Source organism: Deltaproteobacteria bacterium (assembly GCA_009692615.1).
Taxonomy (GTDB): Bacteria; Desulfobacterota; Binatia; order UBA9968; family UBA9968; genus DP-20.
In genome coordinates, this window is sequence record SHYW01000018.1 from 1 (window position 1) to 54,935 (window position 54,935).

The 54,935-nt window shown below is 56.2% G+C and carries 54 protein-coding genes; 32 read left to right on the forward strand and 22 right to left on the reverse strand.

What is annotated here, in order from left to right; genetic code table 11:
• The first annotated feature begins 223 nt into the window (after nt 1–223).
• Nucleotides 224–631, forward strand: a complete 408-nt coding sequence (locus EXR70_06270) for a cupin domain-containing protein (GenBank protein MSP38077.1) — start codon at nt 224–226, stop codon at nt 629–631.
• Nucleotides 632–680: 49 nt separating this feature from the next.
• On the opposite strand, the gene EXR70_06275 is transcribed toward EXR70_06270, so the two are convergent.
• Nucleotides 681–1,640, reverse strand: a complete 960-nt coding sequence (locus tag EXR70_06275) for an ABC transporter substrate-binding protein (protein ID MSP38078.1) — start codon at nt 1,638–1,640, stop codon at nt 681–683.
• Between the two features lie 152 nt (nt 1,641–1,792).
• On the opposite strand from EXR70_06275, the gene EXR70_06280 reads away from it, so the two are divergent.
• Together EXR70_06280 and EXR70_06285 are read left to right on the forward strand one after the other, a co-directional pair.
• On the forward strand, nt 1,793–2,779 hold the full coding sequence (locus EXR70_06280) for an ABC transporter substrate-binding protein (protein MSP38079.1): 987 nt from the start codon (nt 1,793–1,795) through the stop codon (nt 2,777–2,779).
• Between the two features lie 127 nt (nt 2,780–2,906).
• Nucleotides 2,907–4,046 (forward strand): acyl-CoA dehydrogenase, encoded by a 1,140-nt coding sequence (locus tag EXR70_06285; GenBank protein MSP38080.1) that lies wholly within the window; start codon nt 2,907–2,909, stop codon nt 4,044–4,046.
• A gap of 267 nt (nt 4,047–4,313) precedes the next feature.
• Here the strand turns inward: EXR70_06285 and EXR70_06290 are convergent, their stop codons facing one another.
• From EXR70_06290 to EXR70_06340, 11 genes are all read right to left on the reverse strand, one after another.
• Entirely contained in the window at nt 4,314–5,258 is a 945-nt protein-coding gene (locus tag EXR70_06290; protein MSP38081.1) for an ABC transporter substrate-binding protein, read from the reverse strand.
• A 9-nt stretch (nt 5,259–5,267) separates the two neighbouring features.
• The gene (locus EXR70_06295; GenBank protein ID MSP38082.1) at nt 5,268–6,275 is read right to left on the reverse strand and encodes an ABC transporter substrate-binding protein; all 1,008 of its coding nucleotides are present in this window, start codon (nt 6,273–6,275) and stop codon (nt 5,268–5,270) included.
• A gap of 35 nt (nt 6,276–6,310) precedes the next feature.
• Entirely contained in the window at nt 6,311–7,402 is a 1,092-nt protein-coding gene (locus EXR70_06300) for an amidohydrolase (protein ID MSP38083.1), read from the reverse strand.
• 184 nt (nt 7,403–7,586) lie between these two features.
• The gene (locus EXR70_06305) at nt 7,587–8,414 is read right to left on the reverse strand and encodes a transporter (GenBank protein ID MSP38084.1); all 828 of its coding nucleotides are present in this window, start codon (nt 8,412–8,414) and stop codon (nt 7,587–7,589) included.
• A gap of 24 nt (nt 8,415–8,438) precedes the next feature.
• Nucleotides 8,439–9,374, reverse strand: a complete 936-nt coding sequence (locus EXR70_06310) for an ABC transporter substrate-binding protein (GenBank protein ID MSP38085.1) — start codon at nt 9,372–9,374, stop codon at nt 8,439–8,441.
• Between the two features lie 11 nt (nt 9,375–9,385).
• Nucleotides 9,386–10,441: a hypothetical protein gene (locus EXR70_06315; GenBank protein ID MSP38086.1), complete on the reverse strand. Its 1,056-nt coding sequence runs from the start codon at nt 10,439–10,441 to the stop codon at nt 9,386–9,388.
• 153 nt (nt 10,442–10,594) lie between these two features.
• Nucleotides 10,595–10,966 carry a clan AA aspartic protease gene (locus tag EXR70_06320; GenBank protein ID MSP38087.1) on the reverse strand — a complete coding sequence of 124 codons (372 nt, stop codon included), beginning with the start codon at nt 10,964–10,966 and terminating at the stop codon, nt 10,595–10,597.
• Nucleotides 10,963–11,238 carry a hypothetical protein gene (locus tag EXR70_06325; protein MSP38088.1) on the reverse strand — a complete coding sequence of 92 codons (276 nt, stop codon included), beginning with the start codon at nt 11,236–11,238 and terminating at the stop codon, nt 10,963–10,965. The genes EXR70_06320 and EXR70_06325 overlap by 4 nt, the downstream gene beginning before the upstream one ends.
• A 69-nt stretch (nt 11,239–11,307) precedes the next feature.
• Nucleotides 11,308–11,730, reverse strand: coding sequence for a type II toxin-antitoxin system VapC family toxin (locus tag EXR70_06330; protein ID MSP38089.1), 423 nt, complete (start codon nt 11,728–11,730; stop codon nt 11,308–11,310).
• Complete coding sequence (locus EXR70_06335) at nt 11,727–11,981, reverse strand: type II toxin-antitoxin system Phd/YefM family antitoxin (GenBank protein ID MSP38090.1); 255 nt, start codon at nt 11,979–11,981, stop codon at nt 11,727–11,729. The genes EXR70_06330 and EXR70_06335 overlap by 4 nt, the downstream gene beginning before the upstream one ends.
• 137 nt (nt 11,982–12,118) lie before the next feature.
• Nucleotides 12,119–13,141, reverse strand: coding sequence for an ABC transporter substrate-binding protein (locus tag EXR70_06340; protein ID MSP38091.1), 1,023 nt, complete (start codon nt 13,139–13,141; stop codon nt 12,119–12,121).
• Between the two features lie 213 nt (nt 13,142–13,354).
• Between EXR70_06340 and EXR70_06345 the strand changes: the two genes are divergently transcribed.
• The 11 genes from EXR70_06345 (at nt 13,355) to EXR70_06395 (ending at nt 25,235) form a co-directional block, all read left to right on the forward strand.
• Entirely contained in the window at nt 13,355–14,557 is a 1,203-nt protein-coding gene (locus EXR70_06345) for a hypothetical protein (GenBank protein ID MSP38092.1), read from the forward strand.
• 10 nt (nt 14,558–14,567) lie between these two features.
• Nucleotides 14,568–15,401 (forward strand): amidohydrolase, encoded by an 834-nt coding sequence (locus EXR70_06350; GenBank protein MSP38093.1) that lies wholly within the window; start codon nt 14,568–14,570, stop codon nt 15,399–15,401.
• Nucleotides 15,402–15,494: 93 nt separating this feature from the next.
• The gene (locus tag EXR70_06355) at nt 15,495–16,487 is read left to right on the forward strand and encodes an ABC transporter substrate-binding protein (GenBank protein MSP38094.1); all 993 of its coding nucleotides are present in this window, start codon (nt 15,495–15,497) and stop codon (nt 16,485–16,487) included.
• A gap of 253 nt (nt 16,488–16,740) precedes the next feature.
• Nucleotides 16,741–17,724, forward strand: coding sequence for an ABC transporter substrate-binding protein (locus EXR70_06360; GenBank protein MSP38095.1), 984 nt, complete (start codon nt 16,741–16,743; stop codon nt 17,722–17,724).
• 97 nt (nt 17,725–17,821) lie between these two features.
• On the forward strand, nt 17,822–18,805 hold the full coding sequence (locus EXR70_06365; GenBank protein MSP38096.1) for an ABC transporter substrate-binding protein: 984 nt from the start codon (nt 17,822–17,824) through the stop codon (nt 18,803–18,805).
• Nucleotides 18,806–18,932: 127 nt separating this feature from the next.
• Nucleotides 18,933–20,012 carry an ABC transporter substrate-binding protein gene (locus tag EXR70_06370; protein ID MSP38097.1) on the forward strand — a complete coding sequence of 360 codons (1,080 nt, stop codon included), beginning with the start codon at nt 18,933–18,935 and terminating at the stop codon, nt 20,010–20,012.
• A 109-nt stretch (nt 20,013–20,121) separates the two neighbouring features.
• The gene (locus EXR70_06375) at nt 20,122–21,804 is read left to right on the forward strand and encodes a thiamine pyrophosphate-binding protein (protein MSP38098.1); all 1,683 of its coding nucleotides are present in this window, start codon (nt 20,122–20,124) and stop codon (nt 21,802–21,804) included.
• 207 nt (nt 21,805–22,011) lie between these two features.
• Complete coding sequence (locus EXR70_06380; protein MSP38099.1) at nt 22,012–22,386, forward strand: carboxymuconolactone decarboxylase family protein; 375 nt, start codon at nt 22,012–22,014, stop codon at nt 22,384–22,386.
• Nucleotides 22,387–22,558: 172 nt separating this feature from the next.
• Entirely contained in the window at nt 22,559–23,761 is a 1,203-nt protein-coding gene (locus tag EXR70_06385; GenBank protein ID MSP38100.1) for a CoA transferase, read from the forward strand.
• The gene (locus EXR70_06390; GenBank protein MSP38101.1) at nt 23,758–24,213 is read left to right on the forward strand and encodes an acyl dehydratase; all 456 of its coding nucleotides are present in this window, start codon (nt 23,758–23,760) and stop codon (nt 24,211–24,213) included. The genes EXR70_06385 and EXR70_06390 overlap by 4 nt, the downstream gene beginning before the upstream one ends.
• 62 nt (nt 24,214–24,275) lie before the next feature.
• Nucleotides 24,276–25,235: an LLM class flavin-dependent oxidoreductase gene (locus tag EXR70_06395; GenBank protein ID MSP38102.1), complete on the forward strand. Its 960-nt coding sequence runs from the start codon at nt 24,276–24,278 to the stop codon at nt 25,233–25,235.
• A 218-nt stretch (nt 25,236–25,453) separates the two neighbouring features.
• Here EXR70_06395 and EXR70_06400 read toward each other — a convergent pair whose 3' ends face one another.
• On the reverse strand, nt 25,454–25,654 hold the full coding sequence (locus tag EXR70_06400) for a hypothetical protein (GenBank protein ID MSP38103.1): 201 nt from the start codon (nt 25,652–25,654) through the stop codon (nt 25,454–25,456).
• A gap of 216 nt (nt 25,655–25,870) precedes the next feature.
• Here EXR70_06400 and EXR70_06405 point away from each other — a divergent pair, with 216 nt between their 5' ends.
• The 8 genes from EXR70_06405 to EXR70_06440 all read left to right on the forward strand — a co-directional run bounded on the left by EXR70_06405 (nt 25,871) and on the right by EXR70_06440 (nt 34,634).
• A complete protein-coding gene (locus tag EXR70_06405) occupies nt 25,871–27,028 on the forward strand; it encodes an enoyl-CoA hydratase/isomerase family protein (protein MSP38104.1) in 1,158 nt (385 codons plus the stop codon).
• Between the two features lie 51 nt (nt 27,029–27,079).
• Entirely contained in the window at nt 27,080–28,054 is a 975-nt protein-coding gene (locus EXR70_06410) for a hypothetical protein (GenBank protein MSP38105.1), read from the forward strand.
• Nucleotides 28,055–28,112: 58 nt separating this feature from the next.
• Nucleotides 28,113–29,396 (forward strand): aromatic ring-hydroxylating dioxygenase subunit alpha, encoded by a 1,284-nt coding sequence (locus EXR70_06415; protein MSP38106.1) that lies wholly within the window; start codon nt 28,113–28,115, stop codon nt 29,394–29,396.
• Between the two features lie 32 nt (nt 29,397–29,428).
• Nucleotides 29,429–30,175 carry a class II aldolase/adducin family protein gene (locus EXR70_06420; GenBank protein MSP38107.1) on the forward strand — a complete coding sequence of 249 codons (747 nt, stop codon included), beginning with the start codon at nt 29,429–29,431 and terminating at the stop codon, nt 30,173–30,175.
• Nucleotides 30,176–30,287: 112 nt separating this feature from the next.
• Entirely contained in the window at nt 30,288–31,271 is a 984-nt protein-coding gene (locus EXR70_06425) for an ABC transporter substrate-binding protein (protein MSP38108.1), read from the forward strand.
• The gene (locus EXR70_06430) at nt 31,268–32,299 is read left to right on the forward strand and encodes an ABC transporter substrate-binding protein (protein ID MSP38109.1); all 1,032 of its coding nucleotides are present in this window, start codon (nt 31,268–31,270) and stop codon (nt 32,297–32,299) included. The genes EXR70_06425 and EXR70_06430 overlap by 4 nt, the downstream gene beginning before the upstream one ends.
• Nucleotides 32,300–32,434: 135 nt before the next feature.
• Entirely contained in the window at nt 32,435–33,442 is a 1,008-nt protein-coding gene (locus tag EXR70_06435) for an extracellular solute-binding protein (GenBank protein MSP38110.1), read from the forward strand.
• Nucleotides 33,443–33,560: 118 nt separating this feature from the next.
• A complete protein-coding gene (locus tag EXR70_06440) occupies nt 33,561–34,634 on the forward strand; it encodes an amidohydrolase (GenBank protein ID MSP38111.1) in 1,074 nt (357 codons plus the stop codon).
• Nucleotides 34,635–34,690: 56 nt separating this feature from the next.
• Here EXR70_06440 and EXR70_06445 read toward each other — a convergent pair whose 3' ends face one another.
• The 9 genes from EXR70_06445 to EXR70_06485 form a co-directional block, all read right to left on the reverse strand.
• Nucleotides 34,691–36,037: a TIR domain-containing protein gene (locus tag EXR70_06445; GenBank protein ID MSP38112.1), complete on the reverse strand. Its 1,347-nt coding sequence runs from the start codon at nt 36,035–36,037 to the stop codon at nt 34,691–34,693.
• 1,322 nt (nt 36,038–37,359) lie between these two features.
• Nucleotides 37,360–38,385, reverse strand: coding sequence for a hypothetical protein (locus EXR70_06450; protein MSP38113.1), 1,026 nt, complete (start codon nt 38,383–38,385; stop codon nt 37,360–37,362).
• A gap of 75 nt (nt 38,386–38,460) precedes the next feature.
• Nucleotides 38,461–39,447: an ABC transporter substrate-binding protein gene (locus EXR70_06455; GenBank protein ID MSP38114.1), complete on the reverse strand. Its 987-nt coding sequence runs from the start codon at nt 39,445–39,447 to the stop codon at nt 38,461–38,463.
• A gap of 47 nt (nt 39,448–39,494) precedes the next feature.
• The gene (locus tag EXR70_06460; GenBank protein ID MSP38115.1) at nt 39,495–40,538 is read right to left on the reverse strand and encodes an amidohydrolase; all 1,044 of its coding nucleotides are present in this window, start codon (nt 40,536–40,538) and stop codon (nt 39,495–39,497) included.
• Between the two features lie 176 nt (nt 40,539–40,714).
• The gene (gene rfbD / locus EXR70_06465) at nt 40,715–41,566 is read right to left on the reverse strand and encodes a dTDP-4-dehydrorhamnose reductase (protein MSP38116.1); all 852 of its coding nucleotides are present in this window, start codon (nt 41,564–41,566) and stop codon (nt 40,715–40,717) included.
• A gap of 196 nt (nt 41,567–41,762) precedes the next feature.
• Nucleotides 41,763–42,728, reverse strand: a complete 966-nt coding sequence (locus EXR70_06470) for a polyhydroxybutyrate depolymerase (GenBank protein MSP38117.1) — start codon at nt 42,726–42,728, stop codon at nt 41,763–41,765.
• Nucleotides 42,729–42,749: 21 nt separating this feature from the next.
• Nucleotides 42,750–43,112, reverse strand: coding sequence for a hypothetical protein (locus EXR70_06475; GenBank protein MSP38118.1), 363 nt, complete (start codon nt 43,110–43,112; stop codon nt 42,750–42,752).
• A gap of 100 nt (nt 43,113–43,212) precedes the next feature.
• A complete protein-coding gene (locus tag EXR70_06480) occupies nt 43,213–43,980 on the reverse strand; it encodes a hypothetical protein (GenBank protein ID MSP38119.1) in 768 nt (255 codons plus the stop codon).
• An 18-nt stretch (nt 43,981–43,998) separates the two neighbouring features.
• Nucleotides 43,999–44,865, reverse strand: a complete 867-nt coding sequence (locus EXR70_06485; GenBank protein MSP38120.1) for a DUF3108 domain-containing protein — start codon at nt 44,863–44,865, stop codon at nt 43,999–44,001.
• A gap of 167 nt (nt 44,866–45,032) precedes the next feature.
• On the opposite strand from EXR70_06485, the gene EXR70_06490 reads away from it, so the two are divergent.
• The 10 genes from EXR70_06490 to EXR70_06535 all read left to right on the forward strand — a co-directional run bounded on the left by EXR70_06490 (nt 45,033) and on the right by EXR70_06535 (nt 54,726).
• Nucleotides 45,033–45,641: a hypothetical protein gene (locus EXR70_06490; protein ID MSP38121.1), complete on the forward strand. Its 609-nt coding sequence runs from the start codon at nt 45,033–45,035 to the stop codon at nt 45,639–45,641.
• A 30-nt stretch (nt 45,642–45,671) separates the two neighbouring features.
• Nucleotides 45,672–46,196, forward strand: a complete 525-nt coding sequence (locus EXR70_06495; GenBank protein MSP38122.1) for a hypothetical protein — start codon at nt 45,672–45,674, stop codon at nt 46,194–46,196.
• A gap of 131 nt (nt 46,197–46,327) precedes the next feature.
• Nucleotides 46,328–46,726 carry a response regulator gene (locus EXR70_06500; protein ID MSP38123.1) on the forward strand — a complete coding sequence of 133 codons (399 nt, stop codon included), beginning with the start codon at nt 46,328–46,330 and terminating at the stop codon, nt 46,724–46,726.
• A 24-nt stretch (nt 46,727–46,750) separates the two neighbouring features.
• Nucleotides 46,751–47,377: a methyltransferase domain-containing protein gene (locus tag EXR70_06505; protein ID MSP38124.1), complete on the forward strand. Its 627-nt coding sequence runs from the start codon at nt 46,751–46,753 to the stop codon at nt 47,375–47,377.
• A gap of 230 nt (nt 47,378–47,607) precedes the next feature.
• A complete protein-coding gene (locus tag EXR70_06510) occupies nt 47,608–49,608 on the forward strand; it encodes an ATP-dependent helicase (GenBank protein MSP38125.1) in 2,001 nt (666 codons plus the stop codon).
• Between the two features lie 2 nt (nt 49,609–49,610).
• On the forward strand, nt 49,611–51,119 hold the full coding sequence (locus EXR70_06515) for a methyltransferase domain-containing protein (GenBank protein MSP38126.1): 1,509 nt from the start codon (nt 49,611–49,613) through the stop codon (nt 51,117–51,119).
• Nucleotides 51,082–51,729 carry a matrixin family metalloprotease gene (locus tag EXR70_06520; GenBank protein MSP38127.1) on the forward strand — a complete coding sequence of 216 codons (648 nt, stop codon included), beginning with the start codon at nt 51,082–51,084 and terminating at the stop codon, nt 51,727–51,729. The genes EXR70_06515 and EXR70_06520 overlap by 38 nt, the downstream gene beginning before the upstream one ends.
• 83 nt (nt 51,730–51,812) lie before the next feature.
• Nucleotides 51,813–52,574 (forward strand): RNA methyltransferase, encoded by a 762-nt coding sequence (locus EXR70_06525; protein ID MSP38128.1) that lies wholly within the window; start codon nt 51,813–51,815, stop codon nt 52,572–52,574.
• Between the two features lie 246 nt (nt 52,575–52,820).
• A complete protein-coding gene (locus EXR70_06530) occupies nt 52,821–53,459 on the forward strand; it encodes a cysteine hydrolase (protein ID MSP38129.1) in 639 nt (212 codons plus the stop codon).
• Between the two features lie 130 nt (nt 53,460–53,589).
• On the forward strand, nt 53,590–54,726 hold the full coding sequence (locus EXR70_06535) for a hypothetical protein (protein MSP38130.1): 1,137 nt from the start codon (nt 53,590–53,592) through the stop codon (nt 54,724–54,726).
• Nucleotides 54,727–54,935: the final 209 nt, after the last annotated feature.

Genomic DNA, 54,935 nt, shown 5'->3' on the forward strand with positions numbered 1-54,935 from the left:
GCGGCCTCAACCACGGTGATCTCGCTGCGATATACTCGTTGAATTACGTCTAGTCGTTTCTCGTCTTTCATTGTCAGGGTTGTCATCCTTCCACCCTGACATAATTACGTTGCCGTTAACCCCTGACATAATCACTTTGCTACAACATCACGCTCTCCCTGCGCTTGACCGCCGTCCCCAAACCGGCATAAGCTGGCGGCAAATCTTAAAAGCGAGGTGACCCATGGCACAGGAGACCAAAGAGTTCAGACACAAAACCGTCGAGTTCGAGGGGCCAAAGAAAACTTGGCATGTTTGCAACAGTGACCTGATGAAGGTTCAAGTCCAGGTGGTGAAAGGCGGCGGGGAGAATAATCTGCACACTCACACCGGTGAAGACGCCTTCTGGTACGTTGTCAGCGGCGCCATCAGATTTTACGGCGAAGGCGACAAGGTCCTCGGCGAATATCAAAAGGGCGAAGGCCTGTTGGTGCCGCGCGGCTTCAAATACTGGTTCGAAAGCGCCTCGAGCGAAACTCTGGAAGTTCTCCGCGTCACCGCCAAGGACCAAAACGTCGACAACAAGCGCGTCGACCTGTCACCGCAAAAAGATTGGATGATCCAACAGAACACCTTCGGCGCGCGCACCTAGCCGGCCGCTTGCTGAAATCGATATGTAGGGGGCGGTCGCGCGCCCCCTATTATTTACCGCTCTCCAACTCCTTCAACGCCTGACGCGCTAGCGAGAAATCCCGCACTTCATCGATGGGCCGTTTCTTATCGCCCAGTTTGACCATCAGCGCGTCCAGTTCGGCGTCCGTCATCAAACCGTCCCGGCTCAGTCCTTTTAGTTCGTAGTCGTAGGAATGGGCCGCCACTTCGGGCGACTGGGGTAGCCATTGCAACAGCGCTTGAATGGTCTCGTGGCGGTTTTCGAGAATGTAATGCTGGGCGCGTAGGAGCGCGCGCAAAGTCTTACGCACCACCAGCGAGTTTTCGCGAAGAAATTTTTCCGGCGTAAACACGCCGGCACCGGGCACGCCGACTTCCGGCGGACCGGCGAGGGTGGAGAACCCTTTTTGGCGCAGCATCAGATCATGGGGCGTGGCCACCGCCACGACATCGATGATGCCGCCGACCATCGCCTGATAACGCATCGACGCGTCGCCGATGACGATGGGCTGCACGGCGGCGGGATTGAAGCCTTTGGCGAGCATCAACTCGTCCGCCACCAAGTGATCCGAGCCGCGCAGCGTGGCGACGCCGAGCCGCTTGCCTTTGAGCTGTTGAATGTCTTTGATATCCGGCCGCGCGATCAGAAAATACGGCCCCTTCTTTTGGTGCACCATCACCAACTTGATCGGGAAGCCCTGCATCATGCCGCGAAAAGTACTGGTGAACGCGTCGGCGTAAGTTACGTCGCCGTTGATGATCGCGGTGGCGCTCAGGCGCGGATTCATCTGGATCATCTCGACTTCCAACCCTTCGGCTTTGAAATACCCCCGTGATTGCGCAATATGCTTCGGCGTGACGATGTTGCTGCGGCTGGCGTACGCGAAGCGAATTTTCTGCGGCGCTTCCGCCGCTCGGGCCGGTATAACCGAGCTGGACATCGCGCCGATCAGGATCGCGCTTAACAACCGCAATAATTTACTGGCCATGGAATTCCCTCCCAATCAATTGGCTTTGCGCTTCCTTCCTAACATAAGCCGCCAGGAAATAGGTAGCGAAACTCCCTATGTGATCGCCATCCCTAGCGCAAGGCCGGATTTTTTATTATATCTACCTAAACTTTTTCTCAGGAGGGTTGCCAATGCATCTTCGTACCATCCGTCTTGTTTGCTTATTTGTACTCATGACAATTTTCCCGGCAAACACCGCCGTTCGCGGCGCCGAGCTGATACCGTTGCGGGCGACTTATGCGTCCATCGGCGGTGCCTTCGCGCCGCTGTGGATCGCCCAGGATAAAGGGGTCTTTAACAAATACGGCTTAGCCGTCGATCTCAAGTATATGCTCTCGGCCACCGGCACCCAGGCGCTCTTGTCCGGCAGCGCCGACATCGTCAACCCGGCGACGGAATTGATCGAAGCCGGCCTCGGCGGCGCGCGGGTCGCTTTCATTATTGGCATTCTCAACCGCGCGGTATTGTCGATCTATAGCAAACCGGAATTCAAACAATTGTCGGATTTAAAAGGTAAGACTCTCGGAGTCACGCTGCCTGGCTCGACCACCGATCTAGCGGCGCGGATGCTGCTCCAACAGGCTGGCTTGGTCCCTGGCAAAGATGTGCTGATTACCCATTTGCAAGGTATGCCCGACATGATCACCGCATTAAGCCAAGGCCGCATCGACGCCGGCATCGTTTCGGCGCCGACGACGTTGAAGGCCAAGCAAGCCGGACTCAAGGAACTAGTCGACATCACGGCACGCAACATATCGATGATCCACGCCGGTCTCGCGACCACCCGCGACTTCATCAAGAGTAACCCGGATAAAGTGCGCCGGTACGTGCAAGCGTACATCGAAGCGACCAAGATCGCCCTCACCGACCCGGAAACCACCAAGCAAGTGATCGGCAAATGGACCAAGACTGAAAACAAAGAGGACCTCGACGAAACCTACAACACCTATGCGAAAGCGTGGGAGCAGGCGCCCTACGTCTCAACTTCAGCGATGCAGGCGGTGCTCAACTACGCGATCAACCCCGCCGCCAAAACCGCCAAACCGGAGCAGTTCATCGACAACTCGTTTGTCGCCGAGTTGGAAAAATCCGGTTTCATCAAGGAACTGTATAAGTAGAGGGAAAAGACTCTCTCACCACGGAGGACACGGAGCACACGGAGGAAAGAAATATCGTTTTCCGAACTCCGTGCCCTCCGTGTCCTCCGTGGTAAGTTAATTCCTCCACGACAAGCAGGCTGCCCCCTTGGACTTCGGCTTCACCCCAGCACAGCAAGCGCTCATCGAGCGCGTCAGCGCCTTGGCCAAGGAGCGCATGGCGCCACGGGCGGCACAGTACGACGCCGACTTCGCCATGCCGGCGGATGATCTCCTCGACATCCACCGCGAAGGCTGGCTGCTCGCCAACCTCGATAAAAAACGCGGTGGCTTGGGCTTCGGACTTTACGGCGACGATCCGCTGAGCTTCTTTCTCATCGACGAGCATCTTGCTTACGGCAATCCATCCACGGCGCACTGCTTTCAAGTGCACAACAACGGCCTGATGATGATCGACGCCATGGCCAGCGACGAGCAAATTCAAAAGTGGATCGAACCGACGATAAACCGCGGCGCCTTACTCCCCGGCGCCGGCGCCGAACCCTTGGGCGTGCCTCCAACAGCGGCGAAAAAAGTCGCCGGCGGTTATCTGCTCAGCGGCACCAAACATTACGCCACCAATGCAAGCATGGCGGAATGGCTCTGGATCGGCCGCATCGCGTCCGACTTCCATCCCAAGCCGATCATGTGCATGCTCCACAAAGACACGCCTGGTTTAACCATCGACACAGAAGCCTGGCGTCCCACCGGCATGCGCGCCTGCGTCAGCCCATGGCTGTACTTGAAAGATTGTTTCGTGCCGGAAGAAAACCTGCTCGGCCGTCCGGGGCAATTTCTCGACGAGAACTGGATGGGGAAAATAAACTTCGCCTTCACTGCGAATTATTTGGGCTCGGCGCGCGCCATGTACGACTGGGCGCTGGCCTACATTCGCGAACGCGGCGGTGGTAAAGACTCTTATCGACAATTGCGCTTCGGCGAGTTGAAAGCCATGCTCGACGCCGCCCGGCTGACCCTCTACACCGCCGTGCGCATGTTCAAAAAAAATTCCAACGAAGCGATGATCGCCGCCCACCAAGCGAAATGGCTGGCCAAAGAAATGTTAGAAAAGATGATCTGGAGCACGGCTGAAATCTGCGGCTCGACAGCGCTGTTCGTCAAACATCCGCTGGAGCGTTTCTACCGCGACATGCATTTGCACATGATGCACGGCCGCCACGACATCGCCGCCCAGATCGTCGGCGCGTCGGAACTCGGCGAGCCGTTCGATACCAATCGGAATCACTAGCCGGCTGCTGAAAAACCTTTCGGAGGCCTTCGACAAGCTCAGGCCGAACGGAGAGGGAATTGAATTAGCTGAGAAAAATCCGTTCATGCTGAGCCTGTCGAAGCATGTTCCGCTTTTTTCAGCAGCCTGCTAGCGGAATGGGATCTCCTGTAGGGGGACCCTATGTGGTCGCCCGTCCGAGCGGGCGGACACGCAGGTCCTCCCCTACGTAAACGTGTCGTTGAAGCGAGATCGAACCACTACCGACGCCTTTCGGAAATCCAATCTTCACCGTCCGATCTCTTTCAGCGCCGCCCGCGCGAAGGAAAAATCTCTCACTTCGTCCAACGGCCGTTTCTTTTCGCCGATGCGCTCGATAATCGACTCGATCTCCGCGTCGGTCATGGTGCCGTCGCGATTCAGCGTCTTTAACTCGGCGTCATAGGAGTGTTCGGCGATGTCAATCGGTTGGGGCAGCCACTTGATCAGAGTTTGAATCGCGTCCTGGCGGTTTTCGACAATGTGATAGTGCGCCCGCAATAGCGCCTTGAGCGTGCGCCGGACAATCTGGGGATTCTCCTTGATCAAACGATCCGAGGTGAGCATGCCGGCGGAAGGAAGGCCGATTTCCGGCGGTCCGAGCAGCGCGTTGTAACCCATTTTGCGCAGCATTAGATCGTGCGGTGGCGCGACGCAGATCGCCTCCACCACGCCGCTGACTAGCGCCTGCATGCGCACCGGCCCATCGCCGATAGCGACGGCTTGTAACAGATTGGTGTTGAAGCCTTTGGCTTGGAGCATCTCTTCGGCGACCAATTGATCCGTGCCTTTGATCGTCGCCACGCCGATTTTTTTGCCTCGAAGCTGCTGCACGTCCTTGATCTCCGGCCGCACCATCACGTAGTAGGGCCCTTTCTTGATATGCACGAAGACCAGTTTCATTGGAAAACCCTGCAAGACGCCGCGAAACGTGCTGGTGAATGGTGTGGCGAAAGACACGTCGCCGTTGACCACGGCGGTGGCGCCGAGCCGCGGATTCATCTGAATGATCTCGACGTCCAAACCTTCGGCTTTGAAGAAACCTTTTTGCAGCGCCATATATTGCGGCAATGCCGAGCTGCTTCGGCTGGCGTAGGCGATACGCACTTTCGGCGGCGCTTCCGCGCTCAACGCCATTGTCGCGATGCCAAGGATGCCGGTCAGAATGAAAACGATCGCGCCCTGAGTTTGCATAGTAAATCCTTACTGAATCCCCATCTCTTTTTGCACTTCTCTCAACAAGGTGTAATCCACCAACCGCTCCGGCGGAAAGTCGACGTTCTTGCCCACCGCCGTGCCGAGGGTGTCGATCATATTGCGCAAGCCTTTGTCAGTGGCCAAACCGTTCTCGCTCATCGCCGGCAACAGCGAAGTATAAACTTTGTCCGCCACCGCTTCTTGGAGCTTGTAATCCTTAGCGATGAAGCGAACCGTATCAGCGCGGTTTTTCAAAGTGAACTGCAATCCGCGCAGGGTACCGCGCAGTAGCCGTTTAATCAGGTCGCGCTTGTTCTTCAACGTCGCATCGGAAACCGTAAAACCGCTCTGGGGAAATTCCAGAAAGTCGCCGGTGTAAGCCAGCACCCGCAAGCCCATCTGCTCGGCGTAAATGTTGAACGGCGGCGACAGCGTGGTCGCGTCCATGGAGCCGGCCTTCAAACCTTGCAAGCGCGTCGCCGTCGAGCCGGCGACGATGCGCTTGATATCTTTTTCCGGATCGAGCTTGCCGCTCTGGGCGTAAACTTTCATCGCCAAGTCGGTGTCGCTGCCGAAAGAGCTGATGCCGACGATCTTGCCGCGCAGATCCGCCGCGCTGCGAATCTCCGGCTTGGCGACGACGTAAAACGTCGGTTTCTTGAACAACCAGATCACCGTGCGCACCGGCACGTTCTGGCTGGCGATCACCCGCGACGCCGTGCCGACGCAGCCGCTCGCTTGCAGATCGCCGGTGAGCAACGCCGTCACCGCGACATCGCACTTGGTATTGAGCAATTTGACGTCGAGCCCGAGCTCGCGAAAAAAGCCCCGCTCAATGGCCAGATCGAAGTGAAAAAAATTTAGGCTCTTGCCCGGATTGCCGATGAAGACTTCCTGGCTCCGGCCCCACCCCGGAAGAGTAAGCATTACAAACAATGCAAGCAGGATTCCTTTAGTCATGCGCACCCCACCCTGGAGTGATGGAGTACTGGAGTGTTGGGGCCGGAAACCCATCACTCCACCACTCCATTACTCCATCACTCCAATCTTCAAAGCGCATAAAACGCGCGTGGGTTGTCGTAAAGAATTTTCTGCTTGAGCGGCGCCGGGATGTCGCTGCGCATGTTGATGGCGTTGACGAACTGATCTTCCCGCGACGGATCGCTGTGCGGATAGTCCGAACCGATGAGTAAATGATCGTCGCCCATGCATTTGGCGATGTAGGGAATATCTTCGTCGGCTTCGCAGGCGATGAACAGCCGGTACTCGCGAAACAATTCGGCGCTCGATGCGTATTTAAACTTGTCTTTTAGCAATCGGCGAATGATGTGCATCAAAAACGGCGCCCAGCCCGCCGCCGCTTCGATGAAACCGAAACGCAGACCGGGAAACTGTTCGGGAATTTTATTAGCGACCAAATCGCGAAAGGCCAACAGCGGCATCACCCGGGTGTGGCCGAAGGTGTGGTTGCGCGACAGATCGAACATCTCCAAGACTTGCCTGACGCCGCAGCCGGTGTGCACGCAGATCGATAGATTGTGTTTCTGCGCCTCTTCGTAAACTGGAAAGAGATAAGGATTTTCGAGAGTGTACTCGCCCTCGATGCCGCGAAAGAAAATCCCCACCGCGCCGTTCTGCTTGGCGAAACGGATTTCGTCCAGCGCCACGTTCATAGTCTGAAACGGCAACACCGCCACCCACGTCATACGCCCGTTCGACTGGGCACAGGCCTGGGCGAGGAAACGGTTGTAAGCGCGGCACAGCGCCACTTCCAGTTCTTTGTCCTTGGTATTATAAACCAAAAACAGCGTCGGATAGACGATCTGCAACGCCGTGTTGAGCTTATCCATATCCGCCAGCCGGCCTTTGATATCGGTCATCTCGCGGGTCGCCGGCGCCGAGTCCTTGCGGCCGACTTGGACCTGCTGTTCCGACGGCGTCACCAGCGCGAAGCTGCCCTTGCCCGCCGGCTTGGGATAGATCTCGCCGTCGATGAGCCAGAAAGCATTGCGATTGCCGTACCAAGTATCTTCCGGCACCGATAACATCACCGGCCGGCGCGGCTGCATCGCACGATCCATTAATGCCCACATCGCCGCGCCCTCTGAGATATGCGTGTCCGCGTCAATAATTCCCTGCATGGTTTACCTCCAGAACTTTAGCTCTTCAGGCTTCCTTTTGGCTCACCGCGGAGGCGCGGAGGGTTCGGAGTAAAGAGGTTTTGATTAAAAAACATTCCGAACTCTGTGAACTCTGTGCCTCTGTGGTGAATACTTCTTCACTGGAAACCCGGAAGGGGCACAACTTTTAACCGTCTCAACCCGTCTAAAACAGATCATGCTCAACCGATAAATAAAGAAACGCGCCATGATTGTCGGCCTTGCGGTTGAGCCCGATGGGCGAGGCCGCGCCGACGACGATTTGCAATTTCTCCTCATTGACGATCGCCGTGCGCAATCCCGGCGAAAGGATCGGTTTGAAAGCGCGCTCTGTGCGGCCGGCGTCGTTGAGCGTCTGCTCGAAGTTGCCTATCCATTCGAGCATCAAGTGAAAGCGCGAGAACAGCGCGTAAATGCCGCTGGCGCCGACATTGTAAGAGACTAATGAATGTTTCCCGGTCGGCCCATGCACATGCGGCAGCGCGGTCAAGCCGAAGTTGGCGTGGGTCGCGATTCTATCGGTCCATTTTTTGCTGAACGGCAGATTAACCTGGTAACCGACGACGTTGTTGCCGGTGCCGGTTTTGCGATCGCCGGTCGGTAGAATCAAACTCAAACGCGGCGCAATTGCCGGCTTGGCGTCGTCCTCCATGAGCAACTGGTAACGATAATTGAGCAAGATATCTCCCACTCCCGAAACCCGCTCGCCGCCGTCATGTAAATGATACGACGGAATCGTGTAGGAGAACTGATGATCCTGGGAAAAAATCGGCCACTCCTGCGTGAAGCTAAACGTCCATCCGGGCCGGCGCGAGTCGTGATTATACGTGAAACCGAAGATATGCTGAATCACTCCCAGCTCTTGGTTGTAAGCCTCTTCGATTAGAAAACTATTATCTTCGATCACGTCGATCGGTCTCTCCGCAGCCAACGACAAACCGCCCAATCCACACAGAGCCATCAGCAACAAGCCACCGATTAAGTTTTGCCCCATCAATCCTCCGCCACCGAGAAAGCTTTATTGAAAATAGCGCAAATCGATCAATTGTTGAACTGTGAGTGCCTTGGCTTTAGGATTTTCTTTGGCGACGCCTTCCAAGACGATCTCCATGCCTTTGAGCGTCGGCTTACCATCGTCGGGCGTGGCGCGCAGCGAGCCGTCATAAACCACTTCGCCCATGCGGTTGTCGGGAAGTTTGCTCAAAGCGACGATCTTTTTAACCGCTTCAGTGCGATGACTTTTGTAATAACGCAGCGACTCGATGTAGGCGCGCAGAAACGTCCGCACGGTTTGCGATTGGCTATCGAGATAATCGTCCCGCGCGACAAAATTCACATGGGGAAACTCGATGCCCTTTTCGATAAAATCGAGCAGCACGCCGTAGCCCATGGTCTGCGCCACCACCGCTTCTTCAGGACTAAGCACAGTCGCGGCGATGGCACCGCTCTTCATCGCCACCAGCCGCGCCTGGGAACCGCCGATTTGCAGGATCTGCACATCGTTCACCGGCAAGCCGAATTGATTCAGCGCCAAGCGCACGACATAGTCGGTGTTGCTGCCGAAGCGGCTGATGCCGATCTTTTTACCCTTGAGCTGCTCGGCGCCGCGAATGCCGCCGACGGCGACGAAGGTGTAAGGTAACAGATTGATCACGCCGCCGATGATTTTGATTTTCGCTCCCTGAAGAACCGCATTAGCCACCGGCGGCCCGCCGGTCATCAAAAGATCGAGGCTCTTGCCGATCAACGCTTGCAATGACAACGAGCCGCCGGGAATGAAAATCATTTCCAACGATAAATTGTGCTTCTTAAAAATCCCCACGTCTTGGCCCAAAGCAAGCGGCGCGACGCCGCCGAAACCGTTGAAGGCGATACGCACGGGCGTCGTCTGCGCCGAAGATTCGCAAACGCAAATCAGCAGCAACAACACGATGAAAATCGGCCGACGAAGCATTTTTCGTTATCCTAGTTCCACAACGAAATGCCCATGCGCAGCTTGCCATGCTCCAAATCGTCCAACGCTTCGTTGATCTGCTCGTAGCGATAGCTCTTGGTGATCAAATTTTTTAATTCGATGCGCCCCTGCTGGGCCATCTGAAATACTTCATCGACATCGTTGGCCTGGCGGCTCGATACGCCGGTGATGGTGATTTCTTTGGTAACGAAGTTGCCGCTGCTGATGGTAAACGGCCCGCTGCCCAAGCCGCCGATGATCGTCGCCGTGCCGCCCGGCCGGGTCGCCTGAATGATTTGATCGGAAGTTTTGCCGTTGCCGATCGCCTCGAAAGATTTATCGACGCCTCCAGCAGTGAGTTTGATCACCGCCTTGACCGGATCTTCGGCGCTGGCGTTGATCGTATGCGTCGCGCCGAAACTTTTCGCCGCGGCTAGCTTATCTTCGGCGATATCGACGGCGATGATCGGATAGGCGCCGAAGCATTTGAGGAATTGAATCGTATTGAGGCCGATGCCGCCGCAGCCGATCACCAGCGCCGATTCGTTGGGCTCCAACTTGCCGCGATGCTTCACCGCGTTGTACGCCGTGGTCACCCGGCAGCCGACCACGCTCGCCTCTTCCATCGAGATGCCATCGGGAATTTTAAAAATCATATACGCCGGCACCGAAACGTATTGAGCGAAGCCGCCGACGTTCCAACGGGTCACCACCGTGCCGTCTTTCTTTTTCAGATTGGGCGGCGCCGGCCGGCGTTCGCAGAGATTTTCATGGGCGGATAAGCAATAGCGGCACCGGCCGCATTTGTAGCGCATGCCGATGATCACCCGGTCGCCGACTTTGAAATCCTTACACTGCGCGCCAACTTGCTCGACCGTGCCCGCCACCTCGTGGCCGAGAATCGTCGGCGGCGTAAAGCGATTGCGCCCCTCGATGACTTTCAAATCGGTGTGGCACACGCCGCACGACACAACTTTGATCAACACGTCTTCATCGTGCACGTCCGGCATTTCCAGATCTTCGATCTTAAGCGGCTGGCGCGCTTCGTAGAGAATCGCAGCTTTCATGGGAGTTCCTTTCGCCACGGATAATGGAAAAGGCAACCCCAAGGGATTGCCCGAAGTAAAAAATGTTTTCTGTCTTACTTATGTCAGGCCAACGGTGACCGTCAAGGGAAACCGCAGGCGCCGAAAGCAAAGCCAAAGTTTTCGAACGGTCGATTAGGTCAAAGGCGTGATGAGAACGCTACCCCTTTCAACAACTCTGATTGTCAGCTCAGAGGCGTAGAGAAGAGACATGCCAACCAAGGGCACGAGATCGACCAGATCGACCGCGACCCGCCGCGGGCTGCCGTGCCAAATCACCGTAGCTTCATAGATATCGAACAAGGTCTCATTGCCGTCAGCCAACAGCGACCTGCCCCGGCGTCGCCATGGCAGTCTTAACGACGTAATAACCTGGGCGGGAAGAGTCAGTGAACCATCGAACCCCGTATCGATCACTGCGTGAATTTCTACTTCTTGACCGCTTGGCCCGCGCACATTTAGAACGATGACGGCTTCTCGGGCAGCAGTGACGATCCCCGTGATCATAGTTGCGGCGAGTGACCACGTGGACCGAAGCGCCGAACATAGCGAGAGCCAACACGCAGTAACCAAGTCTGTGCGTCGGGGTGTTTCGCTAGCAGGCGATCCGACGCGACCAGTTCGTCGCCGTCGATTTCGAAGGCTTCGGTTTGGATATCGATCGCAACAAACTTACCTTCATCCCCTGGCGAGAGCTGTGGCAAAACCATGCGCTGATAAATTTCATCGCCCCGCCTCGCGAACTCTTCCTTGCTAAAGAGCGGTTGTTGAGAACCCATATCATTCCTCCTTTTCGACCGTGCGGGTGGCAAACATGCTGAAATCATCGCACACAACGTAAGCTTCCGCTATTCTTCCCACAGATTGAGGCAGACAACTCCGCAGCGTGCAAAATCTTCCGTATTACGGGACACCATCTGAAGCTCATTGACCAAAGCGGTCGCGGCGATAAGACTATCGACGACTGGCAACGGCAACCCTCGCCGCTCCGACGCACCGGTGATCGTCCCCCAATGCGATGCAACGCGCGCGTCTATCGATAGCACGCGGCCAGTAAATCTTGCGGTCAGATCACGCCGAACCCAAGTCGTCAGTCTAGTCTTGCGAGCCGAAGCAGGCAGCTTTACGATCCCTTTTTCGAGTTCGCCAATCGTTAACGCACTCAGGTAAAGCGTCGATTCCTCCTGAGCGTCTATCCAGTTTACCACCTGACGGCGAGGACTTTTCTTTACCAACTCGGAAACCACGCAGGTGTCGAGCAGATAACTCACAGCCTAACCTTTCTACCGGTATCCCGGCTGCGTGTCAGATCAAGATCAACGCCGACGAGCGGTGATTTGCGAAAAAAATCGACCAGGCTTCCCTTCCGTGGGGCAAACATTCGGTAATCCTTCGTTGAAACAACAACCGCCGCATCCTCCCCATGCAACGTGATAACCTGCGGGCCTTCGCTTCGCGCCTTGCGAACGACTTCGGAGAAACGGTTCTTCGCGTCTTGCAACTGCCATTTCGCCGTCGACATGAGTCACCTCCCATTCTGGCTAGTCTGGCTATAATACCGATTCTTGGAGAACAACGAAAGGGCGCGCCAAGGATTCGCAGCTTTCCAGTTCCGAAACGGCTTGAACGATTTAAACTACTTGAACGGGATTCTGTTTTTTACCGCGAATACAATTCTTTAATGAACCCTTCCTTAGCCAACTGATCCAGCGGCGCCGGATCGTAAAAGCGGCGCGCGTCTACGCCTTTGGCCTTGGCATTGCGCTCGGCCAAGTCTTCCATCACCGCTTCCATTTCCGGCAGCGTGACCGTCGGGATGTTGCGGATGTAACCGAGCACGTAGCTTTTAAATGCGCTCATCAGCAACTTCGTATCCGTGTTGCGCGTGTACTTGCCGAGCACGCGCACGGTGAAGTCGGGATTGGCCTTGGCGTATTTGATTCCTTCCAAGGTTGCCTTGAGAAAGCGATTCAATGTCTGCGGCCGGTTGCGAATGAACGAATCGGTAGTCACTAGCGCCGTGCCGGGATAGCGAAATTTGACTTCCCCTAAATTCATCAACTCTCGGTATCCCAACTCTTTGGCCTTCTCCAAAGTCGGCGAGGAAATCAAGCCGCCTTTGATCACGCCCTGCTGCATGAATAGTAAAATCTCCGGCACACCGCCGGTTTGAATCATCTTGATGTCTTTGTTCGGATCGAGACCGAATTCGGCCACGGCTTTGCGCAAACCGAGATCGGTGAGCGAACCGAACCGGCTGACGCCGAAGGTCTTTCCCTTTAAATCTTGCGCCGTGGCGATATCCGGCGTGGTCACCAGGCTCATGGGAATCACATTGATCGTGGTCGCGATGGTAATCGCATCCGAGCCCGACAAGCGCGACAACGCCGCCGCCGCTCCCGAACCTTGCACGATATGGGCATCGCCGGAGAGCAACGTCGTAATCGCCTGGGCGCCGGCAACGTAAATGACGTTTACGTCGAGACCGTATTTTTTAAAAATCCCCGCTTCCTGCGGCACCCACGTGGTGATCGAAGTCGCTGCGATGGACGAGTAGCAGACGTTGAGCTTTTCCAGCTCGGCCGCCTGGGCGGCCCGAGCGATGCCGGCGCTCGAAACTGCCAGCGTGGGAAACAAGATAGCCACTAAAGCCAATATCTCGAAGCGTTTCATCGAAACCATCTTCCATTTCACGAACGTTCAAAGCCAAGAGGGCGGGTTTAAAACCCACCCCTACAATTCGGAAATCTTTTTTGCGCCCTTTGCGCTTTTTGCGGTTAATTCTCCGGTTCCGAATCTTTAGCTGCGGCTTTGCGCGCTCGCACGCAGTAATAGAGAACGCCCTCTACCAAGTCAAGGCGAACAATTTCACAACATTGAGTTGCCCTGTCGCCTATGATATTTCCGGTCGAGTCGAATTGGTTCCCGCACTACGAGCACATGAACGATCCAATCAAAACCGTCGGCGTCGTCGGCCTTGGCGTGATGGGCTTCGACATCGCCTTTCTCTACGCCATGAAAGGCTTTCGCACACTCGTCTATGACGCGGCGAAATCAATAATGGATTCGCTGACCGACCGGCGTGAGCAAACTATCGATCGTTTGCACAAACGCAACCGCATCGCGGACCGGGAGATCGACAATCTTCGCACACTGCTAATCCCGTCCAGCAGTCTCGTTGGACTAGTTAATGCCGATCTGATCACCGAAGCGGTTTCGGAAAACGCCAGAACCAAACTCGCCGTCTACAAAACGCTTCGCGATAGCGGCTTCAACGGGCTGCTCACGACCAACACGTCCTCGGTGACGCGCGCGACTTTATTGACTGACGAAAATGTCGACGGCAAAAAGTTTGCTTTGACGCATTTCTTCAATCCCGTGCTCTACACCCAGATGGTCGAAGTCGTCACCGGCGACATCGACGCGGCGAACCGAGAAACGATCTTGGAATTCTTAAAAATTCTCGACCGCGAACCCGTCCCGACGCAAGACATCTCCGGATTCGTCTCGAATGGCATTCTGATGGTCTACGCGGTCATGGCAGTGCGCTTGTTGGAATGCGGCGCGCGCATCGAGCAGGTCGATCAGGCGGCCAAGGAACTAAAACTGCTGCCGCCGTTGATCAGCTTCGATAGTTGGAAGCCGTCCATCGTCGAAGACGTCACGCGCATCATGGCGGAACTGCGCGGCGACGCGTTTCTGCGCTCGTCGCCGCTGCTAAGCCGCCTCGCCAAAGACAACCCAAGATTCTATGTCGATCAGAAGCCCAATCCGAAGATTTATGAATTAGCCGATGCTCACGGTAAATCTGTCGACGACGAAAGCATCAAGCGCGCGCTCATGACTTCGATGTTGATCGCCGCCGCGCGAGTCGCGGAGCTAGGCGAAGCGCCGGCGACAGTGGACTTTGTCGCGACGGAAGGAATCAAGATGTCCCGGCCACCGTTGAAAGAGATCGACGCCACCGGCGCAGCAGTGCTGCGAGAGGAGTTGGAGAAAACCAATCGCATGCTCGGCCAGAACCCCTTGGCGATTCCAGCAATTCTCGCTGAGATGAGTAACGGTAAGAAAACTTTTCACCTAGCCCGCAGGGAATAAGCGAACTTTTATGAAAGCCATCGACGTTCACGTCCATCCCAGCACCCGCGGCCTCGACCATCACGCTTGCGGCTACTTCAGAAGAAACCTCGCCGATATCCCGCAAACAGCGGAAGGTTTCGCCGAGTTGTACGCGAAGAACGACGTTCAAGCGCTGCTGATCGGTTGGCATCCCTCGACGGTCAACGAAGGCGCGCGCAACAGCAACGAGCATGTGCTGGAACTCGTCGGCAAGTATCCTGAAACTTTCCCCGGCATCCTCGCTTCACTCGATACCAACGCGGTAGATTTAACCGCCGTCGCGCACTACGCGGCGGAGTTGGTGCAGAATCCCAACGTCAAAGGTTTCAAGTTCCATCCGCCCGATCAAGGTTTCTATCCCAACGACAAACGCTTTTACGATATCTGGGAAGTTCTCCAGGCCGGCGGCAAGCCCGTGATGTTCCACGTCGGCTTCACTGTGCTAGGAGCGAATACCGACGGCGGCAGCGGCATCGCCCTCGATTACGGCAGGCCAATTCATCTCGACACTCTTGCGCGGGATTTTCCCAAGATGAAAATCATCGCCGCCCATCCGGGCTGGCCCTGGGAACAAGAACTGATCGGCGTCGTCACTCATAAAAAAAATCTTTTCGTCGACACCTCCGGCTACTTGGCCGAACAACTGCCGGAGATTTTTCAAAAAGCCATCGGCGGCCGTTTGCAAGACAAAGCGCTGTTCGGCACCGACTTCCCCTATGTCGATTTAGAAAAAGCGTTGGCGAGCTTCGACAAAATGAATTTCAAACCGGCGGTGAAGGACAAGCTGTTAGTGGACAATGCGAAGGCTCTGTTCGGCCTGTGATAGCGCAGTTCACTCTTATCCCCTCGCCCACAGAGTGGGAGAGGGCCAGGGTGAGGGCTTCTTAAAACCTGTAACGCCTCGGGAAAATGATCGATGAAACAAGTCCTATTCCTCCTAATTATCAATTTTCAATTCTCCATTCTCCATTCGTTCGCGGCGCAGAGCACTGCGAACGTCAAGCTTCGCGTCGGCTACCCGTCGCCGAGCGCGGCTTTCTATCCGCTTTTCGCGACCAAGGAAGCGGGGCTCTTAGAAAAATACGGCTTAGATGTCGAGATGGTTTACGTTCAAGGCGTCAAGCTGATACAAGTTCACGTCTCTGACCAGCTCGACATTGCGACAGTATCATCGGTTGTCTACTTGCAAGCAGCTGTTGGTGGAGCCGACTTGATGCAAGTGGCCAGCTCCATCGACAACCAGATCATGAAATTGATGGTTCATCCGAACATCGCCAAACCGCAGGACCTGCGCGGCAAGACTCTCGCTGTGACGGGGTTCGGATCGTTGACTGATTTGCTGCTCCGGCCCGCGCTCAAGAACTGGGGGTTGGAAGCGCAGAAAGACGTCAAGCTCATTCAGATCGGCAGGATGCCCGATATCGCCATCGCCATCGCCCAAAAAACCGTCGACGGCGGCATGCTGTCCTTCCCGACTTCGGTGCACGCCGAAAAGTTCAATTTGCGCACGATGATCGATTTCGCTGAATCGGGATTCGAGAGTCCTGCCAGCACTGTGGTTGCGAGCCGCCGCTACCTCAAGGCCAATCGCGACATCGTGCTGCGATTTCTCAAGGCCTACATCGAGGGGACCAAGCGCCTTCTCACCGACCGCGAGCTCGGCATTCGCGCACTGAGGAAATACGGCGGCGTCAGCGATCGCGATATGCTGGCGACCACCCACGACCTGTTCGCGAGTCGTTACATTAAGAAAATCCCCAAACTCAATACTAAAGGCATCGAAAATTCTCTAAGCCTGATCGCCGAGAACAACCCCAAAGCCAAAGACCGCAGAGCCGAGGAATTCATGGACACGAGCTTCATGGACGAGTTGGAAGCGACGGGATTCATCAAGTCGGTTTGGCCGTAAGCTTAAGTATCGATCCGCGAAGTTTCAATGTAACCAACATCGTTCCACCATCCGTCATTCCCGCGCACGCGGGAATCCAGGTGACGGACAGCGTCCGTCATACCGTTGGAAAACGGTATCCAGGTTATGGGGATGGGATGGACCCCGGCTTTCACCGGGGTGACGATCGCGATGGCTCTACTCTGGACAGGTTTTGGATTTGGTTTAAGGTAGACAGTTGTCAGGTGTCAGTAAAATCACAGGAGCGAAACCCATGACGAAAAAAATTCTTGTCTGGCTACTGATAATTTTCTTTGTTGCAAATGTTTCCGTCGCTCAGGCGCAGCAGCCAACGAAAATCCCCCGGATAGGATACCTAGCTGCTAACTCCCGCGCGGCTACGTCGGCCCGCACCGAGGCCTTCCGGCAGGGTCTGCGCGAGTTAGGGTACGTCGAGGGGAAGAACATCGCCATCGAGCATCGATATGCGGACGGCAAGCCTGATCGCCTCCCCGCGCTCGCGGCCGAGCTAGTGCGTCTCAAGGTCGACATCATCGTCTCGGGTGGTCCGTCATCAACCCGTGCTGCTAGGGAAGCGACTGTTACAATTCCCATTGTTATGGCGCAACATCCCGATCCTGTTGGCAGCGGGTTCGTCGCCAGCCTAGCGCAACCGGGCGGAAACATCACTGGGTTATCTACTCTTGCCCCTGAGTTAAGCGGAAAACGACTGGAACTGCTGAAGGAAACAGTTCCTAAGCTCTCCCGCGTGGCCATCGTTGGGACTTCGACCGTGCCCGGCTACGCGCAAATGTTAAACGAGATGGAACTCGCCGCAAGGGTGTTGAAGGTGCAGCTTCAATACCTAGACGTGCTAGAGCCCAAGGATATTGAGACTACATTCCGAGCCGCGAGCAAGGGACGTGCTGAAGCAGCCCTCACGCTGAACAGCCCCGTCTTCAATTCTCATCGAACACGGATTGTAGAACTCGCGGTAAAGAACCGGCTACCGGCGATGTACGACAGGGCAGAATTTGTCGAAGACGGGGGCCTCATGACCTACGGCGTGAATTTCAACGACTTGGACCGGCGCGCCGCTACGTATGTGGACAAGATTTTGAAAGGCAGGACGCCCGCGGATCTTCCCGTAGAGCAGCCGATGAGGTTCGAGTTCATCATCAGCCTGATAGCGGCCAAGCAGATCGGCCTGACGATTCCACCGAATGTGTTGGTGCGGGCGACTAAGGTGATCAGGTAGGGGCGGACCTGTGTGTCCGCCCTCCGAACGGGCCGACACGCAGGTCGGCCCCTACACGGGTCCGACTGGTGTCAGTAAAAACACAGGAGCGAAACCGATGATGAAAAAAATTATTGTCTGGCTACTGCTAATTTTCTTTCTTGCAAATGTTTGCGTCGCCCAGGCCCAGCAGCCGACGAGAATTCCACGGATAGGATACCTATCTGGCTCCTCCCCTTCCACTTCCCCGAACCGCCGCGAGGCATTCCGGCAGGGTCTGCGCGAGCTTGGCTACGTAGAGGGGAAAAGCATTGTCATTGAGTATCGTTGGGCAGAGGGAAAGTTCGATCGCCTCCCCGCGCTTGCGACCGAGCTAGTGAGTCTCAAGGTCGACATCATTGTCACAGCTGGTCCCAATGCAACCCGTCCTGCCAAGCAAGCAACTTCTACGATTCCCATTGTCATGGGGCAGGATCCCGATCCTGTTGGCAGCGGGACCGTCGCCAGTCTGGCGCGGCCTGGCGGGAACATCACGGGATTGGCAACCTTTGCCCCGGAGCTAAGCGGAAAACAACTGGAGCTTCTGCAAGAGACGGTTCCGAAACTCTCCCGCGTGGCCGTCCTCGGAACCTCGACCAACCCGGGCCACGCACAAGTGTTAAAAGAGGTCGAACTCGCCGCAGGGGTGTTGAAAGTGAAGATTCAATATCTAGACGTACTGAGTCCGAACGATATTGAGACTGCATTTCGAGCCGCGAGCAAAGGGCGTGTTGACGCAATCCTCGTGCTACCAACCAATGTCCTCAATTTACAGCGAGCACAGATTACAGAACTCGCGGTAAAGAACCGGGTCCCGGCGATTTACCCACAAACGGAATTTATGGAAGCCGGCGGCCTCATGTACTACGGCGTAAACACTCCCGACTTGTTCCGGCGCGCCGCTACGTATGTGGACAAGATTTTGAAAGGCAGGACGCCTGCGGATTTGCCCGTGGAGCAACCGATGAGGTTCGAGTTCATCATCAGCCTGATAGCGGCGAAGAAGATCGGCCTGACGATTCCACCGAATGTGTTGGTGCGGGCGACTAAGGTGAATCGGTGAAGAACGCAACAGGCAATGGTAGAAGCGGATAAGGGAGCGCGGGTTTCCGCCACAGGACGGATCAGCCTCAAATTGTTTGGCTGATTCTAACCCGCGATTAACCGCGGACAAGAATGTCCGCGCTCCAATGTCCGCCCGTTCGGAGGGCCGACGCGCAGGTCGGCCCCTACACGTGAGACGACTGAAGGAAAGACAAATGAAGCGCGATCGCTGCACAGCAGATCATTTCATTTTCAGCTTGATCATCCTGACGACGCTCTTCTCCGCTCACATTGTATTTGCCCAGCCCGTACTCGAAAAAATGATCGCCGGCTACAGCGCTCAAGCCGGTGCCTATGCACCGATCTGGATTACAAAAGAAGCCGGGCTGTTTAGAAAAAACGGCTTGGACGTCAATCTAATTTTTATTCCCGGCGGGCCGACGGCAGCGGCGGCGATGATCGCTAACGAAGTGCAAGCGATGGCGATGGCCGGACCGGCGATCGTCGCTAGCAATCTTGCCGGTTCTGATCTGGTGATGACGGCTGGAATCGTAAACACCTTCGCCTTTCAACTCGTCACGGTCAAAAGCATCACGTCGCCGAACCAGCTCAAAGGCAAACGCATCGGCGTCAACCGCTTCGGCGCGGCGCCTGATATCGCGGCGCGCTACGCGCTCAATCATCTGAAGATCGACCCACGCGAGGTGACGATTTTGCAGTTGGGCGAACAGTCGACGCGGCTCGAAGCGATGAAAGTTGGCCAGCTCGACGCCGCCATCCTGCTGCCGCCGATCACCACCATCGCGCAAAAAGCCGGCATGAATATTCTGCTCGACATGTCGGAGCTGGGCGGCGAGTTCCTGATTACCGGTCTGGCCAGCAGCCAGAAATTTCTTACGCAGAATCGCCCGTCCGCGTCACGTCTGATGCGCGCCTTCGTCGAAGGCATTCACTATTTCAAGACCAACCGACGAGAGAGCGAGAAAATCATCGCGCGCTACATGCGCACGGACAACATGGAAGCGGTCGGCGCGACCTGGGACTACTTCGCGGCCAAGATCGTGCCGCGCAAACCCTATCCGTCGGTCAAAGGCGTCAAGGCGCTGCTTGACCTCGCGGCCAAGGAACGCCCGGAAGCCGCCAAAGCCCAGCCGGAGCGCTTTATTAACGCAACTCTGCTAAAAGAATTGGACGACAGCGGCTTCATCGACGGTTTGTATCGATGAACAAGAATGATTGTAGGGGCGCACCTATGTGTGCGCCCGACAGTGGGGCGAACACGCAAGCCCGTACAGTGCCCCTACGTTTATTCGATGATAAGGAGCGACGATAGAAATGTCCGAAGAAAAAATTGCGTCGCAAGCCTATTTAGAAGTCGCCGCCGCCCACGGCGTCGAGTATATCTTCGGCTTGCCGGGAACCAGCGGCCAGGAATTTATCGGCACCATCGCCGATCAGGAAAAAATCCGTTTCATCCTGGCGATGCACGAGACCTGCGTGGTGTCCATGGCCGACGGTCATGCGCGCGTCACCGGCCGGCCGCAACTGGCCCAAGTGAGCACGCTGCCCGGGTCGGCGAACTCGGTCGGCGCGCTCTACGATGCTTACCGCGACCGCTCGCCGGTGATCGTCACTTCTACGAATGTCGACACGCGCATCGACGGCCGCGACTCCCACACCGAGGGAAAGAATCTCGTCGAGATGACCAAGCAGTTCACCAAGTGGAGCGCCGAAGTTCATCGCGCCGACCGCATCCCGGAATATTTGAATCGCGCTTTCAAAGTGGCTTCGACGCCGCCGACCGGACCGGTCTATCTCGCACTGCCGAGCAATCTCCTCGGCGAGCCGATCACAGTCGCAAATCCAGACGCGGAACGTTCGCGGATTTCGCCGCGCATCGCCGGCGATCCGGAAGCGTTGGCAGAAGCAGCCAAGCTGCTCGCGCAAGCGAAGCGGCCGTTGATCGTCGCCGGCAGCGCCATCGCGAAATGCGGCGCGACCGAAGAATTGATCAAGCTCGCCGAAATGGTCGCCGCGCCGGTGGTCATGGAGCCGCGCTATTCGTTTCTGTCTTTTCCGACCACCCACCCGCAGAGTTTTCAGATCGCCGAACGGCAACCTTCATTCGATTTACCCGTGTGGGGTGAGCCGGATGTCATCATTGCCATCGGCTGCCGCCTGATCCGGGAATATCGCTATATCCCCGATCCCGTCATCAAGCCGGCGACGAAAGTGGTTCACATCGAAGAAGATCCCTGGGAGATCGGCAAAGTTTTTCCCGTCGACGTCGGTATCGTCGCCGACGCCAAGAGCGCGCTCAAGTCACTGATCGAATTCTATCCGAAAGTCGAACCGACAGCGGCGGTTAAGAGCGAGCGCTTGGAATGCATCGGCAAAGCCAAGCAACAAGCCACCGCCGACATCGAAAGCCGCGTCAGCAAAGGCTGGGACGCCACGCCGATCAACGCCGCGCGGCTCGCGCGCACGATGGACCGGCTCATCGAGAAAGACGCGTTAATCGTCAACGAAAGCCCCACCAGCAAAGATCTCTTGATGTCGAACTTTCAGTTCTCGCCGGGGCGCGATTATTTTTCCAACTCGTCGGGCGGATTTCTCGGCTGGGGTCTGGGCGCAGCGATCGGCGCCAAACTCGCCTCGCCCAAGCGCCGCGTCGTCGCCTGTCTCGGCGACGGCAGCACCATGTTCGGCCTGCAAGGTCTTTGGACGCTGGCGAAGTATCGCATCCCACTTGTCGTCATCGTATTTAATAATCGCGCTTACATGGCGGTGAAGAATCAGTTCCGTGGATCCGAAGAAAGAATCCGCATCGCCGCCGAAATGGGCGCGGAAATTTCCGGCCCGGAAATCAACTTCGCCAGGCTGGCGGAAACTTTTGGAATTTTCGGCGAGCGCGTGGAGCATCCCGACGCAATTGAACCAGCGCTCAAGCGGGCCTTAGAGCAAAACGGCCCAGCGCTGGTCGACGTCGTGATCAGCCAGAATACTCGGAAGGATTAGCCGCACCCTTCGACAGGCTCAGGGCGATCGGGACGGCAAAGGGCGAAATTCGACAGAGGCAACTAAAGAGGCAAGGATATTCTTCACCACGAAGTTCACGACGGACACGAAGGGTTCGGAGGATTAAGACTCCGAACTTCGTGACCTTCGTGTCCTTCGTGGTGAAAACTTTCTGGTCAATCTGGTAACGCAAACTGAGGAGGTAACATGGCCAACGAATCTCAAAGCGCTTTCGAAAAAACCGCGCTCGGCGCACAGAACAAAGCTTACGACATCATCGCTAAACTCGACCCGGAGTATTTTGAAAAACTCAAAGGCCTCTACGTCGACGGCACCTTCGGCCGCGAGGGCGCGCTACCGCGCAAAACCAAAGAGCTGATCATGGTCGGCATCTGCTGCGCGCTCAATCGCCCGCGCGGCGTCAAACTGCACAGCGAACGAGCGCTGACTTTAGGCGCGGCGCCGAGAGAAATCTTGGAAGCCGTCGAAGTCGCCGCGATCCCCGGCGGCATGCCCGGTCTGTGGCTCGGCGTGGAAACCTTGGACGAAATTCTTAAAGCCAAAGGAATCGAGTTTAAATGACTCTGAGCCCCTCTCCCTCTGGGAGAGGGCAAGGGTGATGGCCTCTTGTAGGGGCGACCGGCGGTCGCCCTTGCCCTCACCTCAATCCTCTCCCAGAGGGAGAGGAAGTAAGATTTTCCAAAACGTCTTGAACGGACCCCGGCGAAAGCCGGGGGATTGAACGATTGGAACTATGAGCGAAGCGAATAACGGCCCCCTCGCCGGCATCCGGGTCCTCGATTTGACGCGCGTGCTTGCCGGTCCGTACTGCACGATGTTTCTCGGCGATCTCGGCGCCGAGGTCGTCAAAGTCGAACAGCCCGGCGTCGGCGACGACACGCGCGGCTGGGGCCCGCCATTTTCCGGCGGCGAGAGCGCTTATTTTCTCTGCGTCAATCGAAATAAAAAAAGCCTCACCGTCGATCTCAAATCGGCTGAAGGCGTCGCGTTGATTCGACAATTGGCGGAGCGCGCCGATGTCCTCATCGAAAACTTTCGCCCCGGCGCCATGGATCGGCTCGGTCTCGGCGAAAAAGATTTGCGCGCAACGAATCCGAATCTCGTCTACGCGTCGTTGTCGGGCTTCGGCGCCGACGGGCCGATGGCGGACATTCCCGGCTACGATCTCATCGTGCAAGCCTGGGGCGGCCTGATGAGCATTACCGGCACGGACGACAGCGGTCCGCTGAAAGTGGGAGTCGCGATCATCGATCTGGTCGCGGGCTTGATGCTCGGCAAGTCGATCGTCGCCGCGCTCTACGCCCGGGAAAAAATCGGCGTCGGCCAAAAAATCGACACCTCGCTGCTCGAAGCTGAAGTCGCGGCGTTGATCAACGTCGGCAGCAATTATCTCATCAGCGGCAAAACTCCCGAGCGCTGGGGCAACGCCCATCCGACCATCGTGCCCTATCAAAGCTTTCAGACCGCCGACAGCTTCTTGGTCCTGGGCGCTGCAAGCGAAACGATTTGGAAACGGCTTTGTCCCGCTCTTGGTAAAGCCGACCTGGCCGACGATCCGCGCTTCGAGAAGAACGCCAATCGAGTCGAGAACCGAAAAGAATTGATCGACATTCTTTCTACGGTTTTCATGAGCCGCAGCACTGAAGATTGGGTTAATGTTCTAACTGAAGCCGATGTTCCCTGCGCGCCGGTGCAAACCATCGATCAAGTTTTCGCCGCGCCGCAGGTGCTGCATCGAAACATGCTGGTCGAAGTCGACCATCCAACCGCGGGGAAACTTCGCATGGCTGGCATCCCAGTAAAATTTTCCGCCACGCCGGCGTCAGTGCGCTTGCCGCCGCCGTTGCTCGGTGAGCACAGCGGCGAGGTGCTGTCGAATTGGCTTGGAATGGCGAGCGAACAAATCGACCAACTGAAAAAAGAGAAAGTGATATGAACGGCAAAACATTTGAACAATTTCACGCCGGCGATCGTTACCAAACCGGCCGGCGCACGGTCACCGAACACGACATTCTGACGTTCGTCAATCTCGTCGGTCTCACCGAACCGCTGTTCTTGGACATGGAATACATTCGCAAGGAAAGTCTCTTCGGCGAGCGCATCGCGCCCGGCAGTTTGACTTTTGCCCTCGCCGAAGGATTGACGGTGCAGACCGGATTGATCCACGGCACCGGCTTGGCCTTCGCCGGCCTCGATAAGATGCGCCTGTTCGCGCCCGTGAAAGTCAACGATACGATCGAAGTCGAAATCGAAGTGCTCGACACCAAACCCGTGCCCGCCCGAGGCGGCGGCATCGTTCGCTACCGCCAGTGGGTGAAAAATCAACGCGGCGAAGCGATCATGGAATATGACGTGGCACGGCTGATCCGCGGCGGCGATAATAAATAGAGGTAGGGGCGACCGGCGGTCGTCCGTTTGCGCAAAGCAAAACAAGGTCACCGAATAAGCCTATGAATCAAACACCGATAAACTTCGGCGTCCTCCTGCCCACTCGCGAAGCGATCATGTCGGGGCGCGCCGATTCGTCGAGTCTCTATCGAATCGCCGAGCGCGCCGAGGCATTGGGATTTCATTCGGTCTGGGTCGGCGACAGTTTGACGGCGCGGCCGCGCATCGACGCGTTAACCACGCTTGCCGCCGTCGGCGCGCGCACGCAACGCGTGCGGCTCGGCACGGCGATTTATTTAGCCGCGCTGCGCAATCCGATTTTGCTCGCCTATCAACTCGCCAGCCTCGACTGGCTGACCGGTGGGCGGGTCGATTTCGGCATCGGCTACGGACGGCCCAAAGAAGCCGCGGCGGAACATGAGTTCGAAATTTTGGGACTCGATCCGAGCGCGCGCATGAAGATGAGCGAAGAAGTCGTCGACGTCATGCGCCGGCTCTGGCGCGAGAACGACGTTTCCTATCAAGGCAAGTTCACGCGCTTCGATCACGTCACCATCGAGCCGAAAACCATCCAGCCCGGCGGCGTGCCGATCTGGCTGGCGTCTAACGATATCGAGCCGGGACTCAAACGGGTCGGGCGCACGGCTGACGCTTGGATCAACAACATCAAGTCGCCCGAAGTATTCTCCGTCTGCTGGGAAAAAGTCCGCGACTACGCGGTGCAAGCTGGCCGCCCTGCCGATGCGATCCACCCGAGCATTTATTTTACTCTCGCCGCCGGCGATCACGACGCCGTCGTCGAAGGCCAAACTTTTCTCGCCCAATACTACAACCGCTCCTACGAAGCCGTGGTCAACGCCATGCTCTGCGTCACCGGCTCCTGGGACGAAGTGATCGACTGGATGGAAAAGTATATCGCCGCCGGCGCGCGCACCGTCGTGCTCCGTTTCGCCGCCCGCGATCAGTTGGGCGCCGTCGAAGCCTGCGCCGAAGCGCTAAATCGGCGCGGCTTGATCGACTGACATAACGAATTGCTATGACCGCGCGAAAAGAAATCATAGCGCGTGGTCACGACGACGCGCTGAAACGTTCTGGAAAAATGAAAAATCCTTTTTAGAGGAAAGGGTGTCCCCTCTGGGGAAAGGGGACACCCTGGGGGTTAGCCGCAAACGTGAACTGAGGAGGAGGCCCATGTTGCGCTCGGGAAACACGGTTGAGCCGGCGGGCGACCGGCGCGAGTCTAACGCATTCTGTTCATCGCGTACTGCAATTTCTTCAGTTCGCTTTCCAAATACATATCTTTGAGTTGATGACGATCCATGTGGGCTTCGAGCAATTCCGCCGGAAACATCTTGGCGTTGCAGCGGTGGCAAACCGCCGCTTCATACGTTGCGTTCTCGTGGCGAATCTCGTAGGTGTCGTTGCTGACTGACGTTTCCATATTGTCCCTCTCTGACGTTAAATTGCTGCTCGCTTCATAGCTTCAGCAATCGCTATGCCAGCCAACGAGGGCTTTTGAAGATTAGCCAACATGTTGATATCTCATGCGAATGGCCTGGCGTGTTGAATTGACGCCGAGGTCGCAGCGAACAAACTCAGTGAGACAGGGCTGTCCAAGTAATACATTTTTGTGCTCGTAGAGATCAGGACTCGACCCATGATGACTCATCAATTGACGACTCAGCCGATTGAAACCAGTGAAAACCTAACTTTGACCGAAGCCAGCGCCGGGCCATTCAAGATCGGCATCGCTAGCTTGGACAATCCGCGCGCCCTTAATGCGCTGACGCTGGAAATGTTCCAACTCCTCGAAGCCAAGCTGCTCGAATGGCGCGCGCGCGCCGATATCGTCTGCGTCGTCCTCCACGCCGAATCGGAAAAAGCTTTCTGCGCCGGCGGCGATGTCAAAGCGTTGGTCGGCGAACTCAATCGCAGCGCGTCGATCGAGATGGCGGTGGAATATTTTTCCCACGAATATTTAGTCGACTATCTCATCCATAGTTATCCTAAGCCGATCCTGTGCTGGGCCGACGGCATCACCATGGGCGGCGGCATCGGCATCATGAACGGCGCCTCGTGCCGCGTCGTCACCGAGCGGACATTGATGGCGATGCCGGAGATCGCCATCGGTTTGTTTCCCGATGTCGGCGGCAGCTATTTTTTGAATCGCATGCCCGACGGGCTCGGACTGTTTCTCGGCCTCACCTCGATGCGCTTCGACGGCGGCGACGCCATCGCCATCGGCATGGCCGACTTGATGATCCGCGCCGAACAAAAATCCGCGGTACTCGCCGGCTTGGAACAAGTTCAATGGACGACGGATGGTGAGAGCAACAAACGGACACTGCGCACTTATCTCACAGGCTTTGCGCAAACTGTCGACAGCGCGCAATCGGTGCTAATCAATCGTTACGACGCCGTCAAAAAACTGACGCTGCAACCGAACATTGACGCCGTCGATCGCGGCCTGCGCGCGTGGAACGGCGTGGACGATTGGCTCAAGCATGCCATCTCTAGCTATCTTTCCGGATCGCCGACTTCGGCCAAAGCGATCTTTCAACAGATCGCTGGCGCCCGGCAGCTTTCGCTGCGACAAGTGTTTTTGCGCGAGTGGGACTTGGCGCTCAACTTCTGCGCCGACTCCGATTTCCGCGAAGGCGTGCGCGCGCGCTTGATCGACAAGGACCAAGCCCCTCGCTGGCAGCCACCGACCTTAGCTGAAGTCTCGGAGTCGACGATCGCGCGATTGTTTTCCCAGCAGCATGGCCAACCTGACCGCTTGGCGGAAAAGTTCGCGGCCCACGGCTTGAGCTGACCGGCGCATCGCTTGGCAGTAAGAATTCTTCGCGCGATGGATAAATAAATTATGAGCAGCAACCAAATTCTCGAAGTCGACTTCCCGGTGATGCGCTACGACATCACCTTGCCGCTGCTCGAAGGCCGCGTGGCGATCGACGGCGTGACGTTGAAACCGGTCAAAGCATCGTCGATGATCAACAAGGAAGAGCCCAAGCTGATGGCTGGCGACTTCGGCTTGATGGATTTGAACATCGGCTATTTTTTGCCCGCCGTCGAAGCCGGCTGGGAAATCATCGGCTTGCCGGTGTTCTCCAAACGCAAACCGGCCTATCAATTGATTTTCTGCCGCGCCGATCGCGCCATTCAATCGCCCAAAGATCTCGCCGGCAAACGCATCGGCTCGCGCACCTATCGCACCGCGCTGACGGTGTGGGCGCGCGGATTATTGCAGGAACACTACGGCGTCGATTTTTCCAACGTCCAGTGGGTCTTGCAGGCCAAAGAAGTTTTTCCGGTTCATGACCCGAAGGTAAAGATCGACTACGTCGACGACAGCCAAAACATGTCGCAGCGGCTGATCGCCGGCGAGATCGATGCCATCATCGCCGACATCTCCGACACCAAGATGTTCGAAAACCTCGAGGGCAATGCGCAGATCAAGCGGCTGTTCCCTGACTATTTAAATGAAGACCGAAAGCTCTATCGCCAAACCGGCATCTTCACGCCGGTGCATATGATCGTCATGAGCCGCAAGCTCGACCGCAACCATCCCGAGTTGGCGGGGAAATTTTACGCCGCCTTGGAAAAAGCCAAGGCCCTCGCCTATGACGATATCTCCAGCGACCGCAGCGGCTTTGCCATCGCCTACCTGCGCGAAGCGATGAAATCACAGACCGCCACTTGGGGCGACCCATGGCAATACGGCATCAAAGCCAACCGGTCGACCATCGACGCCTTTATCAAATACAATGTCGAGCAAGGCATGATCCGCGCGGCGCCATCCTATTCCGACATCTTCGCTGCCGGCACCCTGGACACCTAGAAAATTTTGAATCTGTAATCTGGAATTTGAAATCTGAGATTCCGAGAGGAACGAGGACATGCTCTCACGCGAAGACAACGACCTGATCACCCAAACCGGCGCCGGCACGCCGTGCGGCAACTTGATGCGCAGCTATTGGATACCGGCGCTGTTGTCGGAAGAGGTTCCCGCCCCCGACTGTCCGCCGGCGCGGGTAAAATTGCTCGGCGAAGAATTGGTCGCCTTTCGCGACAGCCAAGGGCGCATCGGTCTGATCGGCGAGCACTGCGCTCACCGCGGCACGTCGTTATTTTTTGGCAGGAATGAAGAATGCGGCTTGCGCTGCATTTATCACGGTTGGAAGTTCGATGTGCAGGGCAATGTCTTGGACACGCCGGCGGAGCCCGGCGACAGCGACTACGCTAAAAAACTTCATCACACCGCCTATCCGACCCATGAAGCCAACGGCGTCATCTATGCGTACCTTGGCGCGCCGGAAAAAATGCCGCTGTTTCCCAACTACGAATGGACCCAGGTGCCGCCGGAATATGCCTACGTCACCAAATGCTTGCTCGAATGCAACTATCTTCAGGGTCTCGAAGGCGAATGCGACTCGTCGCACCTGTCGTTTCTCCACCGCAACTTTACCAACGAGAGCAACCAGCCGGTCTACAAAGGCGATCCGACGCCGGCCTACGACACCGAAGACACCGACTTCGGCGTGCGCTTGATCGCCACGCGCAATTTCGAAGACCAACATTACGTCCGCTTCTCGGCATTCGTCATGCCGGTCTATGGCTGCGTGCCGGCCGGCCGCAAGACCAACGATCTCGAAGGCTACGAGATTCACACCTACGTGCCGGCCGACGACACCCATTGCTGGCGCTACGATATCGGATTTCACCGCGGCCGGGTCGTGCGCGAAGACGAAGTGCACCGGCGCAAACAGATTCTTCCCGACTACACCAAGGTGCGCAATGCGCGGAATAATTACTTGCAAGACCGCCAAAAGCAAAAAACCTTGAGCTTCACCGGCATCGACGATTTTTTGAATCACGACGGCTGCGCAACCGAAAGCATGGGCGCGATCTTCGATCGCACCAAGGAACATCTCGGCGTCAGCGACAAGGCGGTGATCGCCGTGCGCAAATATTTGCTAACGGCGATCAAGGAGTTGCAGCGCGGCAAAGAACCGCCGCATATTTTGCGCGATCCAGAGCGCAACTGGTTTCCTCACATCGATTGCTTCGCCCATCTGGTGCCGCGCCATCTGCCATGGCAAAAAAAGTTTGACTTCTTGACCAACCAGGCGAAAAAAGAAAACCCCATGTCCTACGCGGCGCGCAAAAAAGCCGCGTCGTAATTTCCCACGCAATCGACAGCTAGGAGCAATCAATGAAACAAGCCAAGAAAATATTAACTCGTGCCCTGATCAAAACCGCCGAAGCCGAACTGGGCATCGCCTGCAAAATCCTCGAGTGGGAGATCGGCGATATCTGGGGCCATGTCGGCGTGCGTTTGCCGGACGACAAGGGCATCGCCGTGCAAATGTTTCGCCGCGCTGAAGAGGGCAACAAAGACTGGCTCGTCCATTTCGATTACAACTTGAAGAAGCTCGCCGGCGTCGGCACGCCGCCGCGCGAGTCGGTGATCTATACGGAAATTTTCAAGGCCCGGCCCGATGTCAACGCCGCGGTGCACTGCCACGCCTCCACCTGTGTCGCCATGAGCCTCGCCGACACGCCGGTCTCCTGTGTGCACATGCAATCGGGACGCTACGGCACCGGCGTGCCGATCTATCCCCAGCCGATTTACATTTTGGATCAAGACGAAGGCGCTGATCTCGCCCGCACCTTGGGCAACGCCAACGGCATGATGATCAAAGGCCACGGCATCGTCACGGTTGGAAAAACCATCGACGAAGCCTGCTTCAACGCCGTCTACATGGAACGCACCGCCAAGATTATGGTAATGGCGAAGCTCTTCGGTTTCAAAGGAGTGCCCGGCGACTTCATCGGTCAATTGGCGAGCAGCAAAGAAAAGCTTCTCACCCGCGGCAAACGCTTACCGCACTCCTCCGAATGGAACTACTACGCCCATCTGATCAAGTTGGGAAAAACCTGGAATCGCGGCGGCATGTAAAATTCGTTTCAAGTTCGCAAACACTTCAGTTAATGTCGTTGAGCGTGGGAAAGATCTTCGTAGGGGCGGGTTTCAAACCCGCCCTTTCTTATCGTCGAGCAAGGAGCCAGCCATGCTAAACAATTTACTCATCGCATCGCTTTTCTTCCTGGTCCTTCCGTTTAACGTCCGCGCCCAAGAAACCAATCTCGTCGCCTACGCCGGCTTCGCCGGGTTTCAAGCGCCGATCTGGGCGCCCAAAGATCTCGGGCTGTTCGCCAAATACGGCTTCAGCGGCGACCTGGTTTTTCTCTCCGGCTCGGTGCGGCAAATTCAGGCGCTGCTCGGCGGCAGCATTCAGTTCGCTCAGGCCGACGCCGCCACCGCGTTAAACGCCATCAATCAAGGCGCCGACATGGTGATCATCTCCGGTTCGCTCAATAGCTTTCCCTACAGTTTCGTGACCACCAAAGATTTGCGCAAGCCGGAAGATTTAGTCGGCAAGAAGATCGGCATCCTCGCCGTCGGAGGCGCCACCGAAACCGCGACGTTGCTCGCGCTCAAGGCGTGGAATATTCCGCGCCAAGCCGTGACCATGTTCCCCGCCGGCGACTCGGCAGCGCGCATCGTCGCGATCTCCGCCAAGGCGATCGACGGCACCATGCTCTCCTATCCCGATATCAACGAAGCGCTGCGCTTGGGCATGCACGAGTTTGCCAAGATGAGCGATGTCAAAAGCTCGTCCTTCCCGATGAACGTCGTGATCGCGCGCCGCTCCTACGTCGAGAAAAACCGCGACACGGTGAAACGGTTTCAGCAGGCCTACGCGGAGGGCGTTTATCAGTTCATGAACAGCAAAGAAAAAGGATTGGCGGTGCTCGGCAAATGGCTGCGCTTTCGCAATCCGAAAACCGTCGAAGAGACTTATAACTATTTCGCCAAGAGCTTCGCTTTTCCCACCCGGGTATCGCCCGAAGGATTGCGCAACACTTTGGAAATCATCGCCCAGCGCAACCCAGCGCTTAAAGTCGACATGAACATCAACCGCTACTTGGACGAAAGCACCGTCGACGAACTGGAACGCGAAGGCTTCTTCAAACGCTTGGCGGCGAAATGATGCAACTCATATCCCAGCTCATCTTCGTTTGTCTTCTTGCCGGAATGATCAATGCCGCCCACGCCGCCGATTCGCCGGCGCGACCGACGAAGCTGATCCGCATGCGCCTTAGCCAATCCACCGTGAACACGCGCTCGGCGATTCTTTGGGTCGCCCAGGCCCAAGGCTTTTTCGCCAAATACGGTTTGGATGTCGAAACGATTTTTTTGCAAAGCAGCAATCTACAAACCGCCGCGTTGGCAACTAACGAAGTGCAGATCGGCAACATCGGCGGCGCGACAGTTCTCTCCGGCGTCGCCGGCGGCCAAGCCTTTCGCATCATCGCCAGCCCGAGCAATCAACTTTTTTACGATCTGGTCGCGCGGCCGGAAATCAAAGACGGCAGGGACATGCGCGGCAAACGCATCGGCGTCACGAGCATTGGCGGGACGACGTGGATGGCGGCCAATCTCGGCCTGCAACATTACGGCTTGGACGCCGGCCGCGATGGCGTTCAGATCAACGCTATCGGCAACCAAAGCGTGCTGGTGCAGGCGCTGGAAAGCGGCAGCATCGATTTGGCGGTGATCGATCCGTTCTTGAGCCGCCGGCTCAAAAGCAAAGGCATGAAGGTGATGATCGAGTTTGCCAAGGTGAACATACCGTTCATCTCCACGGCGGTGGTCACCACCGCGGCATTCTTGCGCGAGCATGAAGATCAAGTCGAAAGATTTCTGCGGGCGTTTCTCGAAGGCCAAGCGTTTATCGCGAAACCCGAAAACAAAAACGCCGTGCTCAAGACCGTCGCCACGAAAATGAAAATCAGCGACCCAGCCGCCGCCGAAGAAGGCTATCAAGACATGTTGATCGGTATCGAGCGCAAGCCCTACCCGTCCATCGAAGCGCTCCGCAACATCCAAAAACTAATGGCGCAAATGAATCCCAAAGTCGCCAGCGTCAAGAGCGAAGATGTCATCGATGCGCGGATCATCCGCCGGCTCGACGAAAGCGGCTTCATCGACGCCCTGTACGAAGCGAAGAAACGATAACGCAGCGCGCATGAGGCGACCACCGGTCGCCCCTACAGCCCTCTAAATGCCTTGACTCCAACACGAGCCGTGCCATATAAAACGAATTGTAATGCAGCGGATTCAACTGACGATTCCAAGAAAGGTACGACGCCCATGCGAAAAATTTTAGTGCTATCGATTGGCTTGGTTTTACTGGCAGATAATCAGAGCGCATTCGCGCAATCGGCCCAAGCGGTCGCCGCGGCGAAAAAGGAAGGCGGCAAAGTCATCGTCTACACGTCGATGGAAACATTCACCGCCGATGCGCTCAAGGCCGCCTTCGAAAAACGCACCGGCCTGCAGATGGAGTATTGGCGCGGCGGGTCGACGGAAGTTCTCGACCGGGTGCTGAGCGAACATAGAGTCGGCAAACCGGGATTTGACGTAGTCGCGATCACCGGCGATCATATGCGACTGATGGCCAACGAAGGCGCGATCGGCAAATATCAATCGCCGTCAATGCAAGGCTTCGCCAAAGAAGCCATCGATCCCGTCCTCGGCGCCCGCTATCGCAACATCATGTACGGCGTCATTTACAATAAGAATGCGCTCAAAGCCGGCGAATATCCCAAGACTATGGAAGACATCGTCAAACCGGAATATCGCGGCAAGTTGGTGATGCCGCATCCGACAGCGCACACGCTGACGACTCAATGGCTCGCCAGCTTGGACAAGATTATGCCTAAGCAGCGCGCCGAAAAATTCATCTACGATCTGGCCGCCGCCAAACCGGTGTTCGCGGAATCGATTGTCCCGTCGGCGGACAAAGTTGGCAGCGGCGAAGTCGCCATCGGCATCACCTTCGCGCGCTTCGTGCTGACGTATAATAAACAAGGCGCCAATCTCGATTACATCCGCGACTACAACATGTTGGGCGACGGACAATACATCAACCTCGGCGCCAAAGCGCCGCGCCCCAACGCCGGCAAGGCGTTCATCGACTTTTTCCTCGACGAACAGAGCATGAAGATCCAGGCCGACACCGGCGAGTTCGTCAACCGCAAGGGCGTCTACCCGCCGCTCCAGGACGCCGACAAAATCAAGTTCGTGCAAATGTACCAATTCACCAAAGAAGACTTCGAAGCAAAGAAAAAGGAATACCAGAAAACCTTCGTGCAATAACGAGGGTAGGATTTCTCCTTCGCTTCGCTCACTCGAAATGACAACGTGATTGCGCTGTCATTTCGACCGCAGGGAGAAATCTATTCTTGACGACTGAACCAACGTATTCGGAGGAACAATGGCAGAATTCATCATCGACGCCGACGGCCATATAATGGAAGACCACAAGGACATCTTCGCCCACATCAAAGGCAACTTCGCCGAGATGAACTGGCACTCGACCTGGCCGATGTTCGACGCCGACGGCTGGCAGCGCGGCCTGGCGCGCAAGGGCAAACGCGAAGATCCCGACGCCGAGCGCTGGATAAAATTTCAAGACGAGAACGGCATCGACATGGCGGTACTCTACCCGACATCTGCGCTAGCATTGGGCATGATTCAACTGCCGGCGTGGGCGTCAGCGCTTGCTCAAGGATATAATGACTGGCTCTACGATCGCTTCATGACGCAGTCGCCACGCTTGAAAGGCGTCGCCCTGCTCGCGCCGCAAGATCCCAAAGCCGCCGCGCTTGAACTGCGCCGCTGCGTCAAAGAACTTGGCTTCGTCGCCGGCCTGTTGCCGTCGGCGACCAACAACCGCACGCCGCTCTACGGCTCGCACGAGTTTCATGTCATCTACGATGAAGCGCAAAGACTCGACGTACCGCTGACCATCCACGGCGGCGTCAGCCAAAATCTAGGCCTCGACCGCGTCGCCAGCTTTCTCGAAGCACATATGCTCGAACATCCTTTCGGCCTGTTTCTGCACATCACCAACATGATGTTCCAAGGCGTGTTCCAAGAATTTCCCAAACTGCGCGTGGCTTATTTAGAAGCTGGCGCCGGCTGGGTGCCTTTCATGATGGATCGCATGGAAGAAGACTACGAAAAATTCGCTGCCCGCCTGGCGCCGAATTTAAAAAGTCCACCGAGCCACTTCTTCGAGAGCGGCAACATCTTCGTCACCATGGAAGTCGAAGAGCGCACCGCGCCCTACGTCGTCAAATTACTGCGCGACGACGTCATCATGTGGGCCTCCGACTTCCCCCACGAACGCGAACGCGACCAATTCGGCGGCGACCTGCCGACATTAAAAGCACGCAAAGATTTGACGAACGAGTTCAAAAACAAAATGCTCTGCGATAACCCGGTAAAATTTTATCGCCTGAGCGAAGGCGACATCGCCGCGGCGAGAAAGGCGAAGGGGAATTGAACACTTGATATGGCGAAGATCAAAAAAATTGAACGGTAGCCGAGTGAATATCCCTGTCAGTCCTCATTTGTCTCCGACATTTCCAGAAAACTAGACGTTTCGGGTTGATATTGTGTTATTACAAGACCGGTAGGACCGTTTCTGTTTTTAGCGACGTCGATCTCCAAGACACCTGAGTAAATGGATCCAGGATGGTAAACTTCATCTCTATACAGGAAAAGTACTACATCCGCCTCTTGTTCTAGACTTCCGTTTTCCTGTAAATCTGCAAGTATGGGGCGTTTGTTTTTTCTCTGATCGGTTCTCGGCGACACACTGCAAGTGACTACCACTGGTACGCGGAGGTCCCTAGCCAACAACTTCAAGGCAAGTATGCTTTGGGAGGCCGTGTTGGAATCAGTAAACAAGAGTTGCTGCAAGCTATCGATTATAACCAACTGAATCTGCTTCTCGTCCCTGAGAGATTTCGCCCGCTCTACAATATCGGTGACGGTTATTCGTGGTGAATCGTCAATGTAGATAGGTGCTTCCATAAGCTTGCCGAACGCAAGCGCCATCTTTGGAAAATCTTTCTCGCCAAGATATCCTCTCCACATATGATTTGAATTCACATCACTCACCGCTGCAACCATCCGCTGCACTATTTTCTGCACCGGGTTTTGCATACTATAAAATGCAACCGCTAGCCCACGTTCAACCGCTGCCTTTATAGTCAGACGGAGCACGATATCGCTCTTTCCCATTGACGGACGTCCCGCAATTACCAGCAACTCGGACGCACGTAAGCCGCCTAATAGGTAATCAAGATCAGTGATCCCTGTTGGAATTCCATCACAGAAAACACTCGGGGTTGTGTTGGCTGAGTATACTGCTTCTAATCGTTTCAGTTCTCCTCCCAAAACGTCACGTAATGAAGTCAACGTCGTAGTCGCATTGTCCCTAAACTTTATCTCCTGAATCTCCTGAATCGCGTTTTTGATTCCTTTTTCAACATCTAGCCAAGCCTCATCGTGATTTTTCCAAGACATCACTGGGACGGCGTCTTTTGGAAGGGCCTGAAGTCTAGCAAACGGCGCATCACTCCAATCAACTGCTCGCACAATAATAGGAACAACTTTAATCTCGTTACGTTCTTGGCGTTCCATAGCTCGGGCGAGCTCTTTACCGTAGCAGTATTCAGAGGCCATAAAGTCAGCACTCACCAACAAAAGAATGATATCGGCTTCATCGAGATGACTATCAATCGTAGCGTCCCAGTCTTGTCCTGCAACGATACGGCGGTCATGCCACGTCTTAACGAGGCCCTTTCTTTGAAGCAGAGCTAAGTGAGTATCTAACTGCTCCTTTAACACCTCGTCTTTGTGAGAATAACTGTAGAAAATTGTTATCGGCATTGTTGGCATCCGTCACCACCCTGAATTAGGAAACAACTACAAGTTTTACAAGGGTATAGCCGAAACTCTACCGCCCCATTAACTTCTGCACAAACCCTTCCTCTTCCAGTTTCTTCAAGTACCTATCTGTGAGGAAATTCTTCGCGTCAATTTCGCGACTTGGGTTCCGCTGCGACCAATGGGTCGACCACGGCTTGCATGGCGCTCCCGCACAGTTATGGCAGTATCGGGGCCAGGCTCTGCAAACTTGCAATTAACGACTGACGGCTTATTTGAGACTCACACCTTGCGCTGCGAAAACCCTGTCGATAAAACCGGATTCATTCAGCTTGCGCATGATGCGCGCGGCGATCACTTCTTCGGTTTTAACTTCGCCGATTTTTGGATTGCGCGGTTTCAGCATTCTTTGCACGTTGCGCAAGCCTTCCAGCGATGGGAACCGTTTGCGGTCGACGCCTTTGAATAAATCTTGACAACCTTCCTCGGCCTCATGGTTTTTATCACCATGGAATTATCGGGAGAAGCGAAATCAAAGGGTTCTGGCGACGTCTCATTTGTGAACAACGTCTGACAGCACCAGAAGCGGAATAAGTCGGCGGCCCTTTTGCCGGTAAATCTGGAAATCGGAATCGAGAGTAAACAGTGTCGCCGAGGGAGTGAGTTCGACCAATCTCACAAGACAAGCATCCGCTAGGGACATCGGCACGTTGGCGTACCGGCGAATCAAGTTCGTAACCGAGTGGGCTTCATTGTCGAACAGCGGAGCCACGCTTAGCACCCCACGCTCGACCAGTTGAGTGACGGCACTTGTATCCGCGCCGGCGCGGGCAATTAAGAAGCATGACTCAGTCAGAACTGCTGCACAGGTTTGCAGCGGTGGTCGAAGGCGGGCGAACTGGGCTTTGGCCTAGGAATGATACTGATCGTCGGCGTCGAGCAACGCCACGATCGGACCGGTATCAACGATGACGCTTGCTGCCACGGCGACCGTTGTCAGCGACTATATCTTGGAGCAGCTTTTTGTTGGTCGAGAGATCGCGCCGCCCGCTGCGAACCGATCCCACTAAGTTGCCAGCTAGATCCGCGCAATTCGCCTGCCGCCGGCTCGCCGGACGAGCCAATACAAGCTCTAGCGATTCGCGCACAATCGTCGACAGGGAGACGTTACGTCTCTGTGCCTCTTGGGCAACCTTGGCTCGCAATTCTTGCGGAAGCTTGACGGACATTAATTCCATAAGCGAATGGTAATACCAATCGACACCGTTGACAATACCACAACCAGCCCGGCATTGGCACGACGCCCCGTGATCTCGCCATTGACGATTGACCGCTCATTTCAAACTCACCCCCTGCGCCGCGTAAGCCCGATCGATAAACCCGGACTCATCCAGCTTGCGCATGATGCGCCCATCTATCACTTCCTCGGCCTTGATCTCGCCGATCTTAGGATTACGGGTTTTCAGTATTCGTTGGACGTTGCGCAGGCCGTCCAGCGACGGGAACGGTTTGCGGTCGACGCCTTTTAGCAAATCTTGATAGCCTTCCTCGGCGTCGTTGGCGTTAGCTTTAAGCCGCTTCATGATGGTTTTGATAACCACTGCTTTGTTTTTCGGCGCTACGGAAAAGGCCAGCGATTCGATCTCCGCCTTGAGATAGCTTTCGACAATGTCCGGGCGTTGGTTGAGAAACGTGGTAGGCACCACCATCGCCTGGCCGACGGTGCGTTGCGGCAGGTTGGCGGATTCGCCGAGGACGGTGAAACCTTTTGCCCGCAGATGTTTGCTGAAGACGCCGTCGAGCGCGGCGATATCGGCGATGCCGCTCTCGACCGCTTGCATCATGATCGGCTGATCGCCCAACACCTGCATGTTGATCTGATCGCGGGTTTGATCGAGGCCGAAATGTTCGAGCCAAAAGAGCACGCCCATCCAGCCGGTGCCGCCGATGCTGTTGAGCGCGATCTTTTTGCCGCGCATATCTTCCGGCCGCTTAATGTTGGGCCGGGCGATCAAGTCATATGTGTTGCGGCTGGAAAACGTCGCGACGATTTTGAAATCATGACCGGCGCCGATCGCCGCCAGCGTCGCGCTGCCGCCGCTGCGGCCGAACTGCAAGTCTCCCGAAGCCATGCCGGCGACCAGCAGCGGCGCGCCGCGCATGTAAACTTGTTCGGCTTGGAGGCCGTTACGCGCGAGAAAGCCCTGCTCCTCGGCGATCCACAATGGCACCACCCGGCCATTGATCGCCGCGTAACCGAGCACCACCTTGGTCAGCGGCGTTGCGGCGAACGCGGGAGCGAGGGCCAGGGCGAGTAACCAGAGACACGCGGCATAGAAAAACAAAGTCCTGATCAACATTTGTAATTCTCCGAACTTCGCGCCTTTGCGCCTTTGCGGGAGATCATCCGGTCCTTAAACCCAACATTGTTTCATCTACCTCGCCATCAACTTCTGCACGAAGCCCTCTTCTTCAAGCTTCTTCAAATAGCGGTCGCTGATAAAATTCTTCGCGTCGATCTTGCCGAGCTTCGGTTCGGCGGCGACCAACGGATCGACCACGGCCTGCATGGCGCTCACCGACGGATACGGAATGTCGGGGATTTTGTTTTTGTTGTAATCGTAGGCCTCGCGCAACAACTCTTGATCGTTGACGCGGCTGAACTGCGCCAGCGCTTTGAGCGTATATTCCGGCTCGGTTTTGAAAATCTTGATCGCTTCGACGTAGGCGCGCATGAAACTCAATATCCGGCCGTCATTTTTCTGCATCACTTTGGCGCTGCCGCACATCCCGGTGTTGAAGTAGGGAATACCGAGCGCAAAGGCGTCCGCCAGCACGTTGAAGTTGAATTTCTTCGCCACCGATCCGAACGGCGCGTTGAAGACCGATCCGTCGATGCTGCCGGCGCGCAGCGCCGCGAGCCGTTCCGGTTCGTTGCCGATTTGCAGAATCGTCACATCTTTGGGATCGGTGCCGACTCGTCGCAACAACGTGCGCAAACCGAAATCCGCCGACGACGCGAAGCGGCTGATCGCGAAGCGTTTGCCTTTGAGATCAGCAGTGTTCTTGATGTCCGGGCGGGTCACCAATTGATAACCCATGCGATCGTCGGTCATGGCGATATAAGTGATATCGGCGCCGCGCAGATTGGCGGCCACGCCTGGCGGGCCGGTCAACTGGCCCAAGTCGATATCGCCGGACACCATCGCTTGAATCGCCGTGCTGCCGCCGGGAATATAAACCACCACGGAAGACAAGCCGTACTTGGCATACAAGCCGCGCTTCTCGGCGATCGAAACCAACAGCGCATGCGGGTTGAGCGAACTGTAAGCGATGCGAATGGTGTCGGCCCCGTGGGCTAAACCAGCGCAAACCGCGCAGAATAAACATACGGAAATGATTCTCGTGATTTTCATGTTCATCGAAAATTTTTTACCTTAGCGTCTTTGCGGGAGATATTCCGAATCCCTCACAACGAAAACAGTTCCTTGGCATTTTTGTAGAGAATCTTCTCTTTGGCCTCGGTCGACAATATTTTGTGGCCGCGCAGATCGTTTAGATTGTGCGGGAACTCGTTGTCCCAGTGGGGAATGTCCGAAGCGTAAAGAAAATGCTCGGCGCCGACGTAGTCCACCGTGTGCACCAGCTGCGACTCGCCGGGCTCGACGCTGAAATACATTTTCGCCCCGCGCACCAAGTCGCTCGGTTTCTTTTTCAGCAGCGGCATTTCCATCGCGCCGCGTTTTTCCCAGTGCTCGTCGAGGCGATCGAGATAATACGGCAACCACGTCGCGCCGATTTCGAGAAACGCCAATTTTAATTTAGGAAAGCGCACCGGCAAGCCTTGGCAAACCATGCTGGTAAATTGCAGCATGATGCCGACGGGGAATGCGTAGGAGTGAACCTCGGAGAAAGTCGACAACCCCGAAGTGCCAAGCTCCCGCGAAGTGTTGCGCGTGCCGTGGATGCCGAGCACCGCACCCAAACGTTCGGCCTCCTCGTAAATCGGATCGTAAAACGGATCGCCCAAAGCGAACGGCAAACCGGTCGGCAAAATTTCGAAACCTTTCAAGCCCAACTCGGTGACCGCCCGGCGCAACTCTTCCGCCGCCGCTTTCGGCGCGCGCATCGGCAGACAGCCGACGCAGAACAAACGATTGGACCGCGCGTTGTACTCCTTGGCGAACTGCGTGTTGGCCGCGCGCGCTACGGCGATTTGATACGGCACTTCCTGATTCTTGGCGATGTTGCCTGAGCCGGTGGGAAAGCAGATCGCTTTCTCGATGTCGTGCTCGTCCATAATCTTGTGCCAGTTGTCGACCTGCTGCGCGGCGCTCAATCCTTTCCAGTTCCGCGCCATCTCGAAGCCATCCATCATGTCGTTGTCCCAAGGCTGATCGCCGGGCCATAAACTGGTTGGCCGCTTGGTCCATGGATCTTCGAGATATTTGCGGATGTCGGATTGCCGTTCGAGGATATGACCGTCGGTATCGATGACGGGGAAGTTAGACATGGGATGGACTCCTTTGTGAATTGAGATGTCATTCTTCTAGTCCTGTGCGAAGGCCACTGTCAATGCGGAAGTGGACGAAGAATTGGAGTGGTGGAGTATTGGGTTTCGGATTAGCAATTCGACTCTCGATTTTCTTTTACCCAGTACTCCATCACTCCAATACTCCATTACTCCAACTATCCCCTGGCATACGCCGCGAGCGCGGCGCGCCAGTCGCGCATCGGCGCCAAGCCGATCTGTTCCGACAACAAGCAGCGTAGCGGCGTGTAGCGCGGCCGTTCCGCAATCCGCTTCATATCGCGTTCGTGGGTGATTTCGATCAACGGCGCAAGCTGCGCCGTGGTCAATCCTTGCAACCGGCCCGCTTCGAGGGCGAATTCATAGTAGGAGCAGACGCCGCCATTGACGACATGATATGTGCCATGCCGACCAGCGGCGCGGATCGCCATCACCCGCTCGATCAGGTCATTCACGTAGGTCGTGCTCGACCAGATATCGTCGATGGCGCGAACTTTTTTGCCGGCACGCAAATCGCTGTGCGCGGCGCAGAGAAAACTATTTTTGCCGCTGCCGTATACCCATGACGTGCGAACGATGTAACTGCGCCGGCAAGCGTCGCGCACGGCTTGTTCGCCGGCGACTTTGGTTCTGCCGTAATTGTTAACCGGGCGAGGCTCGTCTTCAGTGGTATAAGGCCTGCGACCGATGGGTTCGCCTTCGAATGCATACTGCGTGCTGAAGTGCACGATCTCCGCGCCAACCTCGTTCGCGGCTTGAGCGAGATAGCGCGGCCCATCGACATTAACCACGTGAGCTTTGACCGGATCATGTTCCGATTCGTCGACCTGAAGCACCGCGCAGTTGATAATGACCGCGGGCTTCGCCTGCACGACACGATCTCGCACGGCAGTAGCGTCGGTAATATCGAGATCTCTACGTTTCAGCGCCACCACTTCATGTTCATGTGCCAAGCGCCGCGCCAGATGAGCGCCAACCAACCCCGCCGCGCCGGTAATCAAGATTTTCATCGCTCCCGACTGTAAAACGAGTTGCGCCAGTCAGCAAGCGAAGAGGGCGGGTTTCAAACCCGCCCCTACCAATCCGAATCCTTCTTTACGTTCTTTGCGGCTAATACTCCGAATCCGAATCTACTACTCTGTGGTCTCTGTGCCCTCTGTGGTGAATTCCTATCTTCGATCACAGCGAGAAGCGCGCGAAGAAATTCTACATCTCTTGGTTGGCGTTGATGATGTCGGTGGACGGACCGAGGATTGTCTCTAGGACTTTTTGTTTGCCGCCGGGCCAGACATGGCCGGCGCCGGTGAGTTTCCACAGCACGACCTCGGCGCCGTCGCGGCAACTTGAATAAATATATTTCGTCGCCGTGTGGCCGCGCCCGTCGCGCCGTTCCGCGATGGTGGGTTCGGCGGCGCAACCGTTGTGCTTGACCCAGTTGGCAATCATCTGATCGATGTTGGGATGAAACACCTGGCTCTTGGTCATGGGAAACGGCGGACCGAGACCGCCGCCGTAAAGTGCGCGCGGATCGTCGATGCTGTGGATATGCAGGACCGGTACCGCCCGCGAAGATTTTATCGTCGGCAACACCATGCCGCCGGCCACCGGCGCCACCGCGGTGATAATATCGCTAGCCTGCGCCGCCAGTCGGTGCGCCATCATGCCGCCATTCGACATGCCAGTCGCAAAGATGCGGCGCCGATCGATGGGCAACTTTTGCGACAGTTCTAAAATCAGCGCGCGCACAAAACCGACGTCGTCGATCTTGTTCAGTACCGCGTAGGCGCAGCAAGTGCCAGCGTTCCAAGTCAGTAAGCGATTGCCGAAACGGCCGCTGCCGTTGGGATAGACGGCGATAAAGTTTTCCCGATCGGCGAGCCGATCCATTAAAGAGTACTGCTGTTCGTTGGCGCCATGGCCGCCACCGCCGTGGAAATTGAGAACAACTGGAAGCGTCGGCTTATCGCCCGCGCGCGCTGGCACATGGACGATAGCGCTACGCTCGCGCCCAGCGTGCGTGAAATTAACTTGATGATCGCCCGGCGCGAACGCCGCAGTGGCGTTGTTGGTGCACAGCGAAAAAAATACCAGCGGCATCAATATGCGTGAGGTGATCTTCATGTACAGCCACGCCGAGCAAACAAATTCGGGGAGCATTGCTCCCCGAATCATGCGAAGTTATTGATGGAGCGTTTAGTATTCGCGCCGCTGTCTCAACTGCTCCAGATCGCGCCGCTGTTGCAGAAGCTCCTGATTGTTCTGGTTGATCTGGCGATCCTGGTCGTAGGCCTGATTGTCTCGCCCCTGCAACTGGTCACCGATCAATGCGCCGGCGCCCAAACCGAGCGCTCCGCCGATGGCCGCGCCCAAGGCGGGATGTTTCACCGCCGAACCGATTAACCCGCCGACGCTGGCGCCGCCCAACGCACCGATGCCCGCGCCTTTTTCCCGGCTGGTTAAATTGCCGCCGGCACAGCCGACGAACAGTGACGCGGTAAGCGCCGCGCTCACCACCATCACGGAAAAACTTTTCTTGCTCTGCGAAAAATGGTTCATGGCATTTGCTCTCCTTAGAACCTTTAGACGCGCGACGAGTGAGATTGTTTACGAGAAAAAAGCATTACCGCGAAGCGGATACCCGAAGACGATCACGTCATCAGCGCATGCGCTGAATCGTCGCGATTCGATCATCCAGTGCCGGATGGGTCGAAAGAATCCCGCCGCCCGCGCCGCTGCCGGCGCTGCGGCGAATCCAGGTAAGCGAGTTGAGCATGGTCTCTTTGGAATAACCGGCGCGGCGCAAGATCTCGACACCATGTTCGTCGGCTTCATATTCTTCGCTGCGGCTGTAGCCGCGCGCGACCAATTCGCCGGCGATGGGCGCCAGCGCGCCGGCAGCCGGGAACAAGGACTGGAGTCCGGCGGAAAGAATGTTGAGACCGGCACCCACGGTTTGCGCTTTGGCGACGTGACCGAGATCTTCATGCGCTAGTTCGTGCGCCAATACGCCGCGCAGTTGATCTTCGTCGGCGCGCCGCAGCAAACCGGCGGTGACGTAGAACTGGCAATTGCCGGCGTTGGCGGCATTGATTTCAGTTTGGTTGAGTACGCCGATGCGCACTTGCTCGGCGCGGCAAGGATGATTCATCGCTTGGATCAACGGCAGCATCACCCGGCGTAAACGCTCCGCGTCAAACGAATCGCCGCGACTCGTGGCATTGCTCGGCGGCGGCGAGTAACTGTCGCGGCTCGGCCGCCGGCTCGGCGCAGGCGCCGGCGTTAGCGCTAAGCAAGCGGAAAGCGACATAACAGCGAGCGCAGAAGCGCTAAACGTAGTTGTCAGTTCCCAGTTTTTAGTTGCCAGTTTTCTGGCAACTGAAAACTGCCAACTAGAAACTAACAACTTTCTCACTCCCTGTTCCATACCGTAGCCTGCGAAACCTTACGACGCCGGCCGCTTACCATCCGCCGCGGTGGTCGACTCGGCGCCGCGTTTTTCCTCGATCAAATCCAAATAGACTGTGCCGAAAACGATCTTGCTGCTAAGTTTCACCGGCAAGCGCCGTTCGTCCGCAGAAATCCAGATCACCGCTTCGTTCAAGCGTCCGGCGTAACCTTTCTTGGTCGTGTTCTGGACCCGCGGCAGGATGCGAAACGCCTCGATCGACTTGCCCGACTCCAACTCGACCATTTCCTTTTTCTCGATGAACAGTTCGAGCAAATAGCGGTAGCGTCCGCCGAACAGTTTGAAGTACAGCCGATCGCCGACTTTGAAATCGATGCTGCGCGCCAGATAAATCGCCGAAATCGGATCGAGGGTATTGTTGGATTCGAACCGATAGTCCCGGGTGCGGTGGCCAACCTGCGTGCGATAAACCTTCCACTGCTTGGTGCCCGCATCGTACTTGGCATCGGTGTCGATCACCCGCGAGTTCTCCCGCTGGCTAAAATTGTAATGCACCGGCTCCAGGTTTTTGGCGTCGAAGGTCGACAGGATTACGTCGCGCATTTTCCAGATCAAGTCGAGGGCGCGCGAGGTTTTGGCGTCCACCCGCACGTTAATCACTTTCTTGCCATCGACCACCGTCTGGGTCGTCTGAACCTCAGCGATCGCCACCGAGAACATGCCGTTCCAAGTCGCGCGATAAACTTCCTTCTTGCCCCTTTCGGAAGGCAAAGTATGCGGTTGATAAACCGGCACCGCCTCTAATTTCATCATCAGCGCTTGCGGCGCTTGCGCGGCGCGGATCGGCAGCGCGCTGAGAAATGCACACAGGACGGTTATGAGTATCGCTTTGGTTCGGATCATGTCACACTATTAGACGCGCGAGTTGGCCAAACGTTTAAGTTTCCTAACATAAAAGTCGCGCCCTGAATACGGCTCTTTTGCGATAGCCACAACACAGAGCTAAGTCAGCCATATAATTGCAGTCACCCGTGCTTTTGGTTAGTATTGACCTGCCAATGAACTTCGCAATGATAGTCCAGCAAGTTAACCGCAGTCCTTACATTGCGCAGTTTCTCGTAGCCATCGTTTTTCTGGGTTTAGCAAGCGTCGCGGTCGGGCAAGACGTAAAAACTTTCCCGGCCGCGATGCCATCGGCGCAGGCTCTCAAATCCTGCATGGAGAGCCGCAACGGCGCCGAGTGCATGGACCAACTGTTTCGCGTCGCGCTTAAACAGCACTCGACCAAAGAAATCTTGCAACGGTTACAAAGCTATCAAGACAATGACCCGGAAATTCGCCGCGATTGTCATCCCATCGTCCATGCCATCGGCCGGGAAACCTACCGCATTAAAGGTACGATCCACGACTCCTTCGACGCCTGCGACCAAACCTGCCATTCGGGTTGCTACCATGGCTCGGTGGAGCGCTTTTTGCGGGGCGAAAATATTTACGCCGAGATTAACAAGCATCCCGGCACCAACGAACTCAAACAAAAAGCCGCCATCGCCTGCGATCCAAAAGTCGTCGCGCGCTTCCGCTTCCAATGCTTGCATGGCCTCGGCCACGCGCTGCTGTATTTTTCGAGTTACAAGCTGATGCCTTCTTTGGAAATCTGCGACGTGCTGCCCGAGGACTGAGGCCGCTCGTCATGCTACGGCGGCGTGTTCATGGAAAATGTTTTCAACGCCACACCGGAGACCCGCGATTTGAGCCCCACCGACCCGCACTATCCGTGCAACAAGCTCGATAAAAAATACCGAGCAGATTGCTACGTCATGCAGACTTCGCGCATGACCGAGATGGGACTCAGCACCGAAAGTTTATTTCAGGAATGCGCCAAAGCCGGCGAGTTTCAAATCCGCTGCGCCACCTCCATCGGCCGCGACTTGTCCAACGATGTCCGTCTCGGCAACCATCAACCGACGGCGCAAAAATGCCAACTCGCCACGGGCGATGCGCGCCTCGCCTGCGTGCGCGGCGTGATTTACGCGCTCATCGATAACACCTGGGACGGCCGCTACGCCCTGCCCTTTTGCGCCGCCCTGAGCCAAGACAGCGATCAATCCGCCTGCTACCGCGACAGCGTCAGTTATCTCAAAGAGACCTTTGAAAAATCCACCGCCGACATCGCCAAGGAATGTGTGATCCACGTCGGTCAATCCAAACGTTGCAGCGAACTCGCGGCGCGCTAAACCGCGCCGGGACAATTATTTTGGAATCTGTAATGTGGAATTTGGAATCGCATCAGCACTCTTGCGCGTCCTCTGAGTAAGTGAAAGAGTAGCCGCGCAATCCTCTCCAGTCGCCCGGCACTTGTGAAATTATGGAAGCTCCGCTGTTAATGATCATCGACGACGAATTTGGCGTGCGCGAGTCGCTCAAGATGGTCTTCGGCAAACAATATCGCGTGCTCGAAGCCGACTCCGTCGACGTCGCCCTGCCGATCGTTCAAGAAACCCGCCCCCAAGTAATTTTACTCGACGTTATGATGCCCAAGACCGACGGCTTCGAGATGCTTCAGCGGCTAAAAGAGATCGACGCGGGCTGTGAAGTCATCATGTTGACCGGCGTCAATTCGCAGCAGCTGGCGGAAAAAGCCAAAGACTTCGGCGCCTGCGATTTTGTCGGCAAACCTTTTGACATCGTCGAGATCCGCAACAAAGTCGCCCAAGCCTTCGAACGCATCGCGCAAAAAAATCCGCCGCCGCCACTGCAAAGTTAAGCGCAGCACCGACGCATCGAAGCGATGGCCACAACCATTCAGCGCAAAACTCTTTACGTCATTGTTATCGCGTTGCTGCTCGCCGGCTGCGCCAGCCTCAAGCAGTGCGCCTACCGCGGCGTCAACCGCGATCAATGGCAGCAACCGGAAAAAGTCATCGCCGCGCTGCAAATTCGTCCCGGCGATCAAATCGCCGACCTGGGCGCCGGCGGCGGCTATTTCACATTCAAGCTGGCAAACGCAGCCGGACGCACTGGCAAAGTCTACGCCGTCGATATCGATCGAGAGATGACCGACCTGATCGCCCAACAAGCGCAAAAAGACGCAGTTAAAAATGTCGCCACGATCGTCGCCAAAGACAGTGATCCCATGTTGCCGCAGTCCGGCGTCGATCTGGTCTTCACCAGCAACACCTATCACCACATCGGCGACCGCGTCGCCTATTTCGCCAACCTGCGCAAATATCTCCGTCCCGGCGGCAAAATCGCGATCATCGACTACGACCGGCGCGCCTGGATCGAAGGTTTGCTACGCCACTACACGCCGAGCGAGTTCATCAAACGGGAGATGGAACAGGCGGGATACAAGTTGCAACAAGAATTTGATTTCCTCGACCGCCAATCGTTCCTGGTTTTCACCATTTCCAAATAAATCCGGCAACCGGAATCTCCTACTTTTTCTTTGTGAGCTTTGCGTTCTTTGCGGTTAACATTTTCCGAATCCAAATCCTCATCCTCTGTGATCTCTGTGCCCTCTGTGGTTAAATCCTTTCGCCGTTCCGGTAGCGGGTTAGACTTGGTCCATCACGGCACGCCGAATCTCCCTTCATCGCTTGCTCCACTGAGCAAAAATCGGTACTTTACCCTGCAACTGGAGCTTTCTTGACCACCACTTACATCCTCAAAGATTTATCCGAACCGATCCGCAATAGCTCAGGGCTCGACTACCGCAAGGAGCTGAACGACGCGCAGTACGAAGCGGCGACGGCGATGGACGGACCGTTGTTGATCGTCGCCGGCGCCGGCACGGGAAAAACCCGCACGCTAGTTTACCGCGTCGCCCATCTGATCGATCAAGGCATCGATCCGCGTTCGATCTTATTGATGACCTTCACTCGGCGCGCCGCCGAGGAAATGATTCGGCGCGCGAGTTTGTTGATCGACAGCCGCTGCAGCCAAGTTTCCGGCGGCACGTTTCATTCGTTCGCCAATTTGGTCCTGCGCGTGCACGGCCGCCATGTCAACTTGGCGCCGTCGTTCACGATCATGGACCGGCCCGACAGCGAAGACGTGATTCAGACGCTGCGCTCGGACATGGGACTCAACACCAAAGAGAAGCGCTTTCCGCGCAAACAAACCGTCGCGGAAATTTTTAGCATGACCCACAACAAGCATATTGCGCTGAACGAATTGCTTGAATTGGAATATCCCCATTTAGTCGAAGTCCAACCGGAACTAGCGGAAATGCAGCGCCGCTATACGGAATTTAAACAAACCAAGTCGCTGACCGACTACGACGATCTCTTGATCAAGCTGCGCGACCTGTTGGCCGACCATGCCGAAGTGCGTAACCGGCTGTCCGATGCCTATCGCTATATAATGGTCGACGAATATCAGGACACCAACCACTTGCAGTCGGAAATTGTCCGGCTGTTGGCGGCCACCCATGACAACGTCGCGGTGGTCGGCGACGACGCCCAGAGCATTTATTCTTTTCGCGGCGCCGATTTTCGCAACATCATGGACTTTCCCAAGCAGTTTCCCGGCGCGCGCATCATCAAGCTCGAAGAAAATTACCGCAGCACCCAGCCGATTTTGAATTTGACCAACGAGATCATCTCGCGCGCCACCGAAGGCTATGACAAGCGTTTGTTCACGCGCAAAAGCGTCGGCAGCCGGCCCAAGCTGGTGCAGGCCGGCAGCGAGCAGATGCAGTCGCAATTCGTCTGTCAAAAAATTTTAGAGCTGCGCGAAGAAGGAGTCCCGCTGTGGGACTTGGCCGTGCTGTTTCGCTCGAGCTTTCATTCTTTCGATTTGGAAATCGAGCTGGCCCGGCGCAACATACCGTTCGTCAAGCGCGGCGGCTTTCAATTCATGGACGCCGCCCATGTAAAAGATCTGCTCGCCCATCTGCGCGTCCTCGCCAATCCTCAAGACGCGGTGTCGTGGAATCGAGTTTTAATGTTGCTCGAAGGCGTCGGACCAGGGGCGTCGCAGAAGATTATCAAATGGCTGCTCGAAGGCGGCAACGCCGTGGAGCGGCTGCGCTCTTACAATGCCAAGGGCAAGATCGCCCATGGCCTACGCACTCTGGCGCAAGTGTTGGAAGAAGCCGCCCGCGCCGAGCTGCCGTCGGAGCAGGCTAATTATTTGCTGCAATATTATTTGCCGATCCTGAAACAAAACTATCCCGACGATCATCCCAGGCGTCTCAGAGACATGGAACATTTCCAGGGCATGACCGAACGCTATCGCGATCTCAATCGTTTGTTGAGCGACATGGCGCTGGAACCGCCCAACGATAGCATCGGCGGCGAACTCGCCGTTGACCCCGATGAAGGTCCGTTGATTCTATCGACGATTCACTCAGCCAAGGGATTGGAGTTTCACTCGGTGTTCATCATCTGGGCGCTGGAGGGACGCTTCCCGTCGTTTTACAACACCAACTCGGCCCAGGAATTGGAAGAAGAGCGGCGCCTGCTCTATGTCGCCGCCACCCGCGCCAAACAAAATCTTTTTATCAGTTACCCAACCCGGGTCTTCGACAAGAGTTTACGCATGGTGTTGTCGCAACCGTCGCAGTTCGTCGACGGCATTTCCTCGCGCATGTTGGAACCGGTCGCCCTCGTGCCCGAGGGCTCCTATTGGAATTGGGAGAGTTAACCATGGTGAAACCGCTACTCTATATCGTCGTCTTCATCAGCGGCGCGGTCTTGATGGCGTTAGAGATCGTCGGCAGCCGCGTGCTCGCGCCCTACTTCGGCAGCTCGATCTTTGTCTGGGGCAGCTTGATCTCGGTGGTCATGACCGCGCTCAGCATCGGTTACTACTGGGGCGGTTGGCTGTCGGCACGCGAGCCCTCCTACGGCAAATTGCTTTTGCTGCTGGTGGTGCCCGGCGTCCTGATTTTCTTTTTGCCGTTTATTTATCCGTCGGTGAACGAGCAGATCGCCATGATCGATTTCGGCAACCGGCTAAATCCGTTGATCGCTTGCGCCGCGCTGTTCTTGGCGCCGGGAATTTTCCTCGGCGCGGTCTCGCCCTACGTGATTCGCCTCGCCGCTACGCAATTGAATACCGTCGGCAGCACCGCCGGCACGCTGTACGCGGTGTCCACCGGCGGCAGCATCTTGGGCACGCTGCTCACCGCGTTCTATCTAATTCCCGTTCTCGGCGTCAGCAATATTATCCACGCCCTGGGTATTACGCTGGTGTGTTTGTCGTTAGTTGTAGTACCTTTGATCCGGTTGCAGCGAATTCCCTTGAGCCAAGCCATCGCCACCTTTTCGGTATTGCTCGGTTCGCTGAGCATGTTTGGAGCGCCGTTGGCTTGGGCAAAGACCATCATGCAAAAAGATACTTTCTACCATCGCATCCGCGTCGAAGAAGACGACGAAGCGCGCTACATGTACTTCGACCGTACGTTGCAAAGCGCCATGACCTTGAAAGATCCGAGCGCCTTGCGGCTGATTTACTCGCGCTACACCTCCTTGGGATTTACTTTCCGGCCCGATGCCAAGAAAATGCTCATCATCGGCGTCGGCGGCGGCTCGATCCCGAAAAAAATCCAGAAAGAATTTCCCAACATTGAAATCGACGCCATCGACCTCGATCCCGAAGTGATCAAGATCGCCAAGGAGCGCTTCAACGTCAAGGAAACCAGTCATCTGCGGCTGCACGCCCAGGACGGCCGGCTGTTTCTCACTCGCACGCAGAACTTGTACGATATAATTTTACTCGACGCCTACTTCACCGACGCCACGCCGTTTCATCTGGCGACCAAGCAGTTTTTCGAACTGGCGCAGAAAAAGCTCACGCCCAACGGCATCGTCGTGGCCAATTTGATCAGCGCCGTCACCGGCCCGTCGGGCAAGATCGCGCGCGCCTTCGTGCGCACCCAGCGCCAAGTGTTTCCGCAGATTTATATTTTCGCCGCGCGCCGCCCGGAGAACGTCAGTCTCGACACGATCCAGAACGTCATCGTCATCGCCACCCGCGACAAACAGCGCGTCGACATCAAAGAGATCGTCAAACGCGCCAGCGCCATCGACAAAGATCTTTTCCCCGATCCGATCCAAGACGTCGCCGTCGCCTATTACGACCGGGCCCTGGCTGAAGACGTGCCGATTCTCACCGATGACTACGCGCCGACGGATAATCTGCTCAATCCTTAGCGCCGGCGTTCTCTCCGCCTGCGCGCTTTTCAACCACGCCACGCCCGAGCGCGTCGTCCGCGTCAAGCTGCTCGCCGACGTCGCCTTTCGCGCGAGAAATCCCGAGTGGCAGAGCGAAGCGCGCGGCCTTATCGAAGCGACCTCGGACTACTACGAGCGCGAGTTCAACATTCGTCTAGTCAGTCAAAACGTCGCCGCATGGCCGGAGCGCGAACGCATGAGTTCCACGCCGCAACTGCTAAGCCGCTTGCAAAAAGATTTTTCCGCGCCGAGCGCCGACTATGACGTGATCGTCGCCTTCAGCGGCGAAAACGTCAGCCGCTATCTCACCGCCGGCCGGCCGCGGGTCGACCGAGTCGGCGAGTGTATACGAGGCTTGAGCCAGTACATGATCGTGCCCACTGCGAAAATTTTTCGCTACGGCGGTTTGAACCGCGAGCCCGAGCCCGATGTGATCACGCTGATTCATGAATTCGGCCATGTCTTCGGCGCCGAACATGTCGACGACAATCAATCGCTGATGCATGAGAACTACGGCTACCGCACCGAGTTCGACGCCAAGAACCGCGCGGCAATAGTGAAAAATAAATTCTGCCTATTTGCCAAATAGAAAATTAGGCAGTAGGCAATAGGCAACAGCCAATAGTCTGAAATCCGGATTCGGACTTCAATCTTACTGTTGCCTGATGCCTTATGCTAAACAAGCTCCGCATCGTCATGGTTCGTCCCCAAGGCTCGGGCAACGTCGGCTCGGTGGCGCGGGCGATGAAAAACGTCGGCGCCAGCGAACTCGCCATCGTCGGCGACGCGCGCACGCAAAGTTTCTGGGCCAAGGCGATGGCGGTCCATGGCCGCGATGTTTTGGCCGAGGCGAAACACTACCCGACGATCCGCGAAGCGATCGCCGATTGCATCTTTGTCGTCGGCACCACTTGCCGCACCGGACTCTATCGCAGTCACAGCCAAAGCGTGCGCGAAGCGGCGCCGTCCATGGCCGCGGCATTGAGCAACGGTAAAGTCGCTTTGCTATTCGGCCCGGAAGACCACGGCTTGAGCAACAAAGATCTCGAACACTGCCAGGAACTGATTATCATTCCGGCCAATTCCGAGTACCAATCCTACAACGTCGCCCAGGCGGCGGTGATCTGTCTCTACGAGATTTACGTCGCGTCGTTGGAAAAACCGCCGGCGGCGAATGAATTTGCCCTCGCCCAAGCGGAAGACATCGAGCGGCTCTTCGACCTCATGAGGAGTTCGCTGCTCAAAATCGGATTCTTAAATGCCGAAAATCCCGAACACATACTGCTCGCGCTGCGGCGCATCCTCGGCCGCGGCGGTCTAGCCGCCCGCGACAGCCGCATCTTGACCGCCATGTTCCGCCAGATCGAATGGTTCGCCAAAGACGGCTGGAAAGCCGTCGAAGAAAAAGAGCGGCAGGGCATCAAGATTAAGTAGCGGCGCAGCACATCTTGTCATCATAAATATCGGATTCGGAAATTTCTCCCGCAAAGGCGCGAAGGCGCAAAGTTAAGAAAATAAGATTTCCGAAGTTAGCGCCTTTGCGGGAGATTCTCCGATTCATTATTTGCGAACTTTGCGTTCTTTGCGGCCAACTCCTATCCTCTTTCCTTGCCGCAGCGCTGGACCGCGCCGTCAAGCCGCGCTAAGGTGCGGCCAATCATCGCTCGCTCAGGAGGAGAAATGAACGTCAACGATTTCAACTTGAAAAAAACCGCGCTGCTGTTTTTCGATATTCTCAACGGCTATGTGCCGGAGCCGGCGCCAGGCAAGCCGCGAGTATTGAAGCCGTGGATTCAAAACGCCGTCAAGCTCAGTAAAGCCGGGCGCGCCGCCGGCTTGCCGGTATTTTTCGCCAAGGGTAATCACCGTCCGGACAACGCCACCAGCGCGCTGCTGCTCACCGACACCAACAACTCGCTCGCGCCTTGGCCCAACGGCGAAGTGACGAAAACTAAGATGCACGTCATCGCCGGTGACAAAAGCTCCGACGTGCTCGCCGACTTGGAACCGAAGGCCGACGACTACTACATCGTCAAATATCGCTGGAGCGCGTTCTTTCAAACCTATCTCGATCTGGCGCTGCGCACTCGCGGCATCGACACGATCATCATCTCCGGCGGCTCGACGGATGTCGGCGTGACCTCGACCATGTACGCCGCCCGCGACTTGGATTATAACCAGATCGTCGTCAGCGACGCCTGCGGCACCTCCCACGACCAACGCGCCCACGACACCCTGATGGAAATAATTTTTCCGCGCATGGCCCGCGTGCGCACGACCGAGCAGGTGATCGAGATGATTGTGAAGGCTGGCAAATAGGATAAAAGAACTGTTCACCACGAAGGACGGAATATTATTTATCCGAAACCTTCGTGCCCTTCGTGGTGAGATGAAATTTTCATTCGACAAAAGACAATAACAAATTGATTTAAGAAACAAGGAGTCCAACATGGCAGCGAACGTCACCGCCCCCGTCGGCATCAGCAAGAACATCAAACAGATCGGCCGCATGGATCTCGCCGGCGGCGGCTCGGTGGTCGTCGAGAACGGCTACGCCTACGTCGGCCACATGGACCCGCCGCACGGCACCTCGATTATCGACGTCAAGGACGCGAAGAATCCCAAAGTCGTTGCCCACATCGGAATCCCCGAAGGCCTGCACTCGCACAAGGTGCGCGTCAGCGGCGACATCATGCTGATCAACTACGAACGCTACAAAGCCAAACAAGAACTGCAATCGGGACTGAAGATCTTCGACATCTCGAACAAGACGAAACCGCGCGAGATCGCCATGTACAAGACACCGGGCAAAGGCGTGCACCGCTTCACTTTCGACGGCCGCTACGCCTATATCTCACCGACCATCGACGGCTATCAAGGCAACATCGCCATGATGCTCGACATGAAAAATCCCGAGCAGCCCGAAGAAGTCATGCGCTGGTGGATGCCCGGTCAATGGGTCGCCGGCGGCGAGACGCCAAATTTTAAAGGCGCGGACACGCGCTGCCACCATCCGATCCGGCGCGGCGACCGTTTGTACATCAGCTACTGGCACGGCGGCTTCGCCATCGTTGATATCTCGAACATGAGCAAACCGCGAACCGTCAGCACGCTCGACTGGAGTCCGCCCTATCCCTGTCCGACCCACACGACGCTGCCGCTGCTGAACAAAATCATGGAGCGCGACTGGCTGATCGTCACCGACGAAGAGGTCGGCGAGAAGTTGAACGAAACCCACAACGCCTTTCTCTGGGTCGTCGACATCACCAAAGAAGATTTGCCATTGCCGGTGGCGACTTTCATCGTCCCCTTCGAAGGCAAGTCGACGCCCATGAACCGCTTCGGCGCGCATCAACCGGCGGAGCAAGTCTACGGCAACACGCTCTACGTCACCTGGTTCGCCGGCGGCCTGCGCGCGGTGGATTTTTCCAATCCCTATCAGCCCAAAGAAGTCGGCTACTACGTGCCCAATCCCGGCAAAGGTCAGAACGTCGTCATGAGCAACGACGTGTTCCACGACAAAGACGGCAATCTGTATTTGATCGACAGATACGATGGATTAGAAATTCTCGAATCACGGATTTGAAAGCATGATCGTGGCTCGTGTAAAGACGTAGGGTGCGCTTGCGCACCGTCTTCGTAGGATGGGTGTCGTGGCAACGTCAATATGTCATGTTAACAGCAACGCGATTATGTCAGGGTAGTGCGTTGGGTTGAGGTCGTAAGTTAGAAACCTGGCCATAGCGGAACCCCACCTTGTTGGAGTTGGTTCGATATAGGCCAAGTGTGTGCGTC

Coding starts and splice junctions, on each gene's coding strand:
- EXR70_06270 (MSP38077.1), top strand. CDS start 224: ATGGCACAGGAGACCAAAGAGTTCAGACACAAAACCGTCGAGTTCGAG.
- EXR70_06275 (MSP38078.1), bottom strand. CDS start 1,640: ATGGCCAGTAAATTATTGCGGTTGTTAAGCGCGATCCTGATCGGCGCG.
- EXR70_06280 (MSP38079.1), top strand. CDS start 1,793: ATGCATCTTCGTACCATCCGTCTTGTTTGCTTATTTGTACTCATGACA.
- EXR70_06290 (MSP38081.1), bottom strand. CDS start 5,258: ATGCAAACTCAGGGCGCGATCGTTTTCATTCTGACCGGCATCCTTGGC.
- EXR70_06295 (MSP38082.1), bottom strand. CDS start 6,275: ATGGGTTTCCGGCCCCAACACTCCAGTACTCCATCACTCCAGGGTGGG.
- EXR70_06300 (MSP38083.1), bottom strand. CDS start 7,402: ATGCAGGGAATTATTGACGCGGACACGCATATCTCAGAGGGCGCGGCG.
- EXR70_06305 (MSP38084.1), bottom strand. CDS start 8,414: ATGGGGCAAAACTTAATCGGTGGCTTGTTGCTGATGGCTCTGTGTGGA.
- EXR70_06310 (MSP38085.1), bottom strand. CDS start 9,374: ATGCTTCGTCGGCCGATTTTCATCGTGTTGTTGCTGCTGATTTGCGTT.
- EXR70_06315 (MSP38086.1), bottom strand. CDS start 10,441: ATGAAAGCTGCGATTCTCTACGAAGCGCGCCAGCCGCTTAAGATCGAA.
- EXR70_06320 (MSP38087.1), bottom strand. CDS start 10,966: ATGATCACGGGGATCGTCACTGCTGCCCGAGAAGCCGTCATCGTTCTA.
- EXR70_06325 (MSP38088.1), bottom strand. CDS start 11,238: ATGGGTTCTCAACAACCGCTCTTTAGCAAGGAAGAGTTCGCGAGGCGG.
- EXR70_06335 (MSP38090.1), bottom strand. CDS start 11,981: ATGTCGACGGCGAAATGGCAGTTGCAAGACGCGAAGAACCGTTTCTCC.
- EXR70_06340 (MSP38091.1), bottom strand. CDS start 13,141: ATGGTTTCGATGAAACGCTTCGAGATATTGGCTTTAGTGGCTATCTTG.
- EXR70_06345 (MSP38092.1), top strand. CDS start 13,355: ATGATATTTCCGGTCGAGTCGAATTGGTTCCCGCACTACGAGCACATG.
- EXR70_06350 (MSP38093.1), top strand. CDS start 14,568: ATGAAAGCCATCGACGTTCACGTCCATCCCAGCACCCGCGGCCTCGAC.
- EXR70_06355 (MSP38094.1), top strand. CDS start 15,495: ATGAAACAAGTCCTATTCCTCCTAATTATCAATTTTCAATTCTCCATT.
- EXR70_06360 (MSP38095.1), top strand. CDS start 16,741: ATGACGAAAAAAATTCTTGTCTGGCTACTGATAATTTTCTTTGTTGCA.
- EXR70_06365 (MSP38096.1), top strand. CDS start 17,822: ATGATGAAAAAAATTATTGTCTGGCTACTGCTAATTTTCTTTCTTGCA.
- EXR70_06370 (MSP38097.1), top strand. CDS start 18,933: ATGTCCGCCCGTTCGGAGGGCCGACGCGCAGGTCGGCCCCTACACGTG.
- EXR70_06375 (MSP38098.1), top strand. CDS start 20,122: ATGTCCGAAGAAAAAATTGCGTCGCAAGCCTATTTAGAAGTCGCCGCC.
- EXR70_06380 (MSP38099.1), top strand. CDS start 22,012: ATGGCCAACGAATCTCAAAGCGCTTTCGAAAAAACCGCGCTCGGCGCA.
- EXR70_06385 (MSP38100.1), top strand. CDS start 22,559: ATGAGCGAAGCGAATAACGGCCCCCTCGCCGGCATCCGGGTCCTCGAT.
- EXR70_06390 (MSP38101.1), top strand. CDS start 23,758: ATGAACGGCAAAACATTTGAACAATTTCACGCCGGCGATCGTTACCAA.
- EXR70_06395 (MSP38102.1), top strand. CDS start 24,276: ATGAATCAAACACCGATAAACTTCGGCGTCCTCCTGCCCACTCGCGAA.
- EXR70_06400 (MSP38103.1), bottom strand. CDS start 25,654: ATGGAAACGTCAGTCAGCAACGACACCTACGAGATTCGCCACGAGAAC.
- EXR70_06405 (MSP38104.1), top strand. CDS start 25,871: ATGATGACTCATCAATTGACGACTCAGCCGATTGAAACCAGTGAAAAC.
- EXR70_06410 (MSP38105.1), top strand. CDS start 27,080: ATGAGCAGCAACCAAATTCTCGAAGTCGACTTCCCGGTGATGCGCTAC.
- EXR70_06415 (MSP38106.1), top strand. CDS start 28,113: ATGCTCTCACGCGAAGACAACGACCTGATCACCCAAACCGGCGCCGGC.
- EXR70_06420 (MSP38107.1), top strand. CDS start 29,429: ATGAAACAAGCCAAGAAAATATTAACTCGTGCCCTGATCAAAACCGCC.
- EXR70_06425 (MSP38108.1), top strand. CDS start 30,288: ATGCTAAACAATTTACTCATCGCATCGCTTTTCTTCCTGGTCCTTCCG.
- EXR70_06430 (MSP38109.1), top strand. CDS start 31,268: ATGATGCAACTCATATCCCAGCTCATCTTCGTTTGTCTTCTTGCCGGA.
- EXR70_06435 (MSP38110.1), top strand. CDS start 32,435: ATGCGAAAAATTTTAGTGCTATCGATTGGCTTGGTTTTACTGGCAGAT.
- EXR70_06440 (MSP38111.1), top strand. CDS start 33,561: ATGGCAGAATTCATCATCGACGCCGACGGCCATATAATGGAAGACCAC.
- EXR70_06445 (MSP38112.1), bottom strand. CDS start 36,037: ATGCCAACAATGCCGATAACAATTTTCTACAGTTATTCTCACAAAGAC.
- EXR70_06450 (MSP38113.1), bottom strand. CDS start 38,385: ATGTTGATCAGGACTTTGTTTTTCTATGCCGCGTGTCTCTGGTTACTC.
- EXR70_06455 (MSP38114.1), bottom strand. CDS start 39,447: ATGAACATGAAAATCACGAGAATCATTTCCGTATGTTTATTCTGCGCG.
- EXR70_06460 (MSP38115.1), bottom strand. CDS start 40,538: ATGTCTAACTTCCCCGTCATCGATACCGACGGTCATATCCTCGAACGG.
- rfbD (MSP38116.1), bottom strand. CDS start 41,566: ATGAAAATCTTGATTACCGGCGCGGCGGGGTTGGTTGGCGCTCATCTG.
- EXR70_06470 (MSP38117.1), bottom strand. CDS start 42,728: ATGATTCGGGGAGCAATGCTCCCCGAATTTGTTTGCTCGGCGTGGCTG.
- EXR70_06475 (MSP38118.1), bottom strand. CDS start 43,112: ATGAACCATTTTTCGCAGAGCAAGAAAAGTTTTTCCGTGATGGTGGTG.
- EXR70_06480 (MSP38119.1), bottom strand. CDS start 43,980: ATGGAACAGGGAGTGAGAAAGTTGTTAGTTTCTAGTTGGCAGTTTTCA.
- EXR70_06485 (MSP38120.1), bottom strand. CDS start 44,865: ATGATCCGAACCAAAGCGATACTCATAACCGTCCTGTGTGCATTTCTC.
- EXR70_06490 (MSP38121.1), top strand. CDS start 45,033: ATGATAGTCCAGCAAGTTAACCGCAGTCCTTACATTGCGCAGTTTCTC.
- EXR70_06495 (MSP38122.1), top strand. CDS start 45,672: ATGGAAAATGTTTTCAACGCCACACCGGAGACCCGCGATTTGAGCCCC.
- EXR70_06500 (MSP38123.1), top strand. CDS start 46,328: ATGGAAGCTCCGCTGTTAATGATCATCGACGACGAATTTGGCGTGCGC.
- EXR70_06505 (MSP38124.1), top strand. CDS start 46,751: ATGGCCACAACCATTCAGCGCAAAACTCTTTACGTCATTGTTATCGCG.
- EXR70_06515 (MSP38126.1), top strand. CDS start 49,611: ATGGTGAAACCGCTACTCTATATCGTCGTCTTCATCAGCGGCGCGGTC.
- EXR70_06520 (MSP38127.1), top strand. CDS start 51,082: ATGACTACGCGCCGACGGATAATCTGCTCAATCCTTAGCGCCGGCGTT.
- EXR70_06525 (MSP38128.1), top strand. CDS start 51,813: ATGCTAAACAAGCTCCGCATCGTCATGGTTCGTCCCCAAGGCTCGGGC.
- EXR70_06530 (MSP38129.1), top strand. CDS start 52,821: ATGAACGTCAACGATTTCAACTTGAAAAAAACCGCGCTGCTGTTTTTC.
- EXR70_06535 (MSP38130.1), top strand. CDS start 53,590: ATGGCAGCGAACGTCACCGCCCCCGTCGGCATCAGCAAGAACATCAAA.